Here is a 55,177-nt window from a genome sequence, read left to right as displayed (position 1 = left end):
CTGAATGGCCTGATCGCCTTGCAGCGTTCCGGGGGTGACGGTGCAGCCGGTGGCGCGGGTCATCGCCTCGTAGGCGTTGCGCAGGGTCAGCACCCGGCTGGGCGGGGCAGACGTATTGATCCGGTGCGCTTCGACCCGGCCTTCGGGCGATGGGCCCCAGACACGGAATACCTGCCCGCCGACCGCCACGTCGCGCACCCGGCTGTCCAGCAACGCAGGCGAGGCACTGGTGCAGGCCGCAAGCGCGAATGGCAAAAGATACCGCATACCCCTGCTTGGCGCAGTTCTGGTTAACCGGCGGTTAAGACAGGCGCGATCAGGGCAGGTTTGACGGGCCGGATTCCAGCACCTCGACCCGGTCGCCAACGGCGATCTGCCCCGGCCTGTCGGGGATCAGGTTCTGGCCGAACATGGGCCGCCCTTCGCCATCGCCGTGGATGCGCCCCAACGTGTCCAGCGGTTCGCCGCGCACCGGGACCTTGCCGGTGTCGGGATCGCGGGTGGTCATCACGCAGCGCTGGCACGGGGTGACGACGCGAAATGCCACCTTGCCGATGCGGATGCGCCGCCAGCCGTCTTCGGCCCAGGGCGCGGCGCCTTCGATGACAAGGTTCGGGCGGAACACGCGCATTTCGACCGGGCGCGCCAGCGCATCGTTCAGCGCATCCAGCGACGCCCGGCCGGTCAACAGCATCGGGTAGCCGTCGGCGAAACTGACCACATCGGTCGGCTCGCAGAGGGCGGGATTGGGGCGGCGCAACGTCTCGTCATACATATGCACCAGGCGCAGGTCCTGGCCGGTGGCGTCGCGCAGGAACTTCGCCGCGCGATCGCCGGCATCGCGCGCGGCCAGCGTCGAACGCCACACGGTCACATCGCGCAATTCCGCCTTTTCGTCGGGAAACGGCACATCCAGATAAAACCCCGTATCGCGCCGCGTCAGGCGCAGACCGCTGGCGGTGACGGCGGCGAAAATCCGGGTAAAGGCGGGGGTTTCACGCAAGGTGCGAAACTTGCCGTCAGGCTGCACCACCATCCAGCGCCGATCCCCGATCAAACCGGGCGCGGCGACATGCGATTTATCCACGCAAGCCCCATAAAGGCTTTTGACCGGATAGATGCGAATTTCCGCAAGCGTTTGTTCGACCAACGATTTTTCCACTCTTGATGCCATCGCAGGTAATCACGTGCCCGCGCAGGTTTCAAGACTGGGCTGGGATAGATCACCGCTGCGATGCAGACCCTGCGCAACTTTCCGGCGCGCGCCGGAAAAGCAACGACGCCACCACGCGCAGCCCTGCGCGCGCCGGGGAAAAGGGGCAGGCAGGGGGGCAGGCCCCCCCTGCGGCAAAATACCCTGCCCGGTTTGTCGCGCGGGTTCGCCCCCGGCGCCCCTAGGCGGGGCCAGTCGGCACGTCCCCCAGATGGGCGCTGGACGTGGCCCGCGCGCACAGCTTGCCGTTTTCATCGAACAATTCGGCCTCAAGAAAGCCGACCCGATTGCCCATCTTGACCATGCGGGCGCGCACGACGATGGGGCCGGGGCGCACGGCGGACAGGAAATGGGTGTGCAGGTCGATGGACTGGCACAATTTGGTGCCGTTCGATGCGGCCAGAACCGTCGGGCCCATCACATCGTCCATCATCGTGGTCAGTATGCCCCCCTGCACCACCCCCATCGGGTTGCAAAAGCCCGGCTTGCCGTCAAACCCCACCTCCATCGTCCGGGTCTCGGCGTCCCAGCTGCGAAAGGTCCATCCGATCAACTCGGACACAGCCGGCAACGGCTTCGATTTCAACATTTCTTCGATCATGGTTTCTTTCTCCCAATACCTGCCGCGCGCGCCGCGCTCAGCGTCATCCCCGGGGCCAGCGCCTCGGGGTCCAGCGTCAATTCGATCACCGCCATGGTCGCGGCGGCGCGCGCACGTGCAAAGGCGGCGGGGAAATCTTCGGTCCGGGTGACGGTTTCGCCGTGCCCGCCATAGGCCCGCGCAAGAGCGGCAAAGTCCGGGTTGAACATCTGAGTGCCCGACACGCGGCCCGGATATTCGCGCTCTTGGTGGGCGCGGATCGTGCCATAGCGCCCGTTGTTGACCACGATCGCCACCACTTTGGCGCCGTATTGCATGCCGGTCGACAGTTCGTTCAGCGTCATTTGGAAATCCCCGTCACCGGCCACGCAAACCACTGGTCTGTCGGGATATTCCAAAGATGCCGCCACCGCCGCGGGCAGCCCATAGCCCATCGATCCGCTGGTCGGCGCGATCTGCGTTCCGTGTTGCTTGAACCGGAAATACCGCCCCACCCAGGCGGCGAAATTGCCCGCGCCGTTGGTGATGATCGCATCGTCCGGCAAGGTGTCGGACAGGTGGCGGATCACCTGCTCGAGCTTGACGTCGCCGGGGGTTTCCAGCGGCTCGTGCCAGACCTCGTATTCGGCGCGCATGTCGGCCACCAGATCGTGCCATCCCGGCCCGCCATTGGTGCGGGCCAGCGCGGCCAACACGTCGCCCGTGCGCGCCGTCACCGTCAGATCGCTGCGCAACACGGTGCCCGGTTCGTCCGGGCTGGGGTGCACGTGGATGATGGTCTTGCCGGGGTCGGCGGGGGCGACGATCTGGTAGCCGTCGGTGGCAATGTCGCCGAACCGGGTGCCCAGCAACAGCAGCGTATCGGCATCGCCCAGCCGCTTGCGCAACGCGGGGTTCATGCCCACCGGCAGATCGCCCACGAAATTGGGGTGGCGGTTGTCCATGAAATCCTGCCGCCGAAAGCTGCAGACCACGGGCAGGCCATGCGTTTGCGCAAAGCGCGCCAGATCGGCCCCCGCCTGCGGCGTCCAGCCCGGCCCGCCGATCACCACCAGCGGGCGTTTTGCCGGTGCCAGCCGGTCGAGTATGGCGGTGATATCCGCTTGTGCCACGCCGGGCCGCGCGGGGGCGGACGGGGGCAGCGTCGCCACGTCGCAGAGCGCGCTCAGCATGTCTTCGGGCAGCGCCAGAACCACCGGCCCGGGGCGGCCCGACTGGGCCAGGTGGAAGGCGCGGTTGATGTATTCGGGCAAGCGTTCGGTCTGGTTCACCTGCGCGGCCCATTTGGCCAGCCCGCCGAACATCTGGCGATAATCGACCTCTTGGAACGCGCCGCGATCGGTGTGATCGCGCGCAATCTGGCCCACAAAGAGCACCATCGGCGTGCTGTCCTGGCTGGCCACGTGAATGCCGGATGACGCGTTGGTCGCCCCCGGCCCGCGCGTCACGAACGCCACGCCGGGCGTGCCGGTCATCTTGCCATACGCTTCGGCCATCATCGCCGCGCCACCTTCGTGCCGGCAGACGACGTTGTCGATTCCGCTGTCATAAAGACCATCCAGCGCCGCCAGGAAACTTTCGCCGGGCACCGAAAAGACCCGCCGCACCCCGTGCGCCTTGAGTTGATCGACCAGGATCTGACCGCCGTGCCGCATCGAAAATGCCCCCTTGCCTGGCGGGGAAGAAATCAGAGCCACCGGTCAAAGAAAAGGCAAAAAAGCGCGTCCACCAGAAGCGCCGTTGCCGCCGCGCCCGCCAGCCCCAGCGCCAACAGCGTGGCGGGCAGGAAATCGGGCGCGTGGATCAGGCCAAAGCCATGCGCGGTCAGGCGCTGTACCATCACGCTGACAAAGGCCAAAGCAAGACCAGCGCAAAGGCCAGCCGCAAATGCGTGCCCGCCCAGCGCCAGCCCCTCGCTCACATGAGGGCAGCGGGGGTGAACGCGGGCGGGATCGTGTCATGCCCGTCCAGCACCAGATCGGCCATGGCGCGCGCCACGCCCGGTGCGATGCCAAAGCCGATCTTGAAGCCACCATTGGCGATGAAATGCGATTCCCGGCCCGGCCAGGCCCCCAGCAGCGGCGCGCGGCTGCTGGCGCGCGGGCGCACCCCGGCCCAGCGCCGGATCACCGCGGCGCCCGCCAGCCTTGGCATCACCGCCTGCGCGCGGGCGATCAGATCATCCAGTTTCGCGTCGGTTTCAGTGGGGTGGGCAAAATCCCGCTCCGAGGTTGATCCAATCGCCAATGTCCCGTCGGCATGGGGAATGAAGTGGATGTTTTCGGCATAGATCTGCGGCACCGCGCCCGCGTCATGGGCCAGCAGGGCCGCCTGCCCCTTGACCCCGTTGCCGACCGGTTTCGCCAACACCTCGGTCAGCTCTTGCAGCCCTTCGTAGCCGGTGGCGTGGATCACCGGGCCCGCGTCCTTGCCTTCGATCTCGATCCGCACGCCCTTGGCGCGCAGGGCCGCCATCAGGGCCGCGCAGGCCTGTGCGGGATGCAGCCGGGCCGACAGCGTGTCATGCACCACCAGCCCCGTCGCGCTGGGCGGGGCCCAGCCGCCAAAATCCCGCGCCGGGCAGACGCGCCACTGCGCCTTGCCCTGCCAGTTTTCGCCCGCCGCGTCTTGGCGTTGGCGGGCCAGCGCTTCGGCGCGGTCGTCGGCGATGGGCTGCAACCGCCCGATGCGCGCATAGCCGGGCGATACGCCGCCCGCCGCCTCAACCGCGCGCCAGAACGCGTTGGCCGCGATCAAACTGTCGAACTGGAACTGTTTCTTGGCATTCCACGCATCTGGCGTATGGGGCGCCAACGCGCCAACCACCCCGCCCGAGGCCCCGCCGCCCCCGCCGCGCGGGTCGATCACCCGCACGTCTGCGCCCCGCTGCACCAGCTCCCATGCGATCGACAGACCGATTGCCCCTGCTCCACGAACTGTTACCTGCACGATTGTCATTTCCTTTCGGCTTGGTCATTGTCTGGGCCATTCTCAGGGCCAGTGCCATGGTCGTTTACAGGTCCGTTCTCAGGGCCAAAGTCGGGTCAAATACAACTCTAGGTCATTCCATGCCCACCCACCAGCCAAGCGCGGCGCTGTCATGGCGCGACGGCGGCGTTCCCGTGTCAGAGCGCTTTGACGATCCCTATTTTTCAATCACCGACGGGCTGGCGGAAACCCGCCACGTGTTCGTCCAGGGCAACGACCTGCCCAACCGGTTTCACGATGGCTTTCACGTCGCCGAGCTGGGCTTTGGCACCGGGCTGAACCTGCTGACCACGGTTCTGGCCTGGCAGGACGCGGGCGCGCCGGGGCGGCTGCACTTTACCAGCTTTGAGGCCTATCCCATGCGCGCGCCGGACATGGACCGCGCCCTGGCCGCCTTTCCCCAGGCCCACGCCATCGCCGCGCCTCTGCTGGACATGCGCGCGCGGGGCGACACGCAGCTGCACACAGACACCCTGTCGCTGCGCCTGGTGCTTGGCGATGCGCGCGCCACCCTGCCCGCCTGGGACGGACAGGCGGATGCGTGGTTTCTCGATGGGTTCTCGCCCGCCAAGAACCCGCAACTGTGGGGCCAGGCGCTGATGGGCGACGTTGCCCGCCACACCGCGCCGGGCGGCACATTTGCCACCTATACCGCCGCGGGCCACGTGCGCCGCGCGCTGGATGGCGCCGGGTTCGATGTCACCCGCGCGCCCGGTTTCGGGCGCAAACGACACATGAGCATCGGCCGGCTGCGATGACCGAACAAGACAGCCGCCTGGGCATCGTGCTGATGATTTCGGCCACCTTGGTGTTTTCGGTGCAGGACGGGATCTCGCGCCATCTGGCCAGCACCTACAACGTGCTGATGATCGTGATGATCCGCTACTGGTTCTTTGCCGCCTTCGTGATCGTCGTGGCCGCGCGGCGCGGCGGCGGGCTGCGGCGCGTCATGGCCAGCCAGTTCGCGTGGCTGCAGATCGGGCGCGCCGTGCTGCTGGCCGGCGAAATCGTGGTGACCGTCATCGCCTTTGTCAAACTGGGGCTGGTCCAGGCCCACGCGGTCTTTGCCTCGTACCCGCTGATGATCGCCGCCCTTGCCGGCCCGGTGCTGGGCGAAATGATGGGCTGGCGCCGCTGGGTCGCGGTGGGCATCGGCTTTGTCGGCGTGCTGATCATCCTTGAACCGGGGTATGGGGTTTTCGCGCCCCAAGCGCTGATCGCGGTGGCGGCGGCGCTGATGTTCGCGCTCTACGGGCTGATGACGCGCTATGTGGCGCGCGGTGACAGCGCCGAAACGTCGTTCTTTTATACCGGCGTGGTGGGCTGCGTGGTGATGACCGCCATGGGCCTGCCATTCTGGGGCCCGCTCAGCGCGCCGGACTGGGCCTGGATGGCGCTGCTATGCGTGACCGGCGCAACCGGGCACTACCTGCTGATCCGCGCCTATGAACTGGCCGAAGCGGGCGCCATCCAGCCCTTTGCCTACCTGCAACTGGTCTTTGCCTCGTCGCTGGGGGGTGCTGGTGTTTGGCGATACGCTTGAACTGAACGTGGTGATCGGCGGCGCGATTGTCGTGGCGGCGGGCCTGTTTACCCTGCTGCGCGCACAGCGGGCCTGACCGCGCCGGCTGACCCCCGGCCAAGCGACCCCGTGACCCCGCGCGCCCCTGACCACTGGCAAATGCCAACTTTATTTCGGGCGGGTGCGCCTGATTTCGGGCGGGTGCCCCTGCCCCTAGCTGCGCGCCGCCGCCGGGCCGCGCCCGCGCCCGGGCCGCGCCCGCGACCGGGTCGCGATCAGCGCCCGCGCAATTCCTGGCTCAGACGGATCGGGCCGCTCTGGCCGGTCAGGCGGGCGCGATAGACCGGCAGGCTTTCGGCCACGCGCATCACGTAATTGCGCGTCTCGTCAAAGGGGATATGCTCAATCCAGTCCACCGGGTCGATCCCGGCGGATCGCGGATCGCCAAAGCTTTCGATCCAGCTGTGCGGGCGGCTTGGCCCCGCGTTATAGCCCGCCGCCACCAGAACCGGGTTGTTGCCAAATTCGCCGATCAGCCGCGCCAAATAGGCGCTGCCCAGCGTGGTGTTATAATCCGGGTCCAGCGTCAGGTCGGACAGCACGTAGTCGATGTTCAGTTCCTGCGCCATCGCCTTGGCGGTGGCGGGCATCAGCTGCATCAGCCCGCGCGCGCCCACGCCCGATTTCGCACCGGCGTAAAATTCGCTTTCGCGCCGGGCGATGGACAGTGCCAGTTCCGGCGCGACGGGCAGGTCACGCTTGGCCAGGGGGTGCAGCGGAAAGTAGCTGCGCGCCAGCACGATGCCCCGGCGCGCGACGTATTTACCAAGGCGAACAGACAGATAGGGTTCGTTCAGACGTTCGACCGCGGCCTCAAGCTGGGCCAGTTCGGGGGCGGTCAGACTTTCGCTCAGGTGCCGGAAAAAGCGCCCCGCCAGCGGCAGATCCCCCGCCGCATAGAGCAGCTCTGCCGCCTTGAACACGCTCGAATCGCGAAACCGCGCATCGTGCCAGTCGGCCGGGGGCGCGGGCGATGTCAGCGCCGGGTCCAGCGCGCGGCCCAGCCGTTCGCCGGCCAGTTGGCCGTAAAAGCCGGTCTGGTACTGCGCTGCGAATTCATAGGCGGCCTGCGCATCGGCATCCGCGCCCATCAGTTCCAGCGCGCGCCCTTCCCAATAGCCCGCCCGGCCCAGCGAAATCGGGCTTTGCACGGCGGTGCGCAGGCGGTTGAAATGGTCCAGCGCCAGAACCGGGTCGTGCAGATAGCTCAGCGCCAGATAGCCCGACAGCCATTCCAGATCGGCAAAGGCTGCGCCTTCGCTCAGCTGGTGGTTGGCGGCGATGTCATAGGCTCGGGCGGGGTTGCCCGCCCGCATGTCGCGCCGCGCCAGATCGGCCCGCGCACTGGCCCACTTGGCCGGCTGGCCCAGCGCCGCGGCGCTGTCCGAGCGCGCCAGCAAGAGTTCCAGCGCATCGGCGTGCCGTCCCTTGCGCATCCGCCAGGCAAAACGCTCATAGGCCAGGCCCGCATCGTCTTGCAGCTTCGCTGGCACCGCCTCGATCCGGACATCCACGCCCGGCTCGCTGCGCGCCAGCGCGGCGCGGGCCAGGGCCAGCGACTGGTGGCCGTCGTCCAGCCTGCGCGCGGCCCGCTCGGCGGCGCGCCAGTTCTGCGCCCACAGCATTGCGTCCAGCCGGGCGGGGGTGTGCGGGCGCAGCAGCGCACCGTACCGCGCGCTCAGCACGGATTCGACGTTGTCCCCCAGCGCCAGCGTGCGCCAGGCCAGAACGGCCTGCGCCTCGGCGTCGGCCTTGCGACCCAGCGCCTCGTAGGCTTCGATCAGGCGCAGCGTGCCGGTGCCGGTCGCGGGCTGTTGATCGGCGAAATAGTGCAGCACCTGCGCGGGGTCGGCGGTTTCAGGGATCGTGCCTTCGCCGCGCCGGCGCAGATAGGGCAGACCGGGCCAATCGGCGTGATCGCGCAGAAACGCGCGGTATTGGTCGAATGTGCCGTGGCCTGCGCGCAGCTTCTGCCAATCGACCAGCGTGCGCCCTTCCCCCGCCACCAGCGCCTGCGCCGCGTCCCAATCGCCGGTGCGGATCTGCGTGACCGCTTGCTCATAGGCGCGCGCGGCCATGGGGGACGCCGACACCGACAGCCCCACGTTCGACGCCGCCAGCCCCGGCACCGCCGCAACGCAGGCCATCACGGCCGCTATGCATATCCGTCCAAGTCGTCTCATGGCCAATCGACCTATCGCACCCCGTCCAGTGTCTTCGTCCAGTATCTTCGTTCCGTGCCTTGGTTCCGTGCCTTCGTCGCATGACACAGTCATAATCTTGGCAATCACCGCGAAGGCGGCTAGGTTCCGCCGCGGCGCAAGCCGGGGGCGATTCCAAGCCCCATTATGCACAGAAAAGTTAAGGAGCGCATCATGATCAAAGGATCCATCCCTGCCCTGGTGACGCCGTTCAAAAACGGCGAACTGGATATCGATGCGCTCAAACGTCTTGTGGACTGGCACGTCGACCAGGGCAGCCACGGGTTGGTGCCCACCGGCACAACCGGCGAAAGCCCCACCCTCAGCCACCGCGAACACGAGCAGGTCATCGAAGAGGTGGTCAAGGCCGCCGCCGGCCGCATCCCCGTCATCGCGGGCGCCGGATCGAACAACACCGCCGAAGGTCTGCGCCTGATCCAGCACGCCGAAAAGGTCGGCGCCGATGCCGCGCTGGTCGTGACGCCCTATTACAACAAGCCCACCCAGGATGGGCTGATCGCGCATTTCACCGCCATGCACGACTGCTGCGATTTGCCGATCATCATCTACAACATCCCCGGCCGCTCGGTCGTCGATATGACCCCCGCGACCATGGGGCAGCTGGCCAAACTTCCGCGCATCATCGGCGTCAAGGACGCGACCGGCGATCTCAGCCGCGTGCCCAAGCAGCGCATCACCTGCGGCACCGATTTCATCCAGCTGTCGGGCGAAGACGCAACCGCGCTGGGCTATAACGCCCATGGCGGCACCGGCTGCATTTCGGTCACCGCGAATGTCGCCCCCAAGCTGTGCGCGCAAATGCAAGAGGCCACTTTGGCGGGCGATTACGCCACCGCGCTGGACCTGACCGATCGCCTGATGCCCCTGCACGAGGCGATCTTCGCCGAACCCGGCGTCACGGGCGCGAAATACGCCATGTCCCTGCTGGGCCTGATCTCGGACGAGGTCCGCCTGCCGCTGACCCCCGCCACCGAGGGCACGCGCCTGCTGATCAAGGACGCCATGAAGCACGCCGGGGTGTTGGGCTGAGGCGTCAGGCGCCCCCCGGCCCCTGAACCGGCGTGGGGCGGGCCAGCGATTGCCCGCCCTAGACCGCTGACAAACCGCCACGAATCGCCACAAAACCGGCCAGTCTGGCGGCGTCTTTCGGGGTGCGGGCGCCCCATCGTCGCGCGTGATCCGCCCGCTGCAAACGGAATGCAAACGCAATACTGGGGCCGGGTCTGGACCTGTTCGGCGTGGTGCGAAAAACGCAGCGCCTTTCGCGAGTTCCGGATCGACCGGATACAAAGCTGCGACACCACCGGCGACACCTTCCGATCCGAGGTCGGAAAAACATTGCAGGATTACCTGCGCTACGTCGCCGGGACATAGATGCGCCATAGATCCGCGGGCCGTCTGGATTCAGCCTATTTACCGTCAAGTTTTACCTACAAAACCTGCCGCCAGACTCTGCCACCAAGACCCGCCGCGCGGTGACACGGGCGTGGCGCATTGCGCTATGCCCCAGGCCATTTTCCCGCACTTGGCCCGGCACCTAGTCTAGCACTTGGCCCGGCACCTGACCTGTCACCTGGGCCGGGGCAAAGCGCGCCCGGCGACGGCTCAGCTTTCGTTCCAGTGGGGCAGCGGCGGCAGGCCCTGGCGTTCGCGCATTTCCTTCATCCGCGCGCGCTGCGTTTCGCGCACCGCCACGCGGTCTTCGCGCATGTAGGCTTCGGCCTCGCGCAGGTTGGCGATTTGCATTTGCGCATAGGTGGCAAGGATGCGGTTGATCCGGGTCTGATAGCCCGGCCCCATCGCGCGGTAGAATTTCACCACGCTATTGTCCAGCCGCAGGGTGATCTTGGTCTTGGTTTCAAAGACCTCGATATCTTCTTCCAGCGTGTGCCAGGCTTCGGGCACTTTCGCCTGCACCTGTTCCAGCGCAAGGTTTTCGTCATCCAGGTAATTCAGGTTGCGCGACAGGCGCTCCATGTTCAGGCGGTCGGTACGGGTCAGGGGCATGGCGTTCTCGGGCTTTGTGGGCGGCAAGGCAGGCCCGGTGATGATGGCAGGCATTGGTTAACGCGGCCTCAGACCACCGTGCGCCCCGCACGACAATCCGCCCGACAATCTGCCCGACATTTTGCCATACAGTCTGCCATACAGGTGCCCGACAACTATCCGACAGGGTGCAGACGGGATGCAGACGGTTTGCCGACCATGTGCCGACCCGTGTGCCGACCCCTATGCCGATCCATGTGCCGACCTGACCGCAGCCCCTTTCCAAGTGCCCCCGAAGCCCCATATAAGACCCCACCATGGCCAAGAAAAAACAGACGCCCGAAGACAAGAACTACAAGGTGATCGCCGAAAACCGGCGTGCCCGCTACGACTATGCGATCGAGGATGATATCGAAGTCGGAATCGTGCTCAGCGGGTCCGAAGTCAAGTCGCTGCGCACAGGCACATCGAACATCGCCGAAAGCTATTGCGCGGTCGAAGACGGCGAATTGTGGTTGGTCAATTCCTACATCGCCCCCTACGAACAAGCGATGTTCCCGCACGAAGAACGCGCACGGCGCAAGCTGTTGGCATCCAAGCGGGAAATCGCGAAACTGTGGCAGGCCACCGGGCGCGAAGGGATGACACTGGTGCCGCTGGTGATGTACTTCAACCACCGCGGGCGGGTGAAACTGAAGGTCGGGATCGCCAAGGGTAAAAAGGTGCACGACAAACGCGCAACCGAGGCCAAGCGTGACTGGAACCGGCAAAAGCAGCGCCTGCTGCGGCACGATGGCTGACACACCCCTGCGCCCTTGCAACAAAGGCTTGCGGGCGCTAAGCAAACCCTGATCTTTCCAAAGCGCATCCGTGGTCCCATGCCCCAGACCGACCCAAAAACACTTGTTTCGACGCAATGGTTGCAAGATCACCTGCGCGACCCCGACCTGCGCATCATCGATGCCTCGTGGTACCTGCCCGGCACGCCCCGCGACCCGTTGGCCGAATACAAGGCCGCGCATATTCCAGGGGCGCGCTACGTGGACATTGACGACCTGTCCGACCACCGCTCCGATCTGCCGCACATGGCCCCCCCGGTTGAAAAATTCATGAGCCGTATGAGGACCTTGGGCATCGGCGACGGGCATCAGGTGGTGGTCTATGACGGGGCCGGTATCTATTCCGCGCCGCGCGTGTGGTGGCTGTTCCGCCTGATGGGCAAGGCGGATGTGGCGGTGCTCGATGGCGGCTTTCCCAAGTGGCAGGCCGAAGCGCGCCCGGTCACCGACGATGCCCCGGTCATTCGCGATCGGCACATGACCGTCACCCGGCAAAACCAGATGGTCAAGGACGTCACGCAGGTGGCCGCCGCCACCAAGCTGGGGGATCACGAAATTATCGACGCCCGTTCGCGCGCGCGCTTTTGCGGCGACGAACCCGAACCCCGTCCCGGCCTGCGCCCCGGCCACATTCCGGGATCAAGGAACCTGCCGTACACGGCGCTGCTGAACGACAACGGCACACTGAAACCCGACGGCGAACTGCGCATGATTTTCGAACGCGCAGGCATCGATCTGAAGAAGCCCGCGATCACCACTTGTGGCTCGGGCGTCACGGCGGCAATCGTGAACCTTGCGCTGGAACGGATCGGCTCAACCAACCATTCGCTCTATGACGGCTCGTGGGCCGAATGGGGCATGTACGGCGACCTGCGGGTCGCGACAGGAGACAACTGATGCTTGGCAATCTCAAATCGCAACCGGCCGACAAAATCCTGGAGCTCATGCAGCTCTACAAGGACGATCCGCGCGAACAGAAAATCGATCTGGGCGTGGGCGTTTACAAGAACGCCAAGGGCGAAACGCCGATCATGCGGGCGATCAAAACGGCCGAAAAGCAGGTCTGGGAAAGCCAGACATCGAAAAGCTACGTCGGGCTGGCCGGGGATCCGGCCTTTGCTGCGGCACTGCGTGATCTTGTGCTGGGCGACAGCGTGGATGCGGGCCGTGTGGCCGCCGCCGCGACACCGGGCGGCACCGGCGCCGTGCGCCAGGGGTTTGAACTGCTGCGCCAGGCGAACCGCGACGTGCATGTCTGGGTGTCCAGCCCAACCTGGCCCAACCACCTGTCGATCCTGAAATTCATGGGCCAGCCTTTCACCGAATACCGCTATTTCGACGAAGCCACCTGCACGGTGGATTTCGACGGGATGATGGACAGTCTGAAGGGCGTGAAGGCGGGCGATGCGGTTCTGCTGCACGGCTGCTGCCACAACCCGACCGGCGCCAACCTGACACTGGACCAGTGGAAGACGGTCACCGAATTCCTGGCCAAAACCGGCGCGGTGCCCTTTGTTGACATCGCTTATCAGGGCTTTGGCGACGGGCTGGACGAAGACGCGGCTGGGCTGCGCCATCTGGCCAGCGCCCTGCCCGAAACGATCATCGCGGCAAGCTGTTCCAAGAACTTCGGCGTCTATCGCGAACGGACCGGCCTGCTGATGGCCATATCCGAAAGCGACGCCGACAAGCCTGTCACCCAAGGCACGCTTAACTATCTGAATCGGCAGAACTATTCCTTCCCGCCCGACCATGGCGCGCGCATCGTCACACAGGTTCTGACCGACGACGCCCTGCGCGCCGATTGGAAGGATGAGCTGGAAAACGTGCGCCTGTCGATGCTGGGTCTGCGCGAACAACTGGCCAAGGAACTGCGCGAGCGGACCAATTCCGACCGCTTCGATTTCATCGCCCGTCACCGCGGCATGTTCAGCCGGATCGGTGCCAGCCCGGAAGAGGTTCTGAAAATGCGCGAGCAGTTCGGGATTTACATGGTGGGCGACAGCCGCATGAACATCGCCGGTCTGAACAGCGAAACCGTGCCCTTGTTGGCCGAGGCGATCGCCAGGACCTGCAAGTAATCCATTGCACCTGCACACAGGGGCCGCCACACAGGGGCCGCTACACAGGGGCCGCTACACAGGGGCCGCGCCACCGTTGCGCGGCCCTTTTCTTTGCGCCAGTGTCGCCGTGAACCGAGGATGAAATGGTTGAATTGTACACCGGACCCGACGGGCAGGATCGCTGCAAATGGTGCGCGGCCACGCCCGCCTACGTCACCTATCACGACACGGAATGGGGCTATCCGGTCGCGAACGACCGACGGCTGTTCGAAAAGCTGTGCCTTGAAAGTTTTCAGTCGGGGCTGAGCTGGCTGACCATACTGAACAAGCGCGACAATTTCCGCGCGGCGTTCGACAATTTCGATATTCACAAGATGGCCGCCTACGGGCCGTCCGACGTTAACCGGCTGCTGGGTGACGAAGGGATCGTGCGCCATCGCGGCAAGATCGAGGCGGTCATCAACAACGCCGCGCGCTGCATCGATCTGACGGGTGAATTCGGCTCGCTTGCTGCCTATGTCTGGTCCTACGAACCCAAAGTGGCGCCCGCCCATGGGCTGGCCACGCATCCCGCATCCCTGGCCATGTCGAAGAACCTGAAAAAGCGCGGCTGGAAATTCGTCGGCCCCACAACCGTCTACGCCTTTATGCAGGCAATGGGGCTGGTGAACGATCATGCGCCGGGTTGCGCGTTCCGTGCCAAGGCCGCCGCCGCGCGCGCCGGCTTCACGCCGCCAAACTGAAATCTTGCAATAGGGAACTTGCGCGCGTCACATTCGTTACACCGAATATAACGAAAGGAGACAGCCATGTTCCGCCGAGAAAGCCCCTCTCAGGGGCGTACAAGCCCCCGCGTCGTCGGGTTCTACGAAGAGGACACGGGCAGTTGCCAATACGTCGCCATTGACGAAGCCACGGGGTCCTGCGCCCTGATCGACATTGTTCAGGGCTTTGACCCACGCAGCGCCGCAACCGATTTTGACGCCGCAGGCGAGGTGCTGGAATTCGTCCGCGCAGAAGGGTTGCACGTGGCGTGGATCCTGGACACCCATCCGCACGCCGATCACCTGATGGCGGCGGCATGGCTGCACGACCAGACAGGTGCGCCGATGGCGATCGGGGAAAAGGTGCGCGACATCGCCGCGCTCTGGCGTGACATTTACCACAGCCCTGACGCCTTTGATGTGGATCGTGACTTTGACCGGCTGTTGGCCGATGGTGACACGTTCAAACTGGGCAATCTGGACGTGTCCGTCATGCTTTCGCCCGGGCACACGCTTGGGTCGATCACCTATGTCATCGGGGATGCGGCGTTCGTGCATGACACGTTCATGCATGTCGATGTGGGCACCTCGCGGGCGGATTTTCCGGGCGGATCGGCGCGCGAGTTGTGGGGGTCGCTTCAGCGCATCCTGTCGCTTCCCGACAGCACCCGTCTGTTCATCGGCCACGATTACGGCACCGATACGCGCGATGAACCGGCCTGGGAAAGCACCGTGGCCACGCAGCGCGCCAACAACCCCCACCTGCAAGGCGGCGAAGACCATTTCATCAAGATCCGTGAAGAACGCGACGCAACCCTGCCCCTGCCCGATCGGATGCTGGCTGCGCTGCAGGTCAACCTGCGCGGTGGGCGGCTACCCGAACCGGAGGCGGACGGGCACAGCTATTTCAAAATTCCCGCCAACAAGTTCTGAAACGAAAAAACCCGGGCGCGAACGCCCGGGCCAGTTTTTGGCTGATATAAAAGGGAGGAGATCAGCCTTTGGAGAACTCTGGGTATGCCTCCATGCCCAGCTCGGCCATGTCGAGACCGTTGATCTCGGTTTCCTCGCTCACACGGATACCCATGGTGGCTTTGAGGATGAACCAGACAATCAGCGACACGATGAAGACAAAGGCCCCGATGGAAACCACACCGATGATCTGGGTGCCAAACGAAGTGCCGTCATTGGTCAGCGGCACGGCGATGGTGCCCCAGATGCCAGCGATCAGGTGAACCGGGATGGCGCCGACAACGTCGTCGATCTTCAGCTTGTCCAGCATCGGCACGGCGAAGACCACGATGACACCACCGATACCGCCGATGATCAGCGACATGAACAGCGACGGAGTCAGCGGTTCAGCGGTGATCGACACCAGGCCAGCCAGAGCGCCGTTCAGCACCATGGTCAGATCGACCTTGCCGTAGACCACCTGGGTCAGGATCAGCGCGGCGACAGCACCGGCTGCGGCGGCCATATTGGTGTTGGCAAAGATGCGCGAGACGTCCGTGATGTCCCCCACGGTGCCAGCAGCCAGCTGCGAGCCACCGTTAAAGCCGAACCAGCCCAGCCACAGGATGAACGTTCCCAAGGTTGCCAGGGCCAGGTTCGAACCGGGGATCGGAACTGTCTTGCCTTCTTTGGTGTACTTGCCGATCCGCGGACCCAGCACGATGGCACCGGCCAAAGCTGCGAACCCGCCTGCAGCGTGCACAAGGGTCGACCCAGCAAAGTCGGAAAAGCCCATTTCGCTCAGGAAACCGCCGCCCCACTGCCAGCTGGCTTCGATCGGGTAAATCACACCGGTCAGCACTGCGGTGAAGATCAGGAACGGCCACAGTTTGATCCGTTCAGCCAGAGTACCGGAAACGATCGACGCGGTGGTGGCGCAGAACATCAACTGAAAGAAGAAATCCGAACCGACAGATGCATAATCGAGCGACGCGTCAGCAGCCGCCAGACCAACCGGTTCCAGCGATGTGACGCTGAACCATGGGCCCATGATACCGGCAATCCACCATTCACCCGGATACATCAGGTTAAAGCCGATCAGCCAGTACATGATGGCCGCAATCGCAAACAGCGCGATGTTCTTGGTCAGCTGGGTGGTCACGTTCTTTGACCGCACCAGGCCGGCTTCAAGCATCGCAAAGCCTGCAGCCATCCAGAACACCAGGAAGCCGCCCACAAGGAACAGCAGCGTGGTCATGATGTACGGGCCGACCTCGTCAAAGCCGGACGCCGCAGCTTCGGCGTCTTGCGCAAAGGCCACAAGCGGCAGCAAGCTTGCTACCGCGGTGGCCGGAATTAGTTTCATTAGTTTCATCTGAACGTGTCCTTCCGTCAGGAACCGGCGCGGCTTAAAGCGCGTCTTCGTTGGTTTCACCCGTGCGCACGCGGACCGCGGATTGCACATCGAGTACGAAAATCTTGCCGTCCCCGATTTTCTCGGTCTTGGCAGTGGTAGCGATGGTTTCGACGACCTGATCCGCCATGGCGGCTGATACGACGATTTCCAGTTTCACTTTCGGCACGAAATTCACGGCGTATTCCGCGCCGCGATAGATCTCGGTATGACCCGATTGCGAGCCGAAGCCCTTGATTTCCGTGACCATCATGCCGCGAACCCCGATGGCGGTGAGCGCTTCGCGCACCTCCTCGAGCTTGAACGGCTTGATTGCTGCAATGATGAGTTTCATTTCATCCCCTTCCGTTAGGCGACCGGACCCCCAGTCGGGATCGCTGGCATCAGAAAGGGTCAGTTGATTTGCGATCACAACGATTCCGGTAACGGTTCGCTTACCGTTGAGGGACAGGAATGGGGGAAAGTTGCACAATTTGTGCGCACTGCCGCTTTTTTGGTCAACCTGCGAAGTCGGGGCGGCGCTCAAAACCCTCTACATTCCCGGCAACGCGGTCTATCTTACCTGAAAAGAGAGCAGGAAACTGGCAAACGCAGATGAGCAGGTCGAACAAAAAGCGTGCGCCGCTTGTGGCTGAAAAACGCTACGGGGCGGCCAAAACCGCGCAGAAAAAGAAAAAGCCTTCGAAATCGCCGCGCAAGCCCAAGCCGCCGCGCCGTGGGCCCTTGGGTTGGATCGCGAATCTGATCGCGTGGGTCGTGGGGTTGATCTGGCGTCTGATCTGGCGCGGGGCGCTGGTTGTCGGGCTGATCATCGCGCTGGCGGTTCTGTTCACCTCGCGCAGTTTGCCACCAGCGTCTGATCTGCTCGACGGGCGCGCGCGCGGATCGGTGACCTTTCTGGATCGCACCGGCGAGGTGTTCGCCTGGCGCGGGCAGCAGTTTGGCGGGCAAATCACAGCCGACACCGTGTCGCCTCACCTTAAACATGCGCTGCTGGCCACCGAAGACCGTCGGTTCTACAGCCATTTTGGCATCAGCCCGCGCGGGATGGCCTCGGCCGTCCGCATCAACCTTGCCGAAGGGCGCGGGCCGCTGTCGGGCCACGGCGGGTCAACCCTGACCCAGCAGTCCGCCAAGCTATTATGCCTGGGCGAATCCTACGATCCTGAAAAATGGGAAACCGAAACCCAGTACGAAGCGGATTGCCGCCGGTCCACCATCTGGCGCAAGGTCAAGGAAGCCATCTATGCGATGGCGATGGAAGTGCGCTATTCCAAGGATGAGATCCTGTCGATCTACATGAACCGCGCCTATCTAGGGTCAGGCTCGCATGGATTTGAGGCCGCCGCACAGCGCTATTTCGGCAAGTCGGCGGCCCAGGTGAACATTGCGGAAAGTGCGATGCTGGCGGGGTTGCTGACTGCACCGTCCCGCTATGCGCCCACATCGAACCTCAAGCGCTCGCAGGACCGCGCGGGCATCGTCCTGATGCTCATGCACCAGGAAGGCTACATCACCGACGCCGAACGCGCCGAAGCCAAGGCGAACCCGGCTGTTCTGTCAGAAGCGGCGGAAAAGCGCGCCGGCGGATACTTTGCGGATTGGGTCATGAGTTCCGCGCCGTCCTTTCTGGCGTCGGACACCACCGAAGACGTCATCATCAACACCACGTTCGACGAACGCATCCAACTGGCCGCCGAAGATGCGTTGACCTGGGTGTTCGAAAACAAGGTCCGCGACGGCTCGCAAGCGCAGGCCGCCATTGTCGTCATGAGCGCGGACGGCGCGGTGCGCGCGATGGTCGGCGGGCGCAAGCTGCGCGGCGTTGCCGGCAGCTTCAACCGGGCGGTCATGGCCAACCGCCAGACCGGGTCATCGTTCAAGCCCTTCGTCTATGCGACGGCTCTGGACATTGGGCACCAGTGGAATTCTACGGTGGTCGACGAACCGATAACCGTCGAAATTCCCGGATCCGGCCCTTGGTCGCCCACCAACTATGACCGCAAATTCCATGGCCGCGTGACCTTGGCCGAAGCGCTCCAACATTCCTACAACATCCCGGCCGTCAAGATCGCCATGGATGTAGGTTTGGAGAACGTGCGCACCGTCGCCGAAATGTTTGGCATCCAGTCTGATCTTGCGCAGGGCCCGGCACTGGCACTTGGCGCGTCTGAAAGCACCTTGCTGGAAATGACCGGTGCCTACGCGGGCATTTTGAACGGTGGGACGTCCGTGTCGCCCTATGGGCTGGTCGAATTGCGCCTGAAAGGTGATGAGACCCCGCTAATGGGGCAGGACGGCGGCCTGGGCGAACGGGTCATCACCGCCGATGCAGCCCAGCAGTTGATCTACATGATGCATCGTGCGGTCGAAGCGGGAACCGGCCAGCGTGCCAAAATTCCCGGCGTCGAAGTCGCCGGCAAGACCGGCACCACCCAAGCGGCGCGCGATGCCTGGTTCATGGGATTCACGGCCGATTACGTCGCCGGTGTCTGGATGGGCTATGACGACAACACGCCGCTAACGGGCGTCACCGGTGGCGGCCTGCCCGCAGAAATCTGGCGTGAAACGATGACGCGGGTTCAGGACGGGGCGCCGGGCAATCCGTTGCCGATGATCCGCCCTGTCGAACGGGCGCCCCTGAACGAACCTGCCGTCCAAGGGCATCCATCAGCCAAACGCGGAGATCCGATCGAACGTGTTCTGAACGACGTGATGGATGCGATTTTCGGGCGGCGCGACTGACGCCGCCTGTCGTCACACCTTGGGCAGATCCGCGATCAATTGGTCCAGATTGCCGCGCCGTGCATCCAGCATCGCGCCGACTTCACCGCGCTCTGCCTTGAGCAGGCTGACGCCTTCGATACGGATATCGATGAACCGGCCTGACCGGTCAGCCACCACGAAGGTCACCTCGAACGGCGCTTCGCCGCGCAGGTCGGTGACGGTCGTGACCTCGTAAAAGGATTTCACCTGGCGCGACCCTGTCACCTTGACCGTTGCCCCGATGAATTCGCGAAAACGGCGACCGTACTTGCGCGAAATATAGGTTTGGAACGCGCGCGCAAAGGCGGACAGCTGGCCCGAAGACGCCGCGCGGGCGGGCGGGCCCAGAACCGAACGCGAAATCGTCGGAACGTCGGCATAGCGGGAAAAGATGCCCTCGAAATCTCGAAGCATGGCCGCTTCGGATTTGCCCGAATTGATGATCCGGGTGATATCCGCAACCGCCGATCCGATCAGCTTTTCTGCCTGAGCCGTGGAAAACGCCAGGGCCGTTGACGGCGCAAACATGCCCGCAGCCAGACCGGCAATTACAGTCCGTCGTTTCATCGCATTACTCATAGAGTTCCTCATATATGTCATACACCTCTTCTGTGGTCCCGGCGGATCCGAGACGATAGCGCCGGTTTTCGAGGTACAAGAGCCGGGCCTGTGTGTAACTGTCTGCGCTTTCATATAGCATGCTGTCGATCGTAGCGCCGTACCTGTACCGGTTGCCCAGAACAGATCCCAATTTGGCGACTGGGGGGATGTAGGCCTCGGGGGTGCTGACCATATAGCTGACCGGGTTGGTGAACAGATCGACGACCCGCCCGAACGCGTGCCGTGTCGTCGATGGGCCCACACCTGGCAGTTCCAGATATGGGCCTTCGCGCAGACCCCACACATAGAGCGTTTCGCCAAAATCGCTGTCGCGCAGCTCCAGACCATTTTGCGTGCCAAGATCCAGCAGCCCGCCCAGCCCGATCGTGGTGTTCAGCAGAAACCGCAGTGAATTGTGCGCCGCGTCATCGATCCGGCCCTGAAAAAGGTCATTCATGACGACAGACGGCATGGACAGGTTCGACGCGAAGTTGCCCACCCCCTGGCGCACGGGTTGCGGCAGAATGCCACCGTACGCATTCGATCCGGGGCGCAACACAAAGCGGTCCAGGTCGCGGTTCAGCGCGTGGCGTTGGCGATTTTCAACCTCGTACGGGTCGTTCAGGCCCTGGGCAACTTCGGGCGTCGCGCAGGCCGACAGCGCCACAAGCAGCCCGGCCAATCCGAATAAACGCAGCTTTTGCACAATCCGTCCCATTTCCATCCAAAGTTCACGAACGCGGTTTATAACCACATAGATGATGACACGCCGAAGCCCATCAATTAACGGTTCTCCAGCTTTTATTTGTGACTAATCGGCGACAGGGCAAGCGCGAGCATGCCACCCTGCGGCGATTGTCGCCCCGATTTGTACAGACAAAGGTAGTTGATCACTATGGCATCACGCGCAGAACATGAAAAAGGGCTCGAAGAACTGCGCACCGCGCGGCGGGCCAACCGGACATCGTTCTGGGCGGTTGGGTTGTTTTCTGCCTTTGTGAACCTGCTGATGCTGACCGGACCGCTGTTCATGCTGCAGGTCTACGACCGGGTGCTTGGATCACGTTCAGAGGCCACGCTGGTCGCTCTGGTCGTGCTGGTGGCGTTTTTGTACCTGATGATGGGTATCCTGGACACAGTCCGCGGGCTGGTGTTGGGCCGAATCGGGGCAGACTTTCAATCGCGTCTGGATGGGCGGGTCTTTTCAGCTGCCTTGCGAAAAGCCGCGCTTAGCCCGACACCAATGAGTGCGCCGTCATCCGTGCGCGATCTTGAATCGGTGCAACGGTTCATCACTTCCCCGGTGCTGGGGGCGTTTTACGATTTGCCATTCACGCCGCTCTTTTTGTTCGGGATTGCGCTGTTCCATCCCTATCTGGGCATTCTGGCTATCGCTGGCGGTATCGTCCTTGTCGGGCTGACCATCGCCAACCAATTGTCGACGCGCCAACCACTGGATGAAGCCAACAGGCGCGGTCAACAGGCGGAATACTTATCCGAACAACTGCGCAGCGAAGCGGAAATGGTCCGGTCGCTGGGTCTGACGGGGGCCGCGTTTCGCCGCTGGAATATGCAACGTGAACGGGCACTGAAAGCATCGATCACGGCCCAGGACCGTCAGGGATCATATCGTACGGCCTCCAAGACATTTCGCCTGTTCCTGCAATCGGCCATTCTGGGCCTTGGGGCCTATCTGGTTCTGCAACGCGAAATTACACCGGGCGCCATGATTGCGTCATCGATCCTGTTGGGGCGTGCCCTGCAGCCGATCGAAATGATCATCGGGCAATGGGCGCTGATCACTCGGGCCAGGAAAGGCTGGGCCCAGCTTGCAGATCTGCTGGGCGAAATCGGCCCGGAAGAAAAGCACACGCAACTGCCCAAGCCCAAGGCCCAGTTGGTCGTAGACCAGTTGACCGTCTTGCCGCCGGGCGAAGCACAGGCGTCGCTGCGCATGGTCAGTTTCGCCCTTAAACCGGGCGAAGCGATGGGTGTGATCGGTGCGTCTGGCGCCGGCAAATCCACCCTTGCGCGTGCGCTGACGGGCGTCTGGCGCGCCGCCGGGGGCAAGATCCGGCTGGATGGCGCGGCATTGGATCAGTACGACCCGGACGTGCTGGGCGAACATATCGGGTACTTGCCCCAGAGGGTTCAGTTGTTCGACGGCACAATTGCCGAAAACATTGCGAACCTTTCGATGCAGCCCGACGATGCCAAGGTGGTGGAAGCGGCCAAGAAGGCGGCCGCGCACGAGATGATCCTGAAACTTCCCAAAGGCTATGACACGCGGGTCACTTCTGCGGGCGGGCGGCTTTCGGGCGGTCAGGTCCAGCGTATCGGCCTTGCCCGCGCGCTTTATGGCGACCCGGTGATCGTCGTTCTGGACGAACCGAACTCGAATCTGGATAACGAAGGCAGCCAGGCTTTGAACGCGGCGATCCGACAGTTGAAAACAGAAGGCAAAGCGGTCCTCATCATGGCGCACCGCCCCGCTGCAATCCAGGAATGCGACACGCTGCTGGTTCTGGAAGGCGGCGCGCGGCGGGCCTTTGGGCCGCGCGATGAAGTGCTCAAAGATGTGGTGGCCAATGCCAAGGACATTGCTGGCAAACCCTTGAAAGGGGGTGTCCAATGACCGGTAAAACCAAATCGGAATGGTCAGCCCTGCGCCCGATTGCCGTTGGCCTTTTCATCATTTTGGTGGTGCTGGGGGGCTTTTTTGCCTGGGCTTGGATGGCCACGATCTCTGGGGCCATCGTGGCCTCGGGCCAGATCGAAGTCGAACAGAACCGGCAGGTGGTTCAGCACCCTGACGGCGGTGTCGTCGCCGAAATCCTGGTGCGTGAGGGCCAGATGGTCGACGCAGGGCAAACCCTGATCCGGTTGGACCCAACGTTGTTGTCATCGCAATTGTCGATCACGGAAGGCCAGCTTTTCGAACTGATGGCACGGCGCGCCAGGCTGGAAGCGGAACGCGATCAGCGCGATCAAATTACGTTCGATCCTGATCTGGCCGTGCTGGCCAAAACCAATCAGGACGTCGCGGAATTGATGGACGGCCAAAGGCAATTGTTCGAGGCGCGGCGTGTCACACGCCAAAAAGAGCGCGAAACACTGTCGAACAGAATTTTTCAGATCGAAAGCCAGATCAGGGGGATTGTCGCCCAGCAGGCTGCGTTGGACGAACAGTTGTCTCTGATCCAGGAAGAGCTGGAGGATCAGCAATCGCTTCTGGATCGTGGTCTGGCTCAATCCAGTCGGGTCCTGGCATTGCGCCGCGAAGCCGCCGCTTTGGCCGGACAATTGGCTGAACTGGCCGCGTCCGAAGCCAGCGCCAAAGAACGGATTTCCGAGATCGAGATCGAGTTGCTCAAACTGGACACCGACCGTCAGGAAGAAGCGATCACGCGCCTGAGAGACCTGCAATACAATGAATTTGAACAGGCCGAGAACCGTCTGGCTCTGCGCGAGCAACTGTCGCGCCTGGACCTCAAGGCGCCGGTGTCCGGCGTCATCTATGGCTTGACCGTGTTTACGACCCGCGCCGTGATCCGCCCAGCCGATCCCGTGCTGTATATCGTGCCGCAGGATCGTCCGCTGGTCATCGCCGCCAAGGTAGAGCCCATTCACGTGGATCAGGTCTTTGCCGGGCAGGACGTGATCTTGCGCTTTCCGGCCTTTGATTCGCGGACCACGCCCGAACTGGAAGGCCGCGTGACCAAGGTCTCTGCAGACGCATTCACCGACGAGCGCAGCCAACTGACCTATTACCGCGCCGAGGTCGAAATCAGTGAAAACCAGCTGGACCTGTTGCCCGAAGGGCTGGTGCTGATCCCCGGTATGCCGGTCGAAACATATCTGCGCACATCGGACCGATCGCCGATCGCCTACCTGACCAAGCCATTGACCGATTATTTCAACCGCGCCTTCCGCGAGGGCTGATCAGGGCTTTTCGCACCCGCGTCCTGCCGCTAGCGTGGCAACATGTAGTCACGGGGGACGCGCCATGCGAAACACGATCGAAGACCGCCTAGCCGAACTTGGGCTGAGCTTGCCGGACGCGCCTGCGCCCGCGGCCAACTATGTGCCCTTTGTCCATGTCGGTGACCTGGTGCATATTTCCGGGCAGATCCCGATGAAGAACGGCAGCCTGGTTACCGGCAAACTGGGCGATGATCTGACCGTGGATGACGGCGCCGCCGCCGCACGAATTTGCGCCTTGGCTCTACTGGCGCAGGCAAAGGCGGCCTGCGAAAGCGATCTCGGGCGGGTTGTACGTCTGGTCAAACTGGTTGGTTTCGTCAATTCGACCGACGACTTCACGGACCAGCCCGAAGTTATCAACGGCGCATCTGACCTGATGGTTCAGGTGTTGGGCGACGCCGGACGGCACGCACGCTCGGCTGTTTCTGCGGCCTCGCTTCCACGCGGTGTTGCCGTGGAAATCGAAGGCATCTTCCAGATCAGATGACCCTGCCACGCGACTTTTTGGATACGCCCATTGCGCATCGCGGCCTGCACAACGCCGAACGTGGAATTGTCGAAAATTCACGCGCCGCATTTCAGGCTGCGATCGACGCCGGGCATGGCATCGAATTGGACGTGCAATTCAGTCGTGATGCGATACCGATGGTGTTCCATGATTACGAATTGCACAGGTTGACCGCCTGCTCGGGCCCGGTGCGTGAACGATCCTGGACGGAATTGGCGGACATCGGGCTGCGCAATTCGTACGACCGGATCGAACGGTTGGATACCATTCTGGAATGGATCGGGCCGCGCGCCCCCGTGCTGATCGAAATCAAGGACCAGAGCGGGCTACCCCGCGCGGATCTCGACGCGATTGATCAGGTCACCGGGCAGATCATGAAAAACGCGGCCGAAAAACACGGCACCCGTTGCGCCGTGATGTCGTTCAACCCGCAGTATATCGCCAATCTCAGCTGGTTGCCCGAACATCTGGCCCGCGGGCTGACCACCACCGAAGCGGCAGACTACCCCGATACCCTGCCGCAAGCCGTGCGCGACGGGCTGGCGCGGATGTCGGCCTTTGGCCCGGGCATGTCTTTTGTCAGCCACAACTGCAATCATCTGGACAACCCGCGGCTGGCCGAGCTGAAACAGGCCGGCGCCGCGATTCTGTGCTGGACTGTGCGCAGCGCGGCGCAGGAACGTATCGCACGCAAGGTTGCCGACAATATCACGTTTGAAGGGTATCTGCCGACTTGACCGCCGGGGCGGCAAGTCCACATCCAAGCCAGCCATGACAGAACGCGACATCGAAATAACCGTCCACGCCAGCCTGCACGATATCGATGCGCGCGAATGGGACGTTTGCGCGGATGCGGCAGGCGGCGCTCCGGCGGACCCTTTCACTACCTATCGGTTCCTGCGCGCGCTGGAAGATTCCGGATCGGTGGGTGAGGGAACAGGCTGGTACCCACGCTATTTGGTCGCGCGGCAAGGCGGACAGATTGTTGCTTGCGCCCCGCTCTATGCCAAGACGCACAGCCAGGGCGAATACATTTTCGATCACTCTTGGGCGCATGCCTTCGAACGGGCGGGCGGGCAGTATTACCCAAAACTACAGGTTGCCGTGCCGTTCACGCCAGCCACGGGCCGCCGGTTCCTGACGCGCCCCGGACATGAGGCGGCCGGCATGTCAGCCCTGGTGCAAGGCGCGGTTCAATTGGCCGCGCAGAATGGCTATTCGTCACTGCACGCGACTTTCTGCACCGAGGCCGAGGCACTGGCAGGGGCCCAGATGGGCCTGATGCACCGGGTCACACAACAGTTCCACTGGCAAAATGCCGGATATGGCAATTTTGACGATTTCCTGGGCGCCTTGTCGTCGCGCAAGCGCAAGGCCATTCGGCGAGAACGACGGATCGCCGCCCAAAGCGGTCTGGAGATACGTGAACTGAACGGCGCGCAGATAGACCCACAACATTGGGACCACTTTTGGCGATTTTATCAGGACACGGGCGGAAGAAAATGGGGAACCCCTTACCTGACACGGGCGTTCTTCGATCATGTTGACGAATTCATGCGCGATGATTGTCTGTTGGTGCTGGCCTTCGATGGCGACACGCCTGTTGCAGGTGCGCTCAATTTTATCGGGCGTGACGCGCTTTATGGGCGCTACTGGGGCTGCACCCAACACCATCCCTGCCTGCATTTCGAACTGTGCTACTACCGCGCCATCGAATACGCCATCACACATGGCCTGTCGCGGGTCGAAGCAGGCGCACAGGGCGAACACAAACTGGCGCGCGGCTATCTTCCCAGCGAAACCCATTCCCTTCATTGGGTCGCCGACCCGGAATTTGCACGCGCGATTGGCGCCTACCTGGACGCCGAACGTGCCGCGGTGGGCGAAGAAGTGGAGCTGCTCACCAGCTTCGGTCCGTTCAAATCGACACACGTGGAGGAACAGGAATGAGCATTGATCTGGATGCCCTCACAGCCGCCGGCTGGCAGCTTTCAGCGGATGGCAAGGCCATAGAAAAACGGTACAAATTCAAAAATTTTGCCGAAGCTCTCGGCTTTATGGTCCGCGCCGGCATGGCGGCCGAAAAGATGGATCACCACCCCGAATGGACCAATGTTTACAACCGCGTGGATGTGCGCCTGACCACCCATGACGCGGGTGGATTGACCGAAAACGACACCAAACTGGCCAAAAAAATGGATGAAATCACCTAATGTTTGAAGACCTTCTGAACACGCCGCTCTGGGACGGCAACACCCTGTCTGACCTCTTGACGCTTGAATTCCTGGTGTCCTTGCTTGGGTCCGTCGTGGGCGCAATCGTGATACTACTGCTCGGGTTCATTGTGGCGGGCTGGGTCGCGCGGCGTATCCGAAAGATCAGCCAGAACCACGCCTCGCTCGATCCGACGTTGTTTTCATTTCTGGCCAACATAGCGAAATGGGTCATACTGGGCTTCACCGCCTTGTTCGTCCTGAACACGTTCGGGGTACAGACGACATCCCTGGTCGCGGCCATTGGTGCGGCTGGTCTGGCGATCGGCCTGGCGTTGCAAGGTACACTGTCCAACGTGGCGGCGGGCGTGATGATCATCCTGTTTCGCCCGATCAAAGTGGGCGATTTCGTCGACATTGCCGGGTCGATGGGCACGGTGAAGGAGATTTCGTTGAACTACACCGAGCTTTCGGACCTTTCCAATGCCCAGGTGATCATCCCGAATTCAGAAGTTTGGGGCAACACGATTACCAACTATTCGGTGAACACGACCCGTCGGGCTGAATGGACATTTGGCGTGGGCTACGGCGCAAACCTGCAAGATGCCGAGGACGTCATTCGCGACACGATCCTGTCGGATCCACGCGCTCATACCGACCCCGAACCTTTCATCCAGGTCAACAACCTGGGCGGATCGTCCGTTGATTTCCTTGTTCGGGTCTGGTGCAATGCCGGAGACTATTTCCAGTTCCAGGCCGACATGAAACGTCGGGTCAAGGAAGCCCTGGATGCCAAGGGGGTGGATATCCCGTTCCCGACACGCACCCTGTTCATCGAATCCGAACAGTCTGACCGTGACGTGACCGTTTCAGATATCAAACCAAGCGCTGGTATCGATGAAACCGACGAAGACGCTTAAAACTACAAGAGCCGCCGAATTCGGCGGCTCTTGATTTTGATTGGCGCAAAATCAGATTTCGGCCAGCATGGATTCGCCGCCAGAAACATCGCAAACGCCCGGGTTTTCTTCCAGGTGCAGAACTTTGACGACCCCATCGACCGCATACAGTGCAAACCGTTTTGAACGATTGATGAGCCCGGCAGGAGGGGCCGAGAATTCCATGCCGATGGCCTTGGTGAACTCGGCCTCGGCGTCGCCCAGCATTTCAATCCCGGCCTCGGTCGCGCCGGTTTCCTTGCCCCACGCATCCATGACAAAGGGATCATTCACCGACATGCAAATAACCGCGTCCACCCCCTTGGCCCTGAAATCACCGATGGTTCGAATGAACGAAGGCACATGCGCCGTCGTGCAGGTTCCGGTGTAGGCGCCGGGCAGGCCGAAAAGAACCACCGAGCGGCCTTCGAATACCGATGCTGCTGAAACAGCCTCGGGCCTGTCGTCGTTCAGCTTTACAAAAGTGGCACTGGGCAGCTTGTCCCCAACTTTCAATGTCATGCGTTTATCCGTGTTTTGTTGTGTTTCCCGTGAGCGAGAATATACGTTGCCCGCAATGAATTGAAAGCAGAAGGGGAGCGCCATGAACAGTGTGGTCATCGTTGGGGCTGGACAAGCCGGCGTATCGCTCGCGGCGAAACTGCGCAGCGAAGGGTACGACGGCGCCATTACGATGATCGGTGATGAACCGGTGCCCCCATATCAGCGCCCGCCCCTGTCCAAGGCCTATCTGCTGGGCACAATGGCGCGCGAACGGCTGTTTTTGCGCCCCGAAAGCTGGTACGCTGACAACGACGTCACCTTGGCCGAAGGTATGCGCGCAGAGACGATCAGCCCGGGGGACAAAACCGTCACTTTGTCAGACGGATCGTCACTGCCCTACGATCAACTGGCGCTGACCACGGGATCAGTTCCGCGCCGCCTGCCCGACAACATGGGCGGCAATCTGGCAGGGGTCTTCACGGTACGTTCGCTGGCAGATGTCGACGCGATGGTAGACGAATTTGCGCAAGGTCGCCGCCTGATGGTGATCGGTGGCGGCTATATCGGCCTGGAAGCAGCAGCGGTCGCCGCAGGGCTAGGGCTGGACGTCACGCTGATCGAAGCTGGACCGCGTATCTTGGGACGGGTTGCCTGCGCAGAAACTGCCGACTGGTTCCGCAAGGCCCATACCGATCATGGCGTCAGGATCATGGAAAATACCGCCATCGCCAAGCTGCTCGGTGACACCCGATTTTCAGGGGTCGAACTGGCGGATGGACGCAAGTTGTTGGCCGATTTCTGCATTCTGGGCATTGGCATCACCCCGAACACCCAATTGGCCGAAGTTGCCGGCCTGACGATCGACAATGGTATTGCCGTTGATGTGCATTGCCGCACTTCGGATCCTTCGATCTGGGCTGCGGGCGATTGCGCATCCTTCCCCGGTCCTGCCGGCATGATGCGGCTGGAATCAGTCGGCAATGCCATCGACATGGGCGAAACCGTTGCCTGCAACATGCTTGGCCAAGACAAGGTGTATGCCGCGAAACCCTGGTTCTGGTCTGATCAATATGCCCACAAACTGCAAATTGCGGGGCTGTCGGGCACACAGGACCGAATCGTCACACGTCACGGCGATGGTGGGGTATCGTTCTGGTACTATGCGGGCGAGCGGCTGATCGCTGTCGATGCCATGGACGATCCACGCGCCTATATGGTGGGCAAGCGGTTGATCGAAAGCGGCAAATCGCCGTCAGCTGATGCGGTCGGCGATCCACAAACTGACCTCAAAGCGTTGCTGAGCGCCTGAATGCGGATCATCGCGGGACAGTTTCGGGGCAAGACATTGACCAGCGTCGGCAAAGGGGACGCGGGTGCGCATCTGCGCCCAACGACTGACCGGGTGCGCGAGTCGCTGTTCAATGTGCTGCTCGGAGGGGCCTTGGGTGACGATCCAATCACGGGCGCGCAGGTCTTGGACCTGTTTGCCGGAACCGGCGCCCTGGGGCTAGAGGCGCTGTCACGCGGCGCGGCGTCGGTCACCTTCATTGAAAGCGGGCGCAAAGCCTTGTCATTGCTGGAACAGAATATCCAACTGTGCGGCGCCAAAGGCACCCGGGTGGTGCGGCGCGATGCGATGCGCCCCGGCCCTGCGCCCCACGCGCACGATCTGGTGTTCCTCGACCCGCCCTATGGCAAGGGCATGGGGACAAAGGCGCTTGAAGTTGCGTTGGCGCGGGGATGGTTGGCGCCGGGTGCCCTGATCGTGTGGGAAGAGAACGCGCCGCAAACCGCACCTGACGGATTTTCGATGGAGGATGCGCGCAAATACGGCGACACCCACATCACTTTCCTTCGCGCCACCGGTTAGGCACAAAAATCCCGGCCAAACGTGTGTCTGGCCGGGCATCGATGCCCAAAGGGATCAGTTGGATGTGGTGGCGTGGCTTGCAGCGCCCATGATGTCCACTTCGGGGTGGGCGGATAGGACATTGTCCACCGCGCGTCGCGCGTCTGCCACCAAGGCCGCGCCGTCATACCCCTTGCGGTCCATATCGGCGATCCAGGCTTCGATCACCTCGTCGCCCATGGCTTTGATCCGGTCGGTTTCTTCCTGGCTAAGGACGGCAATCTGGTTGTCGGACGCATCGAGGATCTTGAACCCGTCCTCGTCCCCCATGTCATAAGCGCGACCCGACCAGGCCGCAGCCATCAGGCCCGAATTGTCATCGATCACTTTCTTCAGATCATCGGGCAAGCTTTCGTACTTGGCCTTGTTCATCGCCCAGATGAAATAAAGGTTATAAAAGCTGCGATCGCCTGCCATGTCGGTGTGGCTGTCGGTCAGTTCGTCCAGCTTCAGCGACGGCGCCATTTCAAAGGTGATCACGCCGCCGTCCAGGACCCCCTTGGCCAACGCCTCGGGGAACGCGGGAACCGGCATTCCGATGGGTGTGGCCCCCAGCTTGTCCAGCAGCAGGGTCGAGGTACGGGTCGGCGCACGCAGGCTCAGGCCCTTGAAATCTTCGACTTTGGCGATGGCGTCGCCTTTTTTGTGCACCAGCCCTTCGCCGTGCATATGGGCGGCGATCACATGAACATCCGAAAAGTCGTCCATCAGGTATTTCTGTGTGAATTCCCACGCGGCAATCGACGCCAGTTCACCCGATTTCGGGGTCACGAAAGGCAGTTCCAGCGCTTCGACCTCGGGAAAGCGGCCAGGCTGGTAGCCGGGGATCACCCACCCGCCATCAATCGCCCCATCGCGGATCAAGTCATATTGATCCGGCGCGCGCCCCCCCAGAGCCATCAGCGGGAAGAGTTCGATCTTGATGCGTCCGTTGGATTCTTTTTCGACCTTTCTTGCCCAAGGCCCCATGAAATATTCTGGGCTACCAGAATTAGGCGCTACAAAGTGCTGGAAGCGCAAAGTGACGTCCTGAGCGAATGCGGGAATGGCCGTCAGCGACATCGCGCCCGCAATGGCAGCTGATTTCAGAAAATAGGTCATGGGCAAGCCTCCTTTTCAGGCTGTGGTTCCAAGTGCCGCTTTGCAGCGAGACATAGGTGGACACTGCCTAGTCCAGTTGCAACTCGCTCGCAACACCAAGACGGGTAAAAATACCTGACCTTTCCGCCAAGCGACTGAAGGGCATCGAAAAATTCCGTCCAGCGGGGACTTTCGTCGCCTTATTCCCCGTAGGTCGGGTGGAACCGTCCGGCTGGCGACAGGGTGAAGATTTCCGCGCCATCGGCGGTAATTCCGATTGAGTGTTCGAACTGCGCCGACAAGGATTTATCGCGGGTGACGGCTGTCCAGTCGTCAGCCAGGATCTTGGTTTCGGGGCGTCCCAGGTTCACCATCGGTTCAATGGTAAAGAACATCCCTTCTTCCAGCACCGGCCCCTGCCCCGGTCTGCCGTAGTGCAGCACATTGGGCGGGGCATGGAATACACGGCCCAGCCCGTGCCCACAAAAATCGCGAACCACGCTCATCCGGTGGCCTTCGACAAAGCTCTGAATAGCATAGCCGATATCACCGAAAGTATTGCCGGGCTTGGCCGCTTCGATCCCCAGCATCAACGAATCGTGCGTGACCTGGATCAGTCGCTCGGATTTGCGGCTGAGCTTGCCCGCAACGTACATGCGTGAGCTGTCGCCATACCATCCGTCTACAATCACCGTCACATCGATGTTCAGGATATCACCATTCTTGAGCACCTTTGGCCCCGGAATGCCATGACACACAACATGGTTCACGCTAATGCAACTGGCGTGTTGATAGCCGCGGTACCCGATGGTCGCAGATGTCGCGCCAGCCGCGTCAACACGTTTGGTGATTTGGGAATCGATTTCCTCGGTCGTTACACCGGGTTCGATCAGGTCGATCACCTCGTCCAGAATTTCCGCCGCCAGCTTGCCTGCAATGCGCATCCCTTCGAAATCCGCCGCTTCGTGGATGCGAATTCCGTCCTTGGTGATACGTCCGTTATGGGTGTCGTCCACGGGAAATCTCCTGTTTCGGGCGTTGATATAGTAGCCCAAGGACCAAAGGGAAACCCCTTCGATCAGAACAGGTTCACCGGCAAACGATTGCCCAGCGTGATCTGCTGCGGTGTGATGCAGGTGTCGTAGGCCATGATTTGAACCCCGGACCTGTGGGCATCATGCAATGCCTGCGCATATTCCGGATCAATATCGCCCGCTGGCCGCACGAGCGCGGCATCATTGCGCGCAACCAGAAACAGCAATACGGCCTGATCCCCGTTTCGCACGACATCCGCCAGGTCGTGCAAATGCTTGGTGCCACGCTTTGTCACGCTATCGGGAAATTCTGCGACACCTGACGTGCGCGACAATGTGACCGATTTGACCTCAAGGAAACAGCGCTGCGGCCCCTCCAAAAGGAAATCGACCCGACTGGAGTGACCATATCTTACCTCGGGCCGTACCGTGTCAAAGGCCGGCAATCCATCAATGGTCCGGGCCTCTAGCGCCTCGGCCACGATCCGGTTGGCCAGCATGGTATCGACGATCACCATGGTCCCGCCCGGCAGCTCGACAATGCGCCAGCCATACTTCAATTTCTTTCTGGGATCGTCGTTTGGTTCGATCCAGCATTTCAAACCCGGTTCGGCCAGGCCCATCATGGACCCCGGATTGGGGCAGTGGGCCGTGACCTGTTGGCCATCTGGCAAAATAACGTCGGCGAGGAACCGTTTGTATCGTCGGACCAGCCGCGCCGGCATCAAAGGGGTTTGAAACAGCATATCGGGGGGCCTATACCTTTGGCGAACCCTGCTCAAGGAGACCCAGATGGCCAACCCAACTGCTGCGATGATCGTGATTGGCGATGAAATCCTTTCCGGGCGCACGCGCGACATCAACGCCAACCATCTGGCCAAGGAACTGACCACGCGGGGCATCGACCTGCGCGAAGTGCGGTTCATTCCGGATGACGCCCCGGTCATCGTGAAAACGGTGCGCAACCTCAGCGACGCTTACACGCATGTGTTTACTTCGGGGGGGATAGGTCCGACGCATGACGACATCACGGCTGATTGCATTGCCGAAGCTTTTGGCGTCCACATCGACATCCGCCCCGATGCCGAGAAGCTCTTGACCGAATATTTTGAGCGGCGCGGGGTCGAGAAAACCACAGCACGTATGCGCATGGCGCGCATCCCGGATGGTGCGACATTAATAGAAAACCCCGTTTCCATAGCGCCCGGGTTTTCGATCGAAAATGTGCATGTCATGGCTGGGGTCCCCAATATTTTCGAAGCGATGCTGGCCAGCGTCTTGCCAACCCTTACCGGTGGGCAACCGATATTGTCGCAAAGCCTGCGGATCGAACAACCCGAAGGTGTCATCGCTGGGCCATTGGCGGTGCTGGCCAACGACTTTCCCGACCTTTCGATCGGCTCGTACCCGTTCATTCAGGATGGAGTCTTCGGGACCAATGTTGTGATCCGCGGCCAGGATGGCGGGCAGGTCGACACGGCCATGACCCGGTTGGTGCACATGTTTCCGGACGCCGCGCCATGAGTGATTATTTCGCAACACTGCATTCGACATGGCCTGCAGCCGAACTTTGGCATGTGCAGGGGTTTGATCTGCGCGACGGGGCTGGTGCGGGCAAACGCGCAACGGCGGCGAGCCTGTCCGGACCCTTTTCCGCCGAGGGCGTCACCGCTGCTGAAACCGACATGCGCGCGCGCGGGATGAAAGCGCTCTTCATGGTTCAGGACGGTCAGGACGACTTGGATGGCGAACTTGAACAACGTGGTTACCGCACCCTCGATCCGACATCGATTTTCGCGGCCCCGATTTCCGCACTGACGGACCAGCGCCCCCCGCCAGTATCCAGTTTCGTGATATGGCCCCCGTTGGCCATAGTCGAAGATATTTGGGTAGAATGCGGAACGGACCGGGCGCGGCTGGCCCTGATGCACCGCACACCGGATCCGAAAGCCGCGATCCTGGGGCGTACAGACGACGCGCCAGCAGGGGCCGCTTTCGCCGCAATTCACCAAAATATTTGCATGGTTCACGCCTTGGATGTGATCAAAACGCTGCGCCGCAAAGGGACTGCCACCAACATGATGCGGCGTGCAGCCATTTGGGCACAAGATCTCGGCGCGGATGAAATCGCCGTTGCAGTAACGGATACCAACGCTGGCGCACATGCCTTATACTCAGCCTTGGGGTTGACCGTGGTAGGTCACTATCACTATCGCGTCGCCCCTTCTTGAAAACGAAAAAGCTCGAGGCCCTGATGTCAAACTCTACAAAACCAATTTCGGCCCTAGATTTGCCGATGGTTGATCCCTTGCCCAAAGAAACGCAGAAGTACTTTGACATCTGCATTGAAAAGCTGGGCATGGTTCCGAACGTTTTGCAGGCTTATGCATTTGATATCAACAAGTTGAACGCGTTCACGACCATGTACAATGACCTGATGCTCGGCGATAGCAGCCTGTCCAAACTGGAACGTGAAATGATCGCGGTGGCAGTATCTTCGACAAATCGGTGCTGGTACTGTCAGGTCGCCCATGGCGCTACCGTGCGCGAGCTCTCTGGCAATCCGGTTCTGGGGGAACAGATGGTCATGAACTATCGTGTGGCCGACCTGACCCCCAAACAACGCGCCATGCTGGATTTTGCGATTCTCTTGACCGAAACACCTGATCGCGTGACCGATGCTGATCGCGCCGCCCTGCGCGAGGTCGGTTTCTCTGATCGTGACATTTTCGATATCGCTTCGATAACGGCCTTTTTCAACATGACAAATCGTGTTGCTGCAGCGACCGAAATGGAACCGAACGACGCGTATCACTCCCACGCGCGATGAGCCTTCGAGCCGCGATACTGCTCTGTTGCCTCGAGCCTTCTGGCGCTCTGGGCATCGAACTGGATTTACCAGGGGATGCGGTGCGTACCGCGGTGCGAACATCTGAAGCGGCGAGTGAATTGATCGCGGCGGGTCCATGGCAAGATGGCTCAGTGCCTTCGATCCAGGCCGAAGGCCCGCTGCAACGCCGTGCGTGGCGCATCGAAACGTCGTCGCGCACGACGTTGCAGATACTGGCGCCCCTCCGCGACCAATTGGCCAAAGCCGGATATGATACAGTGTTCACGTGCAAGGATCGAACCTGCGGCGGGTTTGATTTTCGGTATTCGCTTACGGTTTTGCCCGAACCGAATATGCATGTCGATTTGGGCGATTTCCGCTATCTCGCGGCGCGGCGCGATTCGGACCAGGGTCCAGAATTCGTGACGCTGCTTGTCTCGCGCAGTTCCAGCACGGGGTTCGTGCAAATCACGCAAATCGGGGCAACTGTTACGCCGGTTACGCCGGTCAATGCCTCGACCAAGACCGATTCATCCGCCACGAACCAATCCGCGGGCCAGATTGGCAAAGGTCTTTTGTCCGACGGGTTTGTGGTGCTGAGCGATCTGGAATTCGAAACCGGATCAGCGCGTCTTGGCGCAGGGTCGTTTAAAACCTTGTCCGATCTGGCCCAATGGCTACAGGCAAATCCCGACGCGCGCGTGACTCTGGTCGGACATACTGATTCCGAAGGGTCTCTGGCAGGAAATCTGGCCTTGTCCAAAAAACGTGCCGCCTCGGTAAGGACACGTCTGGTCAACGATCTGGGGGTTTCGGCCGCGCAAGTTGCCGCAGAGGGCGTCGGGTTCTTGTCGCCCCGCGCGTCAAACCTTACCGATGAGGGACGTCAGGAAAACAGACGGGTCGAAGCCATCCTGACTTCGACCCGCTAACAGTCCCGACTAGCCCAGCGTCACCAGACGTCAGGGCCTTTTTCAGCAAAGCTGTGGACAAGAAAATCAATGAAAGCACGCACTTTCGGCTGGGTAAAACGCCCGGGCGGATAAACCGCGTAGATCCCTTGAGTTTCGGCGGGCAGATCGGGAATGGCTTCTTCGACCAGCCCTTGCCCAAGCGCATCTGCGTAGAGGAACGATGGCAGGTAAGCGATACCCAACCCAGAGATGGCAGCGTTGAGCAAAGATTGACCGTCGTTCACTGACAACCAGCCGGCTGTGCGTACTTGCCGTTTTTCGCCCGACGGCGCAGTCAGTTTCCAAACCGCTGAATTGGCTTGATTGGAATAGTGCAGAAGCTTGTGTTCGTTCAGATCGTCGATTTTCATCGGACGGCCATACTGCTGGAAATATGCCGGGCTGCCGATCATGCGTTTCGTGGTCTCGGTCAGCTTGCGGGCGCGCAACGTGCTATCTTCCAGTTCGCCAATCCGGATGGCCATGTCAAACCCTTCAGAGATCAGTTCGACATAGCGGTTGTTCAGGACCATGTTGACCGTGATGTCGGGAAATTCCTGCAGGAAATCGCCAAGAATTGGGGAAAGGTGGTTCACACCAAAATCTGTCGCGACCGAGATTCGCAGCAAACCAGACGGCGCGGACTGCATCGACGTGACCAACGCGTCAGCTTCACCCGCATCGTTGAGCACGCGCCGCGCGCGATCGTAATAGGCCAGCCCGATTTCCGTCGGAGAAACACGCCGCGTCGTACGATTCAACAGGCGTGCGCCCAGTCGTGCTTCAAGCGACGATACATGCTTGGAGACAGCGGATTTGGAAATCCCCATCTTCTTTGCAGCGTCGGTAAAGCCGCCCTGATCCACGACAGTGGCGAAGGCTTCCATTTCCGTCAATCGGTCCATAGGTTGTTCCCGTAGTCTTGGCCCCTTGAAGAAACGGTATGAAGCGCAAATCGGGCTAAATTGGGGAATTCGCCCGACAATGTCGTGGATAACCTAAGGATCGTTTGCGTCCGGGAAACGCAAATGTGGCAAACCATGACTTTATGTTAACCTATGGTTTCCAGGCAGTGGCGCCGGAACGCGCGCTTCAACATATCCAATTCCGCCCGCAAAAGGTCCACTTCGGCGCGGATATCATCCTCGAGCGGTTCCCCGGTCACGATGGAAAATGTGGCCAACTTGGCGCCGTCCACTTTGTCCCAGATGACAAAAGTCTGCACGCCATCGGCCAGGACATCGGGCGGGATCGCGATGCGCAGGTGAAACGTACCCGGCGCATCAGGAGTGGGGGTCAACGCGTGCCCCGAAATAGGTTGCTCCATGTGGGTCACTTCGATCTCGGGCACGTGATCGGCGTCGGGTTGGATGGACAATACGCCCTCCCAGAATCCCCCCATGATCCGCGTTTTGGTCAGTGTCATATCGCTCATGGCGTCACCCTACAGTTCGGCCCTTGGGCGACGCGAAAATGTGGCATCGCGCAAGGTGATCTGGTTCATTTCCGGCCCTTCGAAAATCAGGTCTACCCACATCGAATCTACCCGTTTTTCGTTCAACTTTGTATAGGCGAGGTCAAAATCCACCGCCACTTCCCCACTATCGCGGGGCAGTTCACGCACCACTTGTTCCGTGTTCGGACCGTGGCGGATGTTCAGGCGCGCGAAAATTTCCAACGGCTTTTCCATCTGAACCACGGTAGAAAGGCGGACGATATGATTGCGTCCCAGCCCCGATACCGCCTGGTTCGGCAAATTGATCGCAAGGGACAGGAAACTGCCATCAAAGCGAAACACGTCCATACGTAGCCCGAACGGCGCAAGATCCTCTTCCTGGGTGTTGCGAATTTGGCGAAGCGTCAGTTCGGAAATTCGGCAATCGTGGAAAATCGTCACTTCGTCGCCAAGGGTCGCCTTGGATCTGACCGCCGCCATTCCGGTCGGGTTCAGCGGACCGCGCCACAGTTCAGGTCGCCAAGCCCAGTCTGAATGCAAAGGCGGCTGCATGGCATTTGAAGAAATCAGCGGCAAAGTCAGACGCGCGTCCGCGACGTGCAGGACCTTGTCGATCTGACGGCGCAATTCACGGGCCCGCGTTCGGATCGAGCGCAATGTCGAAAGATCGACACTCTGGGCGCGGCGCGCAGTTTTTTTCCACCGGCGCAAGATGCCGCGAAATACCAGCTTTTCGTACAGCCTTCCGGGACCGGACTTCATTTTCGCCTTTTGCCTCGCGCGTCATCGATGTCGCCAGATTATCCCTTGGAATGGTTACTGCTCAACAAACCCCGCTGGAATTTCTGCATTGATGCGAAATTGGCAACAAACTCAGTTCCGAGCCTTGATCCGCTGTGCAAGATCCCTGGCCTTTTCCAGACCAGCGCGATCCCCCATTGGCTGCACATCCAGGCCACGCACCGATACCGTTGCGATCCTGTCGCCAAGATCGAACATCGCGCGCCAATAGTCCTTGGCCAGACCGTTCAACCCGTCAACCTGGTCTTCAACGTGCAAGAACAGCGTCTCGTCCGATGCAAAGGCATCCAGAACGGCAACGTCGTCGGGGTTTCCGTTTCTGCTCAGCGCCGCGCGGCCTTGAGGCGTGTCAAAGTGAGAGGCCAACCCCTGCAGTGCGCCGCTGATTTGGGCCCCGTTCTGCCGCGAAACCGATGCGGTTAGCACCCCAGACGCCGAATTGTCGCCTTTGCAAGACGCCATGACGACGATTGCCGTATCATCGACCTCGCGCGTGGTATCGGGATCGATGCAATAGCCACGCGGCGCTGCGATAATGACGTCATCACCAGTGACGGCAATCTGGCGCGGTGCAAATGATGTCGATGTGACCACGGGCGCGCCGTCGCACCCCGCCAGCACCATCAATGCGAACGGTGCTATCCTCATCGACCATGACATCGGCTACAGGTCTGCGTAGACGTGCTTTTCCGCCTTGGCCCCGGGGTGAGTCACCGCGCCCAGCCGGGTCGAACCGACCAGAGCCGCGTATTTCTGCAGCGCACCAGAGGTATACATCGTCGGGCGCGGACCTTTCCAATCGGCCTTGCGCGCTTCCAGCTCATCATCCGTCAGATCGACGTTGATATCGCCGGTCAGCGCATTGATGGTGATCACATCGCCGTCCTTCAACAGCGCGATGGGGCCGCAATGGGCCGCTTCCGGGCCGACGTGTCCGACACAGAACCCGCGGGTTGCCCCACTGAAACGCCCGTCAGTGATCAGAGCGACCTTTTTGCCCATCCCTTGGCCGGACAGGGCCGCAGTTGTCGCCAACATCTCTCGCATGCCCGGGCCGCCCGATGGGCCTTCGTTGCGGATCACGATGACTTCGCCTTCCTTGTACGCGCGTTGCTTGACCGCTTCGAAAGCGTCTTCTTCGCATTCAAATACGCGCGCCGGGCCGGTGAACACCTGCTCTTTTTCGGACATCCCTGCCACCTTCACGATCGCGCCTTCGGGGGCAATGTTGCCGCGCAGGCCGACAACGCCGCCAGTCTTGGTGATCGGGTTTTCAATCGGGTAGATCACTTTGCCGTCGGCCTCGCGGTCGATCAGGTCCAGCTCTTCGCCGATGCTACGGCCGGTTGCGGTCATGCAATCCTCGTGGATCAGACCTGCTTTGCGCAGCTCTTTCATGACAACCGGGATGCCGCCTGCGTCGTACAAATCCTTGGCCACATAGGTGCCGCCGGGTTTGAGATCGACGAAATAAGGCGTATCGCGGAAAATTTCGCAGACGTCTTCAAGGAAGAAGTCGATGCCCGCTTCGTGCGCGATGGCAGGCAAGTGCAAGCCTGCATTGGTCGAGCCGCCGGTACACGCCACGACACGCGCGGCATTGATCAGCGATTCCTTGGTGACGATGTCACGCGCGCGGATATTCTTTTCGATCAGATCCATGACCGCGACGCCCGACGCCTCACCGTATTGATCGCGACTTTCATAGGGCGCGGGCATGCCCGAGCTGTTCATCAGCGCAAGGCCGATGGCCTCGGACACACATGCCATGGTGTTGGCCGTGAACTGGCCACCGCAGGCCCCAGCCGACGGGCAGGCTACGCGTTCCAGCATATCCAGCGCCGCGTCGGACATATCGCCGTTCTGGTGGCGGCCCACGGCTTCGAACATGTCCTGAACCGTCAGATCACGCGCGCGAAAATCTTCGGGGATTTCGTCAACCTGTGGTGCCTTGCCCGGCAGGATCGACCCGCCGTAGATGAACACCGACGGAACGTTCAGGCGGACCATGGCCATCATCATGCCCGGCAGCGACTTGTCACACCCTGCCAGCCCAACGACTGCGTCATAGCAGTGACCGCGCATGGTCAGTTCGACCGTGTCGGCAATCGCTTCGCGCGAAGCAAGCGAACTGCGCATGCCTTCATGCCCCATCGCAATCCCGTCTGTCACGGTGATGGTGGTGAATTCGCGCGGCGTGCCTTGCGCAGCCTTGACGCCCAGCTTGACGGCCTGGGCCTGACGGCTGAGCGAGATGTTACAAGGCGCGGCCTCGTTCCAACATGTGGCCACGCCGACCAGAGGTTGGTGGATTTCGTGATCGGCAATCCCCATCGCGTACAGATACGAACGGTGCGGGGCGCGCTCAGGGCCCTCGGTCACGTGGCGGCTTGGCAGTTTCGACTTGTCGAACTTGCGGGTGTTCATGGCTCAGCCCTCCCCGGAAAGAAAATCAAGATTGGAATATTGGAAGCGTGCAGATTTCACAAGCGCCATTCCAGCCCCAGCGTTGCTCTGGCGCCGTGCGAAGACTAGGTAGTTGTCAACGGCTGGAGCTTGCACATGAACTATGACGAACATGCGATGATGACCCGTCCGGCCATGGCCCGGCCGGAAGCTTGGCGCACGGCCGCGGGATTCGTGGCCATCGCTGTCGCCACCGGGTTCCTGAATGCCGGGTTTTACGCCGTGGTGGATTCTGTCGCGCCACAGTGGTCGCGCACCTATCTGCAGGGCGCGGGGCTGGGGCAAACCCCGATGAGCCTGCTTGTCGTGCTGCTCAGCTTTGGGTTGGCGATCATCGCGGTCGCCGCCACGTTGCGCATTCTTCATGGCCGAGGGCTGAGCACCGCCATGGGCCCCTTGATGATGGTGATGCGCGATTTTCTGGCCTGTCTGAAAATTCTGGTACCGATCATTTTTCTCTTTGCCTTGATCCCGTCGCCCGAAGGCCAGCATCTGATCCCGCACTTGTCCTTTGGCACCTGGATCATGTTGCTTCCATTTGCCTTGGTTGGGTTGATCATTCAGGTCGGATCAGAGGAAATCCTGTTTCGCGGCTACCTGCAGCAACAATTGGCCGCACGGTTCGCCAACCCCGCGGTTTGGTTGCTTGTGCCATCGACGCTGTTTGCGCTCGGACATTACGATCCAAACGCTGGCGCTGTCGCGGGCTATGTTATCATCTGGGCGCTTCTTTTCGGTGTGGCGGCGGGCGACCTGACGGCCCGTGCGGGCAACCTTGGCCCGGCCATTGCAATGCACTTCGTCAACAACGCGATGGCAATGCTGATTGTGTCCCTGCCAGACAGCCTGTCGGGTCTTGCGTTGTACCACTACCCCTACACCACCGCCCAAATCGCGGAGGCTTCGCCCCTGATGCTGTTCGATCTGGTTCACCTGCTGATTTCGTGGCTGGCTTGCCGCGTTGCGATCCGGCGTTGATTGCAATTCCCGCGTGCTGCGCTTAGATGGTTTTTAGAGAGAACAGCAGGTAATTAAGGCTGACATGAACTGGATCACCAACTACGTCCGCCCGCGGATCAACTCGATCTTCTCGCGCAATGAAACGCCCGAGAACCTGTGGACCAAGTGCCCCGAGTGCGGCACGATGCTGTTCCACCGGGAACTGAGCGCAAATCTGAACGTCTGTACAAGTTGCGATCACCATATGGCGTTGTCTGCACGCGAACGGCTTCGGTCAATCTTTGACGGTGGCGTTTTTTCGGAAATCGCGGTCCCCGATCCGATTGCCGACCCGCTGCAGTTCAAGGATCAGAAAAAATACCCTGACCGTTTGAAAGCCGCGCAAAAGGCGACGGGTGAGCACGAAACCATGCTGGTCGCCGAAGGCGAAATGGGCAAAACCCCAATCGTGGCAGCCGTACAGGACTTTACCTTTATGGGCGGGTCGATGGGCATGTACGTGGGCAACGCGATCATCGCGGCCGCCGAACGGGCCGTCAAACTGAAACGCCCCCTGATCCTGTTCTCGGCCGCAGGTGGCGCACGAATGCAGGAAGGCATTCTCAGCCTCATGCAGATGCCGCGTACGACCGTTGCGGTTCAGATGCTCAAGGAAGCTGGCCTGCCTTATATCGTCGTGCTGACCCACCCGACAACGGGCGGCGTTACGGCGTCCTATGCCATGCTTGGCGATGTTCAGATCGCCGAACCCAATGCGCTGATCTGTTTCGCCGGCCCGCGTGTCATCGAGCAGACGATACGTGAAAAATTACCCGAGGGCTTTCAGCGGGCCGAGTACCTGCTGGACCACGGGATGCTGGACCGGGTCACCCATCGCAAGCACCTGCGCGACGAATTGATCACCATCGTGCGGATGCTGTTGGGTCTGCGCCCTGCGGTGGCGGCCGAATTGCCGCCTCCGCCGGTGGCCGAGGCCAAGGAAGACGCCAGCAATACCGGTGAGACCGACACGCCGTGACCCAGGTCCGTTCGGACGCCATTCTCGAACGAATGATGGCGCTGCACCCCAAGGTGATGGACCTTGTGTTGGACCGTGTCTGGCGCTTGCTGGGCGCCCTGGGAAATCCGCAAAACGATCTGCCGCCCGTGGTTCATATCGCCGGAACCAATGGAAAGGGGTCGACCCAAGCCATGATCCGCGCGGGGCTTGAGGCTGACGGCCACCGTGTGCACGCCTATACATCGCCGCATCTCGCGCGCTTTCATGAACGCATCCGGCTGGCGGGTACATTGATCACCGAAGACAAGCTGACCAGCTTGCTCGATGAATGCTACACTGCGAATGACGGCGCACCGATCACCTATTTCGAAATCACAACGGTCGCGGCCATCCTTGCGTTCGCGCGGACCCCGGCGGATTATACCTTGCTCGAAGTTGGGTTGGGCGGGCGTCTGGATGCAACCAACGTGGTCGACGCGCCTGCCTTGAGCGTGATCACCCCGGTGTCCATCGACCATCAGCAATACCTTGGCGACACGCTGGCGGAAATTGCCGGCGAAAAGGCCGGTATCATCAAGCGACGCACCCCCTGTGTGGTGGCCCGACAAGAAGACGATGCGCTGGACGTCATTGAAGCCCAGGCGCGCAGGCTGGGCGCACCCCTGTCTGTCCACGGACAGGACTGGCACGTTGCAAGCGAGCACGGGCGCCTTGTGTATCAAGACGACCGGGGCTTGCTCGATCTGCCGATGCCAAGCTTGCTTGGCCAGCACCAGGTCCAGAACGCCGGCACGGCAATCGCCGCTCTGCGCAGGCTTGGCGCCAGCGACACAGCATGCGAAGCGGCCGTCGTTGTTCCGGTGTGGCCCGCGCGCATGCAACGTCTTCGCAAAGGTCCGTTGGTCGATCTGGCCAACCCAATCGAACTCTGGTTGGACGGCGGGCACAATCGTGCAGCGGGCGAAGCACTGGCCGAAACGCTGGCATCGCTTGCGCCGCGCCCCACCCACCTGATTTGTGGCATGTTGAACACCAAGGATGTGGCCGGCTATCTGCGCCCCTTGTCCAAAGTCGCCGCCAGTCTGGTAGCGGTATCCATTCCGGGCGAAACGAATACGATGGATGCCGCGCAAACCTGTGAAATTGCGAAGTCGGTCGGGATGCCTGCCACGTCGGCGCCATCTGTGCCCCACGCGGTAGCCAAGATCGCAGAGGAAACTGCCAGCGGGCGCATTTTGATATGCGGGTCACTCTATCTTGCCGGTCGAATTCTACGCGATCACGGCTGACAATTTCGCGACGGGCACCGTGCCTGCATTTCTCGGCTTAGTTCCGGGGCGCCATCGCTTTTCAGCAAGACTTTCGCGCCCAAGCGCGACTTCCCCCCAAAACCCGAACACAATTTCGAACGGCCAGCCAATCGTACCTTTGGAAACGTCAGATTGGTATATCTTCAGGGTCCACACCCCAATCTGCGGCTTGCATTTCACGCAGTCGGCTTGCCGTGCGTTCGAATTCAAACCGCCCTTCACCTTCGACATAGAGCTGTTCGGGCGGGGCGGCGGCGGATGCAACAAGGCGCACTTTTGCCTCGTACAGGGCATCGATCAAAGTGACGAACCGTTTGGCTTCATTGAAATTCGAGCGGCCCAGCTGCGGGATATCTTCGAGCAATAGCACTTTCACCGCGTCCGCAACGGCCAGATAGTCACCAGGCCCCAGCATCGTGCCGCACAGGTCCCAAAACCGCGCGCGGGCGATCCCATTCCGATACGCCGGCAACACGACCTCGCGTTTTTTCACGATGAGTTTGAGAGGCGCGGCCTCGCCTCCGGTCAGGTCGTGCCAGATATCATCCATCGCAGTGCGTGCCTGCGCATCGGCCGGGGTGAAATAGACAGGCGTCCCGGTCAGCCGGCCTTGCCGGTAATCGACCGGCGAATGCAGGTGATGCACGACCATCCGCTCTTTGATCAGGTCGATAAACGGCCGGAAAAGCTGGCGGTTGAGACCATCCTTGTAAAGATCGTCCGGCACCCGGTTCGAGGTCGTGACAACCACCACCCGTTCTTCGAACAGCAGGTCGAACAAGCGCCCCACAATCATCGCGTCAGTGATGTCTGTGATCTGCATTTCGTCGAAGCAAAGCAGCCGTACATCCTTTGCAACAGCTTTTGCGATCTTGGACAGCGGCTCATCAACGCCAGCATCGCGTTCGCGCGCAAGGCCGGTGTGGATTTCCTGCATGAAGGCGTGAAAGTGGACGCGGCGCGAGGGGACGGGCGCAGCTTCGTGGAACAGGTCCATAAGCATGGATTTTCCACGCCCGACACCGCCCCACATATAAAGGCCGCGGGGCGGCTCGGGTGGTTTTGCGAACAAGCCGCGCAGGCCCGAAGCAGGCTTGCGTTCGGCCAGTGCGCTGCGAATGCGCTCAAGTTCGGGCAAGGCCCCCTCTTGCGCGGGATCACGTTGCAAATCGCCCGCCTGCACCCGCTGTTCGTAAATCTGTTGAATCGTCTGGCTCATTTTTGCCGGTCTAGCCTGCCGGGCGGGATTAGGAAAGATGATGAATGGCAGAACGATTGTTCATTTGACCTTACGACAGGTCTGGGCAATGCATTGATCGAACAGGAGATCCCGATGAACCACACACGCGCTTCGCTCGTGACCCCAGTGCTGATTGCCGGTTGCGGCATCATCATGATCAATTTTGCCATTCGCGCGTCGTTCGGTGTGTTCCAGATTCCGATCGCGCAAGATTATGGGTGGCTGCGCAGCGAATTTTCCATGGCCATCGCGATCCAGAACCTGGCATGGGGCATCGGCCAGCCGATTTTTGGCGCATTGGCCGAACGGCTTGGCGAACGGTTGGCCATCACCCTTGGCGCGGGAATGTACGCGGCCGGGCTTTTGCTGTCATCCTTCGCAACGACGCCCGAAGCGCATCAAATGTTAGAGGTGCTGGTTGGTTTCGGCATCGCAGGGACGGGCTTTGGCGTGATCTTGGCAGTTGTCGGGCGCGCGGCAAGCGATGCGCACAGGTCCATGTCGCTGGCCATCGCCACGGCTGCAGGATCCGCCGGGCAGGTGTTCGGCGCGCCTTTGGCGCAGTGGCTGCTTGGCATGATGCCGTGGCAATCGGTCTTTGTCATTTTTGCAATCGCGATCCTTTGCACGCTGGCCTTTCTTCCGATGTTGCGCACCGGGCGGCCCGCAACCAAATCCGAGCTTGAGGAAACTCTTGGTCAAATCCTGATTCGGGCGGGCCGGGATCCCAGTTTTACGCTGATTTTCCTTGGCTTTTTCTCATGCGGGTACCAGTTGGCTTTCGTGACCGCGCATTTCCCCGCCTTGGTGACGGAAATGTGCGGGGCGATTGACCCGTCCGGCACCCTTGCCTCATTGGGAATATCGACGACGGCCACCTTGGGGGCGGTCGCAATTTCGCTGATCGGGGTTGCCAACATCGCCGGGACATTGCTGGCCGGATACCTGGGAAATCACTTCCCAAAGAAGTACCTACTTGCCGGTATCTATACCGGTCGCACCATTGCGGCCGCGCTGTTCATTTCGCTTCCGATCACACCGATTTCGGTGCTGGTTTTTTCGGTCGCGATGGGGGCGATGTGGTTGGCGACGGTGCCGCTGACCTCAGGTTTGATCGCCCATATTTACGGGCTGCGGTATATGGGCACGCTCTACGGGATCGTATTTTTCAGCCATCAGTTGGGCAGCTTTCTAGGCGTTTGGCTGGGCGGCCGACTGTATGACATTTACGGGGACTACACGATGGTGTGGTGGATCGGGGTCGGTGTTGGTGCGTTTTCGGCCATCGTGCATCTGCCGGTGCGCGAAAACCGGCCAGCGCCGGTCGCAGTTTAGGTGTCGCGGCGGAATTCCACGATTGCCCGACTGACTTCGCCCGGATGCGTGGCGGGCAGCCAGTGTGAAGCCCCCGCAATCGTGGCGTGCCGGGCATCGCGATTGACCTTCGCCAGGCATCCGACGGCACTGGCCTGGATCTGGGCATCCTTTTCGCCCCAAATGGCCAGAACGGGCACATGGGCGCGTTGGATTTCGGCCATGTCTTTTTCTGCGTCGTCCGCCAGCATATGGCGCATGCTGGACAGTACGCTGGTCAAATACCCTTTTTGGTCCAGTTGCGCATTCTGTCGCCGGGCCAGATCCGGCACCGCCGTTTCCACCCCGGCAAGACGGTTGTTTTGACGCCGCAGTTTCCGTCCGCCCAATCCAAAAAACAGCCAGTCCCCGATCCAGCCCCGATCGCGCACCATACGCGTCACTGCGGTCGCGCGAATTGCGAACCCGGCGGGGGCCAACAGGATCAAACGCTCGACAAATTCAGGTTCTTCGGCGGTCTGGGCGATCGCAATCTGCCCGCCCATGGAATATCCTAAAAGCGAATACTCTTGCACGCCTTCATGCGCCAAAAGCTCGCGCAGCTGGCGTAGGAAAAACTCGCGCGTTTGTGGCCTAGGCGGTGCATCCGAAAGGCCGCGCCCATAGAGATCATACGTGAGCACCCGGTAGCCCATGGTGGTCAGATTGCGCACCAAGCCGTCCCAGATAAAACTGGGGGTAGACAGCCCGTGCACACAAACAAGAACGTCGCCATCCACCGGCCCGTGCCATTCATAGTACGTTTTGCCATCCGTCAACTTGGCCAGCGCGCCGGGCGCCGCATCATAGGCTTTGCCGGAAGGCCTGCTCTTGCGCGCCTCGAACGCGAAGGGCGCCACAGCAATCGCTAGAATGAATGCGCCAATGATAACCCAGATCATGTCATGTACCTTGCACCGTCGCATGGCCAGAATAGGGCGGCATAAATGCGCGGACCCAGAGGATCACTTGGCTTCACCGGGCGATAGAAGCCCGTCAGCCACAAGCCGATTGGCCCAACCTTGCGGGCCATCGAACAGGTGCGCTTGCCATCCGCGTGCGCGCGCGGTGGATATGTTGTCCGCGCGATCGTCAGTGAACAGCAACCGGTCGGGGGCGATCCCGCAGGCCTCTTCCACCATCTGATAGATGCGCGGGTCGGGTTTGATCACGCCCATGTGGCCCGACACAAACGCCTGATCGAACTCACTCAGAAAATCATAGTGGGTCTGGGCATAGGCGAAACTGTCGATTCCGAAATTTGTCAGGGCGAATACAGGCACGCCCTTTGTGCGCAGCGCGCGGAGCAGCCGCACAGAATGGTCAATCGCCGGGCGCGCCATTTCGATCCAGTCGTCGAACCACATGCGAATTTCGTGCTGAAAATCGGGGTGGCGTTCGGCCGTGGCATAGATCGTCTCTTTAAAGGGCCCTCCGCTGTCGATGACATCGTTCATCGCATGCAGATCGATGGTATCGAACAGGGCGCGACGGCGCTCTTCGCCAATTTCCCGGTCGTAGTGGCGTTCAGGTTGCCATTCGATCAGCACGTTGCCGATATCGAAAATCACTGCGTCGATCATTTTGCCTCCGTTGCAGCTTTGCGCACCGCCCGTTCCAGTGCATCGAGAAAACGCGACCGGTCGGATTTGGAAAAGGCTTTGCCGCCACCCTGGCGAAACGGATCGGCGGCGCGAATATCTGCCATCAGGTCGCGCGTTGCCAATACATTGCCGATATTGGCCCGGGTCAGCGCCTCGCCGTTATGTTTGAGGACCTGCGCGCCGCCTTCGACGCATTTTGCGGCTAGGGGAATATCCCCCGTCACGACCACGTCCCCCCGCCCGGCGCGCTCGGATATCCACATGTCTGCGATGTCTGGGCCTTCGGGAACGATCACCGTTTCCACCAACGGGTTTTGCGATGGGCGCAGTCCACCGTTGGACACCACGAACATCCGCAGCTTGTGCCGGGTGGCCACACGCTCGGCTTCGGCCTTAACCGGGCAGGCATCGGCGTCGACGTAAATCACGCCCAAAGCGCCTCGGCGTGGAAATTCACGTGATCTTCCATGAAGGACGCCACGAAGAAATACGAGTGATCGTAGCCCGGTTGCATTCGGAAAACCCCCTGTTGGCGCCGCGCCGCCATTGCTGTTGCCAGTGTTTCAGGGCGCAGCAGGTCAACGAACTGATCCTGGGTCCCGATGTCAATCAGAACCGGCCCGTCAAAACCGTTTTCGGCCATCAAAATGGACGCATCATGTGCGCGCCAAGTTTCCGGATTGCCCCCCAGATACGCGCCAAATTGCTTGGCCCCCCAATCGCTGTCGGTCGGATTGCAGATTGGCGAAAAGGCCGAAACCGACCGGAAGCGACCCGGCATCGACATAGCCAGCGTGAGCGCGCCGTGCCCGCCCATTGAATGTCCGGTTATCGCCTGGCAGTCCCGATCCAAAGCAAAATGTTCAAATACCAGTGCGGGCAGCTCGTCGGCCACGTAATCCCACATCTTGAAGTGTTTTGCCCAAGGGTCTTGGGTCGCATTGACATAAAACCCTGCGCCCTGACCCAGATCATAAGCGTCGTCGTCAGCGACATTTTCGCCGCGCGGAGAGGTGTCTGGATATACGACGGCCAAACCCTGTTCCGCAGCCCATGCTTGCGCCCCGGCCTTGATCATCGCGTTCTCATGGTTGCATGTCAGGCCCGACAGAAACCAAAGAACCGGGACCGCACCATCTTGCGCCTCGGCAGGCTGGAAAAGGCCGAATGTCATTTCCGTGCCGGTCGCAGCACTTTGATGGGAATAAACGCCCTGAATGCCGCCAAAGCACCTATTTTCCGATAAGGTTTTCACGTGTCATCACCTTTGAAAAATGCTGAAGAGTTGTCCAGCAGCGTTTTTACCCTGGCGGCGTCCAGCCCGGGCGCATTTGTTGCCGCGCGGTCAGTTGCCAGGATCATCTTTGGTTTCTCATGTGCCGTGCGTCCACACAAGCCCCGCACACAGTGCTGATCGACCCCTGCCAACCCTTCAGCGGGCGCGTATTGAACACCCGAATAGAGTTTGGCCGTGTTGGCGCGACGACCCCCGCACGCAATTTATTTGTGTATCAGCCACATTGCGCTGGCCTGCCAAAAGGAACGGCATTTGGTCTGCTGGACGTTTGACACTTCTCTGGCAGGCAGTTGGTTGGGTGTCGCGGTGGGTCAACGCAATAGCCAAGAAAAAGCCGTGTTTTTTGATCTTCTATTAGAAAACCGTCAAGTTTATCCTGAGTTGAGGAGTGGCCATGAACAAACCGATTTCGTCGATCAAAAAAGGCAGAAAATTCGATCAGGTACTGGACGGTGCCCGAACGGTGTTCATGCGCAACGGGTTCGAAGCCACCGGTGTTGATGACATCGCCCGCGAGGCCGGGGTATCCAAGGCCACCTTGTATTCCTATTTCCCGGACAAACGGATGCTCTTCATCGAAGCGGCGTCGCGTGAATGCTTGCGGGTCACTCAGGGCCATCTGGAAACCGCAGACTTGACGCGCCCGCCGTCAGAAGTGTTGCCCGAAGCCGGGCGCAAGATCTTGAAGTTCTTGCTGTCAGACGTTGGACAAAACATATTTCGAATCGGCGTGACAGAATCCGGTCGCTTCCCCGAATTGGCCCGAAAATTCTATGAAAGCGGGCCGAAACTGATGCGCGATACCCTGGGCTTGTACCTGCGCGCGGCGACTGAGCGCGGAGAATTGGTCATCAACGATGTCGATCTGGCCGCCGAGCAATTTGCCGAACTTTGCAAGGTGCATTTGCACCCTTGTTGCCTGCTGGGTCTGAAAGAGCAGCCAACCGAAGCCGAGATCGACCGCGTCATCGATGGCGCGGTCGACATGTTTCTGGCGCGGTACGGGGTCTAATCTACCCGCCTGACCTGCAGCTGATTGCCTTGGCTGCGGGTTTCGAACCGCGACAAACCTTCAATCAGGTCCGACAGCTTGCGCTTGCCGTAGGTCCGCGTGTCAAAATCGGGATTGTCCGCCACGATATACTGGCCCAACTGCCCCAACGCGTACCAGTCATCGTCTTGGGCAATTTTGTCCATCGCCCTCAGAATCAGCGGTATCGCGTCTTGAACAGGCAGTTTGCCGGCGGTCTTTTCGCCCTTGGGCGCCGGTTCGTCGACGATGTTTTCAATCAGAATGAACCGGTTGCAGACGTTGCGCAGGCTGTCCGGGGCCTTTGACTCGCCGATGCCGATCACGTCCAGCCCCTGTTCGCGGATGCGGTTGGCCAGTGCGGTGAAATCGCTGTCCGAGCTGACCAGCACAAACCCGTCAAACCGTCCCGTATGAAGGATATCCATCGCATCAATCACCAACCCGATGTCACTGGCATTTTTGCCGACCGTGTTGGCGGTTTCCTGATGAGCGACCAGGCCCAATTCGCGGACCTCTCGCGACCATTTGTTCAGTCGGTCAGATGACCAATCGCCATAGACCCGCCGCAAGGCAGGTTCGCCAAAAGATGTAACTTCCTTGAGGATCGCACCGGCATATTTCGCCGGGATATTGTCAGCGTCGATCAAAACAGCATAGAGCGGGCGGGTTTCAGGCATGAGCCCTCCTAAAGGTCTTTGTGAAGGATCAGGGCATCGACATAGCCCAAACTCGGGTGATGAAAAGCGCGTGGTTGGCGACCAACCTCGCGAAATCCTGCCCTTAGCCATGTATCTACGGCCCGGGCGTTGCTGGCCAGTACGAAATTGAACTGCATGGCTTTGAACCCCAGATCGCGGGCTTGGTCCTGCGCATGTTCCAGCATGGCACGGGCAACGCCGCGGCCTTGGGCCTGCGTGGCGGTGATGAAACCGCAATTGCACACATGGCTGCCCCCGCCCTTCTGGTTACGTTTGAGGTAATACGTGCCCAATCCGTCGCCCGCCAGATATGCGTGTTCAGCCAGCCAATAGGCCAGCGCGTCAACGCGGCTGATGTCGGTATCGATCGCATAGGTGTCGCCCGCGCGGAATACGGGCCTGAGTATCGCCCAAACGGCATCATCCGCATCGCCATGGCTGATCGCTTCAATTTGCATTGGCCGCTCCGTAAATTTCCCTGCCAAAATTCCCTGCCAAAAACACCTGTCCGGCAACGCCGGGCAGGTGTTAATCTGCGATCTGTGCCGCAATTAGTAAAGCACGACCGAGCGAATGCTCTCTCCCTTATGCATCAAATCAAACGCTTTGTTGATGTCATCCAGAGGCATGGTGTGCGTGATCATCGGGTCGATCTCGACCTTGCCGTCCATGTACCAGTCGACGATCTTGGGCACATCGGTCCGGCCTTTGGCGCCGCCGAACGCGGTCCCTTTCCACACACGCCCGGTCACCAACTGAAACGGCCGCGTACTGATTTCCGCGCCAGCCGGGGCCACGCCGATCACAACGGACACGCCCCATCCGCGATGCGAACATTCCAGCGCATCGCGCATCACCTGAACGTTGCCAGTGGCATCAAAGGAATAGTCGACGCCGCCAATCTGATCCAGCTCGGTGCGGGTCAGCTTGGTGATCTCTTCGACCACAGTCCCGTCGACCTTCGAAGGGTTGATGAAATGCGTCATGCCGAATTTCTTGGCCATCTCGGCCTTGCTGTCGTTCAGATCGACGCCAATGATCATGTCGGCGCCCGCCATGCGCAGCCCTTGGATCACGTTCAAACCGATCCCCCCAAGACCGAACACGGCTGCGGTCGATCCGATTTCGACCCCGGCCGTATTGATGACCGCGCCTATCCCGGTCGTCACGCCACAACCGATGTAGCAAATCTTGTCAAACGGGGCGTCCTTGCGCACCTTGGCCAACGCAATTTCGGGCATGACCGTGTGGTTCGCAAAGGTCGAGCAGCCCATGTAATGATAGATCGGTGTACCGTCGAGCATGGAAAAGCGCGTGGTTCCGTCGGGCATCAGGCCCTGTCCCTGAGTGTTGCGGATCGCCGTGCACAGGTTGGTTTTTCCTGACAGGCACGCGTAACATTCGCGACATTCCGGCGTATAAAGGGGAATGACGTGATCGCCGGGCTTTAACGTGGTGACACCTTCGCCGATCTCCATGACAACACCCGCGCCCTCATGGCCCAGAATTGACGGGAACAATCCTTCGGGATCTGCCCCAGACAGGGTGAATTCGTCAGTATGGCAAATGCCCGTGGCTTTGATTTCAACCAAGACCTCGCCCGCTTTCGGGCCGTCCAGGTTGACCTCCATGATCTCCAGCGGCTTGCCTGCTTCCAACGCAACTGCAGCGGTTGTTTTCACGATATTTCCCTCGCGGTAATAATCTGGTTAGTTTTCAGTCATAGGGACATGGGGCAAAAGGACCATCTGATGAAAATTGTTGTTGCGATAGCCCTGTGCGGGCTGGCCGCTTGCGCCCAGCAAGAAGATAGCTTTCCCAAATTGGCCTCGATCGAAAAACAGGCCTGCCCTGCCCCCGCGATCCAGACGCTAGTTGGCGCGGACCGGAGCGCGGCGCTCGGGTATGAATACACCCCAAAGCGCGTGATCGACCCGACAACGGCCGTCACGCGCGATTACGTGCGGAACCGGTTGAATTTCCGCATTGACGATCAGGGGTATATCACCGGCATTTTCTGCGGCTGACCCCTATAATTTATAATCGGAATGGCAGGCTTTACAGGCACCGCCCAAGGCCCCCATAGCCGCACCGATATCAGCTTCGGCACTGATGGTGATTCCGGCGGCGGCTTTTTCCAGGGCTTCGGCCTTGGCGACGAAGTCATCCCAATTCGTCCAGATTTCCGGCTTGGCTTCGGATTTTGGGTCGGTTTCCTGCGGCTCGAACAAGGCAGGCACTTTGGCGGCGGCGACCTCAATACTGTCGACTGCCCCTTGCGCGGCAACGGCATCAAAGGCCATCGCGCCCTTGGCCATATCGCCGAGTGTCTTCATGCCACCGCCGATGGTTTTCATAGCCGCCATCCGCGCTTTCACGGCCTCGTTGGTCACTTCGCTGTGTGCCAGTGTGGGCATGGCGGCGAGGGCAGCGATGGCAAAAAGTTGTTTGATCATCTGGTAGTCTCCTTGTTGGCTACATCCCGACTTTAATGCGCAATGACTGAAAGAATAATCACAAAGACTCGACTCGGCGCAGACGCGCCAATAAGTTTGGAACAAATCATGAACAATTTGACTCCATGCCCAATCGTCGCATCCTGTCCTTATGGTTTCCCCGCCTTGGGGCCGACCGCCTGATCCGTTCGGGCCGCGGCCCTGTCATGTCCGATCAGCCGTTTGCCGTAGTGCGCGATACGGGGCAGGCACAGGTGCTGACATGGCTGTCGCCCGCGGCCAGCGCGCGGGGCCTGACCGCGGGACAGCCGATCCGTGATGCCCGCGCGCTTTGTCCCGGGCTGATAACACATCTGCACAGCGATCAGGCGGATGCGGTTTTTTTGGCCAGTTTGCGTCGATGGGCAGGCAAGTTCACACCCTGGGTGGGGGTCGAACCCCCGGCGTCGTTGGTCTTGGATATTACCGGGTGCGCACATCTGTTCGGCGGGGAAGAGGGGCTGGTGTCTCAAATCAATGCCGAATGCACTGACCTCGGGCTCGCTGTACGGGCTGGCTTGGCCGATACAGTCGGCGCAGCCTGGGCGCTGGCGCGGTATGCCGGCCGCGCGCCGGAAAACGACCTGAACGGGGATGCGATCGACCAAGAAGCCCGCGCCACCCGCTCACGCGCGGCCAAGCGGCGGCATTGGGAACGCGGCGGCGCGGCCCCCAGCCAGAATTTGGCCGCGCCACCCGAACTGACCATTTCTATCCCCGGCAAGGCGCATATGGCCCTGTCCCCCCTGCCCGTGGCCGCACTGCGGCTGGACCAAGACACAACAGCCGCGCTGGCGCGGGTGGGATTGAAACGGGTAAGCGATGTGATCGGGATGCCCCGTGCAGCCCTGGCCCGGCGGTTTGGGCGCGGGCTGGTCAAACGGCTGGACCAGGCCTTGGGCAGGGAACCTGAACCTGTCTCTCCTCTGCGGGCCGATACGCATTTTGCCGTGCGCCTGACCCTGCCCGATCCTATCGGGCTGACCGATGACCTGATCGCCGGGATTGACCGGCTGCTGCCTGCGCTTTGCGCCAAGTTGCAGGACAAGGGGCGCGGCGCGCGACGCATCCGCCTGCAAGCGTTTCGCGCCGACCAAGGGACCGAAACGTTCGAAGTCGGGCTGGCCCGTCCAACCGACAGACCCGACGCCTTGCGCCCGCTTTTGCTGATGAAGCTTGACGATATCGACGCGGGCTTCGGCATCGATACGTTGCGGATCGAAGCCCATGTGACCGAACCTTTGACCCACCATCAACACAAGGGCCAATTGGACGCGGCCCGCACCGCAACCCAAGCACAAGCCCTTGGCACCGGCGGGATTGACGCGTTGGTGGGGCGCTTGGGTACGCGGATCGGGCTGGAAGCCATGACGCGCCTGCACCCCGCTGACAGCCATCTGCCTGAAAAGGGTGCGCAGGTTCTGGCCGCAGCCTGGTCCGAGCCTGCATCCGCTCCGTGGCCGGCATTGGGACGGCCGCGCCCCCTACTGCTCTGGGCACCGGAACCGGTGCATGCCGATGG

At 61.0% G+C, this 55,177-nt stretch carries 59 protein-coding genes and 1 pseudogene (2 of these 60 only partly in view); 30 read left to right on the top strand and 30 right to left on the bottom strand.

What is annotated here, in order from left to right:
• The 6 genes from ACP2AV_RS10180 to ACP2AV_RS10155 form a co-directional block, all read right to left on the bottom strand.
• Positions 1–267 carry the 5' portion of a hypothetical protein gene (locus tag ACP2AV_RS10180; protein WP_426372592.1) on the bottom strand. The gene continues 21 nt to the left of window position 1, outside the view, so the window shows 267 of its 288 coding nt (coding positions 1–267); it begins with the start codon at positions 265–267; its stop codon lies beyond the left edge, outside the window.
• A 49-nt stretch (positions 268–316) separates the two neighbouring features.
• A complete protein-coding gene (locus tag ACP2AV_RS10175) occupies positions 317–1,174 on the bottom strand; it encodes an MOSC domain-containing protein (RefSeq protein ID WP_426372591.1) in 858 nt (285 codons plus the stop codon).
• A gap of 220 nt (positions 1,175–1,394) precedes the next feature.
• Complete coding sequence (locus ACP2AV_RS10170; RefSeq protein WP_426372590.1) at positions 1,395–1,814, bottom strand: PaaI family thioesterase; 420 nt, start codon at positions 1,812–1,814, stop codon at positions 1,395–1,397.
• Positions 1,811–3,469, bottom strand: a complete 1,659-nt coding sequence (locus ACP2AV_RS10165; RefSeq protein WP_426372589.1) for a thiamine pyrophosphate-binding protein — start codon at positions 3,467–3,469, stop codon at positions 1,811–1,813. Before ACP2AV_RS10165 ends, ACP2AV_RS10170 begins: the two co-directional genes overlap by 4 nt.
• A 32-nt stretch (positions 3,470–3,501) precedes the next feature.
• Complete coding sequence (locus ACP2AV_RS10160) at positions 3,502–3,735, bottom strand: hypothetical protein (RefSeq protein WP_426372588.1); 234 nt, start codon at positions 3,733–3,735, stop codon at positions 3,502–3,504.
• Complete coding sequence (locus tag ACP2AV_RS10155) at positions 3,732–4,772, bottom strand: NAD(P)/FAD-dependent oxidoreductase (protein ID WP_426372587.1); 1,041 nt, start codon at positions 4,770–4,772, stop codon at positions 3,732–3,734. The genes ACP2AV_RS10160 and ACP2AV_RS10155 overlap by 4 nt, the downstream gene beginning before the upstream one ends.
• A 110-nt stretch (positions 4,773–4,882) precedes the next feature.
• On the opposite strand from ACP2AV_RS10155, the gene mnmD reads away from it, so the two are divergent.
• Positions 4,883–5,560, top strand: a complete 678-nt coding sequence (gene mnmD, locus ACP2AV_RS10150; protein ID WP_426372586.1) for a tRNA (5-methylaminomethyl-2-thiouridine)(34)-methyltransferase MnmD — start codon at positions 4,883–4,885, stop codon at positions 5,558–5,560.
• Positions 5,557–6,421 (top strand): annotated as a pseudogene (locus ACP2AV_RS10145) (DMT family transporter). The gene mnmD and the pseudogene ACP2AV_RS10145 overlap by 4 nt, the downstream one beginning before the upstream one ends.
• Positions 6,422–6,599: 178 nt before the next feature.
• Here ACP2AV_RS10145 and ACP2AV_RS10140 read toward each other — a convergent pair.
• Positions 6,600–8,567 (bottom strand): lytic transglycosylase domain-containing protein, encoded by a 1,968-nt coding sequence (locus tag ACP2AV_RS10140; protein WP_426372585.1) that lies wholly within the window; start codon positions 8,565–8,567, stop codon positions 6,600–6,602.
• Between the two features lie 192 nt (positions 8,568–8,759).
• Between ACP2AV_RS10140 and dapA the strand changes: the two genes are divergently transcribed.
• Both dapA and ACP2AV_RS10130 read left to right on the top strand, forming a co-directional pair.
• Entirely contained in the window at positions 8,760–9,635 is an 876-nt protein-coding gene (dapA, locus tag ACP2AV_RS10135) for a 4-hydroxy-tetrahydrodipicolinate synthase (RefSeq protein ID WP_426372584.1), read from the top strand.
• A gap of 168 nt (positions 9,636–9,803) precedes the next feature.
• Positions 9,804–9,980, top strand: coding sequence for a WYL domain-containing protein (locus ACP2AV_RS10130; protein ID WP_426372583.1), 177 nt, complete (start codon positions 9,804–9,806; stop codon positions 9,978–9,980).
• Positions 9,981–10,211: 231 nt separating this feature from the next.
• On the opposite strand, the gene ACP2AV_RS10125 is transcribed toward ACP2AV_RS10130, so the two are convergent.
• Positions 10,212–10,613 carry a BrnA antitoxin family protein gene (locus tag ACP2AV_RS10125; RefSeq protein ID WP_426372582.1) on the bottom strand — a complete coding sequence of 134 codons (402 nt, stop codon included), beginning with the start codon at positions 10,611–10,613 and terminating at the stop codon, positions 10,212–10,214.
• Between the two features lie 296 nt (positions 10,614–10,909).
• On the opposite strand from ACP2AV_RS10125, the gene smpB reads away from it, so the two are divergent.
• The 5 genes from smpB (at position 10,910) to ACP2AV_RS10100 (ending at position 15,191) form a co-directional block, all read left to right on the top strand.
• Complete coding sequence (gene smpB / locus ACP2AV_RS10120) at positions 10,910–11,392, top strand: SsrA-binding protein SmpB (RefSeq protein ID WP_426372581.1); 483 nt, start codon at positions 10,910–10,912, stop codon at positions 11,390–11,392.
• A 78-nt stretch (positions 11,393–11,470) separates the two neighbouring features.
• Positions 11,471–12,328, top strand: coding sequence for a 3-mercaptopyruvate sulfurtransferase (sseA, locus tag ACP2AV_RS10115; RefSeq protein ID WP_426372580.1), 858 nt, complete (start codon positions 11,471–11,473; stop codon positions 12,326–12,328).
• Positions 12,328–13,512, top strand: coding sequence for an aromatic amino acid transaminase (locus ACP2AV_RS10110; protein WP_426372579.1), 1,185 nt, complete (start codon positions 12,328–12,330; stop codon positions 13,510–13,512). Before sseA ends, ACP2AV_RS10110 begins: the two co-directional genes overlap by 1 nt.
• 125 nt (positions 13,513–13,637) lie before the next feature.
• Positions 13,638–14,237 (top strand): DNA-3-methyladenine glycosylase I, encoded by a 600-nt coding sequence (locus ACP2AV_RS10105; protein WP_426372578.1) that lies wholly within the window; start codon positions 13,638–13,640, stop codon positions 14,235–14,237.
• A 66-nt stretch (positions 14,238–14,303) separates the two neighbouring features.
• Positions 14,304–15,191: an MBL fold metallo-hydrolase gene (locus tag ACP2AV_RS10100; RefSeq protein WP_426372577.1), complete on the top strand. Its 888-nt coding sequence runs from the start codon at positions 14,304–14,306 to the stop codon at positions 15,189–15,191.
• 61 nt (positions 15,192–15,252) lie between these two features.
• Here the strand turns inward: ACP2AV_RS10100 and ACP2AV_RS10095 are convergent, their stop codons facing one another.
• Positions 15,253–16,584: an ammonium transporter gene (locus tag ACP2AV_RS10095; RefSeq protein ID WP_426372576.1), complete on the bottom strand. Its 1,332-nt coding sequence runs from the start codon at positions 16,582–16,584 to the stop codon at positions 15,253–15,255.
• Between the two features lie 34 nt (positions 16,585–16,618).
• A complete protein-coding gene (locus ACP2AV_RS10090) occupies positions 16,619–16,957 on the bottom strand; it encodes a P-II family nitrogen regulator (RefSeq protein ID WP_426372575.1) in 339 nt (112 codons plus the stop codon).
• Positions 16,958–17,217: 260 nt separating this feature from the next.
• Between ACP2AV_RS10090 and ACP2AV_RS10085 the strand changes: the two genes are divergently transcribed.
• Positions 17,218–19,368, top strand: a complete 2,151-nt coding sequence (locus tag ACP2AV_RS10085; RefSeq protein ID WP_426372574.1) for a transglycosylase domain-containing protein — start codon at positions 17,218–17,220, stop codon at positions 19,366–19,368.
• A gap of 12 nt (positions 19,369–19,380) precedes the next feature.
• On the opposite strand, the gene ACP2AV_RS10080 is transcribed toward ACP2AV_RS10085, so the two are convergent.
• Together ACP2AV_RS10080 and ACP2AV_RS10075 are read right to left on the bottom strand one after the other, a co-directional pair.
• Positions 19,381–19,956, bottom strand: coding sequence for an MlaC/ttg2D family ABC transporter substrate-binding protein (locus ACP2AV_RS10080; RefSeq protein WP_426372573.1), 576 nt, complete (start codon positions 19,954–19,956; stop codon positions 19,381–19,383).
• 4 nt (positions 19,957–19,960) lie between these two features.
• Entirely contained in the window at positions 19,961–20,707 is a 747-nt protein-coding gene (locus ACP2AV_RS10075) for an MlaA family lipoprotein (RefSeq protein WP_426372572.1), read from the bottom strand.
• 177 nt (positions 20,708–20,884) lie between these two features.
• On the opposite strand from ACP2AV_RS10075, the gene ACP2AV_RS10070 reads away from it, so the two are divergent.
• The 7 genes from ACP2AV_RS10070 to ACP2AV_RS10040 all read left to right on the top strand — a co-directional run bounded on the left by ACP2AV_RS10070 (position 20,885) and on the right by ACP2AV_RS10040 (position 27,614).
• Positions 20,885–22,624 (top strand): type I secretion system permease/ATPase, encoded by a 1,740-nt coding sequence (locus ACP2AV_RS10070; RefSeq protein ID WP_426372571.1) that lies wholly within the window; start codon positions 20,885–20,887, stop codon positions 22,622–22,624.
• On the top strand, positions 22,621–23,931 hold the full coding sequence (locus tag ACP2AV_RS10065) for an HlyD family type I secretion periplasmic adaptor subunit (RefSeq protein ID WP_426372570.1): 1,311 nt from the start codon (positions 22,621–22,623) through the stop codon (positions 23,929–23,931). Before ACP2AV_RS10070 ends, ACP2AV_RS10065 begins: the two co-directional genes overlap by 4 nt.
• A 64-nt stretch (positions 23,932–23,995) precedes the next feature.
• Complete coding sequence (locus ACP2AV_RS10060; protein WP_426372569.1) at positions 23,996–24,460, top strand: RidA family protein; 465 nt, start codon at positions 23,996–23,998, stop codon at positions 24,458–24,460.
• Positions 24,457–25,218 carry a glycerophosphodiester phosphodiesterase family protein gene (locus ACP2AV_RS10055; RefSeq protein WP_426372568.1) on the top strand — a complete coding sequence of 254 codons (762 nt, stop codon included), beginning with the start codon at positions 24,457–24,459 and terminating at the stop codon, positions 25,216–25,218. The genes ACP2AV_RS10060 and ACP2AV_RS10055 overlap by 4 nt, the downstream gene beginning before the upstream one ends.
• Before the next feature lie 34 nt (positions 25,219–25,252).
• The gene (locus ACP2AV_RS10050; protein WP_426372567.1) at positions 25,253–26,431 is read left to right on the top strand and encodes a GNAT family N-acetyltransferase; all 1,179 of its coding nucleotides are present in this window, start codon (positions 25,253–25,255) and stop codon (positions 26,429–26,431) included.
• Positions 26,428–26,694: a 4a-hydroxytetrahydrobiopterin dehydratase gene (locus ACP2AV_RS10045; RefSeq protein ID WP_426372566.1), complete on the top strand. Its 267-nt coding sequence runs from the start codon at positions 26,428–26,430 to the stop codon at positions 26,692–26,694. Before ACP2AV_RS10050 ends, ACP2AV_RS10045 begins: the two co-directional genes overlap by 4 nt.
• Complete coding sequence (locus ACP2AV_RS10040) at positions 26,694–27,614, top strand: mechanosensitive ion channel family protein (RefSeq protein WP_426372565.1); 921 nt, start codon at positions 26,694–26,696, stop codon at positions 27,612–27,614. Before ACP2AV_RS10045 ends, ACP2AV_RS10040 begins: the two co-directional genes overlap by 1 nt.
• A gap of 51 nt (positions 27,615–27,665) precedes the next feature.
• Here ACP2AV_RS10040 and ACP2AV_RS10035 read toward each other — a convergent pair whose 3' ends face one another.
• The gene (locus tag ACP2AV_RS10035; protein WP_426372564.1) at positions 27,666–28,154 is read right to left on the bottom strand and encodes a peroxiredoxin; all 489 of its coding nucleotides are present in this window, start codon (positions 28,152–28,154) and stop codon (positions 27,666–27,668) included.
• Positions 28,155–28,236: 82 nt separating this feature from the next.
• Between ACP2AV_RS10035 and ACP2AV_RS10030 the strand changes: the two genes are divergently transcribed.
• Positions 28,237–29,445: an NAD(P)/FAD-dependent oxidoreductase gene (locus tag ACP2AV_RS10030; protein ID WP_426372563.1), complete on the top strand. Its 1,209-nt coding sequence runs from the start codon at positions 28,237–28,239 to the stop codon at positions 29,443–29,445.
• Positions 29,446–30,006, top strand: coding sequence for a 16S rRNA (guanine(966)-N(2))-methyltransferase RsmD (rsmD, locus tag ACP2AV_RS10025; protein WP_426372562.1), 561 nt, complete (start codon positions 29,446–29,448; stop codon positions 30,004–30,006).
• A 54-nt stretch (positions 30,007–30,060) separates the two neighbouring features.
• Here the strand turns inward: rsmD and ACP2AV_RS10020 are convergent, their stop codons facing one another.
• From ACP2AV_RS10020 to sfsA, 3 genes are all read right to left on the bottom strand, one after another.
• A complete protein-coding gene (locus ACP2AV_RS10020) occupies positions 30,061–31,146 on the bottom strand; it encodes a TRAP transporter substrate-binding protein (protein ID WP_426372561.1) in 1,086 nt (361 codons plus the stop codon).
• Between the two features lie 179 nt (positions 31,147–31,325).
• On the bottom strand, positions 31,326–32,141 hold the full coding sequence (gene map / locus ACP2AV_RS10015; RefSeq protein WP_426372560.1) for a type I methionyl aminopeptidase: 816 nt from the start codon (positions 32,139–32,141) through the stop codon (positions 31,326–31,328).
• Positions 32,142–32,203: 62 nt separating this feature from the next.
• Entirely contained in the window at positions 32,204–32,905 is a 702-nt protein-coding gene (gene sfsA, locus ACP2AV_RS10010; RefSeq protein ID WP_426372559.1) for a DNA/RNA nuclease SfsA, read from the bottom strand.
• Between the two features lie 46 nt (positions 32,906–32,951).
• On the opposite strand from sfsA, the gene ACP2AV_RS10005 reads away from it, so the two are divergent.
• Genes ACP2AV_RS10005 through ACP2AV_RS09990 form a run of 4 tightly spaced genes read left to right on the top strand, consistent with a single transcriptional unit; the run spans position 32,952 to position 35,921 of the window.
• Positions 32,952–33,683 carry a competence/damage-inducible protein A gene (locus ACP2AV_RS10005; protein WP_426372558.1) on the top strand — a complete coding sequence of 244 codons (732 nt, stop codon included), beginning with the start codon at positions 32,952–32,954 and terminating at the stop codon, positions 33,681–33,683.
• Positions 33,680–34,390: a GNAT family N-acetyltransferase gene (locus tag ACP2AV_RS10000; protein WP_426372557.1), complete on the top strand. Its 711-nt coding sequence runs from the start codon at positions 33,680–33,682 to the stop codon at positions 34,388–34,390. The genes ACP2AV_RS10005 and ACP2AV_RS10000 overlap by 4 nt, the downstream gene beginning before the upstream one ends.
• A 23-nt stretch (positions 34,391–34,413) precedes the next feature.
• Positions 34,414–34,989: a peroxidase-related enzyme gene (locus ACP2AV_RS09995; RefSeq protein ID WP_426372556.1), complete on the top strand. Its 576-nt coding sequence runs from the start codon at positions 34,414–34,416 to the stop codon at positions 34,987–34,989.
• Complete coding sequence (locus ACP2AV_RS09990) at positions 34,986–35,921, top strand: OmpA family protein (RefSeq protein ID WP_426372555.1); 936 nt, start codon at positions 34,986–34,988, stop codon at positions 35,919–35,921. The genes ACP2AV_RS09995 and ACP2AV_RS09990 overlap by 4 nt, the downstream gene beginning before the upstream one ends.
• 20 nt (positions 35,922–35,941) lie before the next feature.
• Here ACP2AV_RS09990 and ACP2AV_RS09985 read toward each other — a convergent pair whose 3' ends face one another.
• From ACP2AV_RS09985 to ilvD, 5 genes are all read right to left on the bottom strand, one after another.
• The gene (locus ACP2AV_RS09985) at positions 35,942–36,847 is read right to left on the bottom strand and encodes a LysR family transcriptional regulator (protein WP_426372554.1); all 906 of its coding nucleotides are present in this window, start codon (positions 36,845–36,847) and stop codon (positions 35,942–35,944) included.
• 146 nt (positions 36,848–36,993) lie between these two features.
• Positions 36,994–37,377 (bottom strand): hypothetical protein, encoded by a 384-nt coding sequence (locus tag ACP2AV_RS09980; RefSeq protein WP_426372553.1) that lies wholly within the window; start codon positions 37,375–37,377, stop codon positions 36,994–36,996.
• Between the two features lie 9 nt (positions 37,378–37,386).
• A complete protein-coding gene (locus tag ACP2AV_RS09975; RefSeq protein WP_426372552.1) occupies positions 37,387–38,160 on the bottom strand; it encodes a DUF6478 family protein in 774 nt (257 codons plus the stop codon).
• A gap of 111 nt (positions 38,161–38,271) precedes the next feature.
• Positions 38,272–38,859: a hypothetical protein gene (locus tag ACP2AV_RS09970; RefSeq protein ID WP_426372551.1), complete on the bottom strand. Its 588-nt coding sequence runs from the start codon at positions 38,857–38,859 to the stop codon at positions 38,272–38,274.
• 3 nt (positions 38,860–38,862) lie between these two features.
• Positions 38,863–40,626 carry a dihydroxy-acid dehydratase gene (gene ilvD, locus ACP2AV_RS09965; protein WP_426372550.1) on the bottom strand — a complete coding sequence of 588 codons (1,764 nt, stop codon included), beginning with the start codon at positions 40,624–40,626 and terminating at the stop codon, positions 38,863–38,865.
• A gap of 135 nt (positions 40,627–40,761) precedes the next feature.
• Here ilvD and ACP2AV_RS09960 point away from each other — a divergent pair, with 135 nt between their 5' ends.
• The 3 genes from ACP2AV_RS09960 (at position 40,762) to ACP2AV_RS09950 (ending at position 43,914) form a co-directional block, all read left to right on the top strand.
• On the top strand, positions 40,762–41,643 hold the full coding sequence (locus tag ACP2AV_RS09960; protein WP_426372549.1) for a CPBP family intramembrane glutamic endopeptidase: 882 nt from the start codon (positions 40,762–40,764) through the stop codon (positions 41,641–41,643).
• Positions 41,644–41,707: 64 nt separating this feature from the next.
• Complete coding sequence (gene accD / locus ACP2AV_RS09955) at positions 41,708–42,643, top strand: acetyl-CoA carboxylase, carboxyltransferase subunit beta (RefSeq protein ID WP_426372548.1); 936 nt, start codon at positions 41,708–41,710, stop codon at positions 42,641–42,643.
• Entirely contained in the window at positions 42,640–43,914 is a 1,275-nt protein-coding gene (locus tag ACP2AV_RS09950) for a bifunctional folylpolyglutamate synthase/dihydrofolate synthase (RefSeq protein ID WP_426372547.1), read from the top strand. The genes accD and ACP2AV_RS09950 overlap by 4 nt, the downstream gene beginning before the upstream one ends.
• A 148-nt stretch (positions 43,915–44,062) precedes the next feature.
• On the opposite strand, the gene zapE is transcribed toward ACP2AV_RS09950, so the two are convergent.
• Positions 44,063–45,154, bottom strand: coding sequence for a cell division protein ZapE (gene zapE / locus ACP2AV_RS09945; RefSeq protein ID WP_426372546.1), 1,092 nt, complete (start codon positions 45,152–45,154; stop codon positions 44,063–44,065).
• Positions 45,155–45,268: 114 nt separating this feature from the next.
• Between zapE and ACP2AV_RS09940 the strand changes: the two genes are divergently transcribed.
• The gene (locus ACP2AV_RS09940; protein ID WP_426372545.1) at positions 45,269–46,510 is read left to right on the top strand and encodes an MFS transporter; all 1,242 of its coding nucleotides are present in this window, start codon (positions 45,269–45,271) and stop codon (positions 46,508–46,510) included.
• On the opposite strand, the gene ACP2AV_RS09935 is transcribed toward ACP2AV_RS09940, so the two are convergent.
• The 4 genes from ACP2AV_RS09935 to fghA all read right to left on the bottom strand — a co-directional run bounded on the left by ACP2AV_RS09935 (position 46,507) and on the right by fghA (position 49,387).
• On the bottom strand, positions 46,507–47,430 hold the full coding sequence (locus ACP2AV_RS09935; RefSeq protein ID WP_426372544.1) for an alpha/beta fold hydrolase: 924 nt from the start codon (positions 47,428–47,430) through the stop codon (positions 46,507–46,509). The two genes, ACP2AV_RS09940 and ACP2AV_RS09935, sit on opposite strands and share 4 nt — an antisense overlap.
• 63 nt (positions 47,431–47,493) lie before the next feature.
• Positions 47,494–48,111 (bottom strand): HAD family hydrolase, encoded by a 618-nt coding sequence (locus ACP2AV_RS09930; protein ID WP_426372543.1) that lies wholly within the window; start codon positions 48,109–48,111, stop codon positions 47,494–47,496.
• A complete protein-coding gene (locus ACP2AV_RS09925) occupies positions 48,108–48,566 on the bottom strand; it encodes a YaiI/YqxD family protein (protein WP_426372542.1) in 459 nt (152 codons plus the stop codon). Before ACP2AV_RS09925 ends, ACP2AV_RS09930 begins: the two co-directional genes overlap by 4 nt.
• Positions 48,557–49,387 carry an S-formylglutathione hydrolase gene (gene fghA / locus ACP2AV_RS09920; RefSeq protein ID WP_426372541.1) on the bottom strand — a complete coding sequence of 277 codons (831 nt, stop codon included), beginning with the start codon at positions 49,385–49,387 and terminating at the stop codon, positions 48,557–48,559. The genes ACP2AV_RS09925 and fghA overlap by 10 nt, the downstream gene beginning before the upstream one ends.
• Positions 49,388–49,823: 436 nt before the next feature.
• On the opposite strand from fghA, the gene ACP2AV_RS09915 reads away from it, so the two are divergent.
• Positions 49,824–50,441 carry a TetR/AcrR family transcriptional regulator gene (locus ACP2AV_RS09915; RefSeq protein WP_426372540.1) on the top strand — a complete coding sequence of 206 codons (618 nt, stop codon included), beginning with the start codon at positions 49,824–49,826 and terminating at the stop codon, positions 50,439–50,441.
• On the opposite strand, the gene ACP2AV_RS09910 is transcribed toward ACP2AV_RS09915, so the two are convergent.
• From ACP2AV_RS09910 to ACP2AV_RS09900, 3 genes are all read right to left on the bottom strand, one after another.
• A complete protein-coding gene (locus ACP2AV_RS09910; RefSeq protein WP_426372539.1) occupies positions 50,438–51,139 on the bottom strand; it encodes an NYN domain-containing protein in 702 nt (233 codons plus the stop codon). The two genes, ACP2AV_RS09915 and ACP2AV_RS09910, sit on opposite strands and share 4 nt — an antisense overlap.
• An 8-nt stretch (positions 51,140–51,147) precedes the next feature.
• Positions 51,148–51,618, bottom strand: coding sequence for an N-acetyltransferase family protein (locus ACP2AV_RS09905; protein ID WP_426372538.1), 471 nt, complete (start codon positions 51,616–51,618; stop codon positions 51,148–51,150).
• A 93-nt stretch (positions 51,619–51,711) separates the two neighbouring features.
• The gene (locus ACP2AV_RS09900) at positions 51,712–52,842 is read right to left on the bottom strand and encodes an S-(hydroxymethyl)glutathione dehydrogenase/class III alcohol dehydrogenase (protein ID WP_426372537.1); all 1,131 of its coding nucleotides are present in this window, start codon (positions 52,840–52,842) and stop codon (positions 51,712–51,714) included.
• A gap of 69 nt (positions 52,843–52,911) precedes the next feature.
• Between ACP2AV_RS09900 and ACP2AV_RS09895 the strand changes: the two genes are divergently transcribed.
• A complete protein-coding gene (locus tag ACP2AV_RS09895; RefSeq protein WP_426372536.1) occupies positions 52,912–53,187 on the top strand; it encodes an I78 family peptidase inhibitor in 276 nt (91 codons plus the stop codon).
• Positions 53,188–53,190: 3 nt separating this feature from the next.
• On the opposite strand, the gene ACP2AV_RS09890 is transcribed toward ACP2AV_RS09895, so the two are convergent.
• Complete coding sequence (locus ACP2AV_RS09890; protein WP_426372535.1) at positions 53,191–53,616, bottom strand: c-type cytochrome; 426 nt, start codon at positions 53,614–53,616, stop codon at positions 53,191–53,193.
• A gap of 125 nt (positions 53,617–53,741) precedes the next feature.
• On the opposite strand from ACP2AV_RS09890, the gene ACP2AV_RS09885 reads away from it, so the two are divergent.
• Positions 53,742–55,177, top strand: partial view of a Y-family DNA polymerase gene (locus ACP2AV_RS09885; protein ID WP_426372534.1) — the 5' portion only. Its footprint extends 235 nt past the window's final position; 1,436 of the gene's 1,671 nt are visible here — the first part of the coding sequence; it begins with the start codon at positions 53,742–53,744; its stop codon lies beyond the right edge, outside the window.

Origin of the sequence: Aliiroseovarius sp. PTFE2010, from assembly GCF_049943335.1 — a bacterium.
Taxonomy (GTDB): domain Bacteria; phylum Pseudomonadota; class Alphaproteobacteria; order Rhodobacterales; family Rhodobacteraceae; genus JBNFVY01.
The sequence above is the reverse complement of the archived record's forward strand: the minus strand, read 5'-3'. Positions and strand labels throughout refer to the sequence as shown.

Coding starts and splice junctions, on each gene's coding strand:
- ACP2AV_RS10175 (WP_426372591.1), bottom strand. CDS start 1,174: ATGGCATCAAGAGTGGAAAAATCGTTGGTCGAACAAACGCTTGCGGAA.
- ACP2AV_RS10170 (WP_426372590.1), bottom strand. CDS start 1,814: ATGATCGAAGAAATGTTGAAATCGAAGCCGTTGCCGGCTGTGTCCGAG.
- ACP2AV_RS10165 (WP_426372589.1), bottom strand. CDS start 3,469: ATGCGGCACGGCGGTCAGATCCTGGTCGATCAACTCAAGGCGCACGGG.
- ACP2AV_RS10155 (WP_426372587.1), bottom strand. CDS start 4,772: ATGACAATCGTGCAGGTAACAGTTCGTGGAGCAGGGGCAATCGGTCTG.
- mnmD (WP_426372586.1), top strand. CDS start 4,883: ATGCCCACCCACCAGCCAAGCGCGGCGCTGTCATGGCGCGACGGCGGC.
- ACP2AV_RS10140 (WP_426372585.1), bottom strand. CDS start 8,567: ATGAGACGACTTGGACGGATATGCATAGCGGCCGTGATGGCCTGCGTT.
- dapA (WP_426372584.1), top strand. CDS start 8,760: ATGATCAAAGGATCCATCCCTGCCCTGGTGACGCCGTTCAAAAACGGC.
- ACP2AV_RS10130 (WP_426372583.1), top strand. CDS start 9,804: ATGCAAACGCAATACTGGGGCCGGGTCTGGACCTGTTCGGCGTGGTGC.
- ACP2AV_RS10125 (WP_426372582.1), bottom strand. CDS start 10,613: ATGCCCCTGACCCGTACCGACCGCCTGAACATGGAGCGCCTGTCGCGC.
- smpB (WP_426372581.1), top strand. CDS start 10,910: ATGGCCAAGAAAAAACAGACGCCCGAAGACAAGAACTACAAGGTGATC.
- sseA (WP_426372580.1), top strand. CDS start 11,471: ATGCCCCAGACCGACCCAAAAACACTTGTTTCGACGCAATGGTTGCAA.
- ACP2AV_RS10110 (WP_426372579.1), top strand. CDS start 12,328: ATGCTTGGCAATCTCAAATCGCAACCGGCCGACAAAATCCTGGAGCTC.
- ACP2AV_RS10105 (WP_426372578.1), top strand. CDS start 13,638: ATGGTTGAATTGTACACCGGACCCGACGGGCAGGATCGCTGCAAATGG.
- ACP2AV_RS10100 (WP_426372577.1), top strand. CDS start 14,304: ATGTTCCGCCGAGAAAGCCCCTCTCAGGGGCGTACAAGCCCCCGCGTC.
- ACP2AV_RS10095 (WP_426372576.1), bottom strand. CDS start 16,584: ATGAAACTAATGAAACTAATTCCGGCCACCGCGGTAGCAAGCTTGCTG.
- ACP2AV_RS10090 (WP_426372575.1), bottom strand. CDS start 16,957: ATGAAACTCATCATTGCAGCAATCAAGCCGTTCAAGCTCGAGGAGGTG.
- ACP2AV_RS10085 (WP_426372574.1), top strand. CDS start 17,218: ATGAGCAGGTCGAACAAAAAGCGTGCGCCGCTTGTGGCTGAAAAACGC.
- ACP2AV_RS10080 (WP_426372573.1), bottom strand. CDS start 19,956: ATGAAACGACGGACTGTAATTGCCGGTCTGGCTGCGGGCATGTTTGCG.
- ACP2AV_RS10075 (WP_426372572.1), bottom strand. CDS start 20,707: ATGGGACGGATTGTGCAAAAGCTGCGTTTATTCGGATTGGCCGGGCTG.
- ACP2AV_RS10070 (WP_426372571.1), top strand. CDS start 20,885: ATGGCATCACGCGCAGAACATGAAAAAGGGCTCGAAGAACTGCGCACC.
- ACP2AV_RS10065 (WP_426372570.1), top strand. CDS start 22,621: ATGACCGGTAAAACCAAATCGGAATGGTCAGCCCTGCGCCCGATTGCC.
- ACP2AV_RS10060 (WP_426372569.1), top strand. CDS start 23,996: ATGCGAAACACGATCGAAGACCGCCTAGCCGAACTTGGGCTGAGCTTG.
- ACP2AV_RS10055 (WP_426372568.1), top strand. CDS start 24,457: ATGACCCTGCCACGCGACTTTTTGGATACGCCCATTGCGCATCGCGGC.
- ACP2AV_RS10050 (WP_426372567.1), top strand. CDS start 25,253: ATGACAGAACGCGACATCGAAATAACCGTCCACGCCAGCCTGCACGAT.
- ACP2AV_RS10045 (WP_426372566.1), top strand. CDS start 26,428: ATGAGCATTGATCTGGATGCCCTCACAGCCGCCGGCTGGCAGCTTTCA.
- ACP2AV_RS10040 (WP_426372565.1), top strand. CDS start 26,694: ATGTTTGAAGACCTTCTGAACACGCCGCTCTGGGACGGCAACACCCTG.
- ACP2AV_RS10035 (WP_426372564.1), bottom strand. CDS start 28,154: ATGACATTGAAAGTTGGGGACAAGCTGCCCAGTGCCACTTTTGTAAAG.
- ACP2AV_RS10030 (WP_426372563.1), top strand. CDS start 28,237: ATGAACAGTGTGGTCATCGTTGGGGCTGGACAAGCCGGCGTATCGCTC.
- rsmD (WP_426372562.1), top strand. CDS start 29,446: ATGCGGATCATCGCGGGACAGTTTCGGGGCAAGACATTGACCAGCGTC.
- ACP2AV_RS10020 (WP_426372561.1), bottom strand. CDS start 31,146: ATGACCTATTTTCTGAAATCAGCTGCCATTGCGGGCGCGATGTCGCTG.
- sfsA (WP_426372559.1), bottom strand. CDS start 32,905: ATGCTGTTTCAAACCCCTTTGATGCCGGCGCGGCTGGTCCGACGATAC.
- ACP2AV_RS10005 (WP_426372558.1), top strand. CDS start 32,952: ATGGCCAACCCAACTGCTGCGATGATCGTGATTGGCGATGAAATCCTT.
- ACP2AV_RS10000 (WP_426372557.1), top strand. CDS start 33,680: ATGAGTGATTATTTCGCAACACTGCATTCGACATGGCCTGCAGCCGAA.
- ACP2AV_RS09995 (WP_426372556.1), top strand. CDS start 34,414: ATGTCAAACTCTACAAAACCAATTTCGGCCCTAGATTTGCCGATGGTT.
- ACP2AV_RS09990 (WP_426372555.1), top strand. CDS start 34,986: ATGAGCCTTCGAGCCGCGATACTGCTCTGTTGCCTCGAGCCTTCTGGC.
- ACP2AV_RS09985 (WP_426372554.1), bottom strand. CDS start 36,847: ATGGACCGATTGACGGAAATGGAAGCCTTCGCCACTGTCGTGGATCAG.
- ACP2AV_RS09980 (WP_426372553.1), bottom strand. CDS start 37,377: ATGAGCGATATGACACTGACCAAAACGCGGATCATGGGGGGATTCTGG.
- ACP2AV_RS09975 (WP_426372552.1), bottom strand. CDS start 38,160: ATGAAGTCCGGTCCCGGAAGGCTGTACGAAAAGCTGGTATTTCGCGGC.
- ACP2AV_RS09970 (WP_426372551.1), bottom strand. CDS start 38,859: ATGTCATGGTCGATGAGGATAGCACCGTTCGCATTGATGGTGCTGGCG.
- ilvD (WP_426372550.1), bottom strand. CDS start 40,626: ATGAACACCCGCAAGTTCGACAAGTCGAAACTGCCAAGCCGCCACGTG.
- ACP2AV_RS09960 (WP_426372549.1), top strand. CDS start 40,762: ATGAACTATGACGAACATGCGATGATGACCCGTCCGGCCATGGCCCGG.
- accD (WP_426372548.1), top strand. CDS start 41,708: ATGAACTGGATCACCAACTACGTCCGCCCGCGGATCAACTCGATCTTC.
- zapE (WP_426372546.1), bottom strand. CDS start 45,154: ATGAGCCAGACGATTCAACAGATTTACGAACAGCGGGTGCAGGCGGGC.
- ACP2AV_RS09940 (WP_426372545.1), top strand. CDS start 45,269: ATGAACCACACACGCGCTTCGCTCGTGACCCCAGTGCTGATTGCCGGT.
- ACP2AV_RS09935 (WP_426372544.1), bottom strand. CDS start 47,430: ATGATCTGGGTTATCATTGGCGCATTCATTCTAGCGATTGCTGTGGCG.
- ACP2AV_RS09930 (WP_426372543.1), bottom strand. CDS start 48,111: ATGATCGACGCAGTGATTTTCGATATCGGCAACGTGCTGATCGAATGG.
- ACP2AV_RS09915 (WP_426372540.1), top strand. CDS start 49,824: ATGAACAAACCGATTTCGTCGATCAAAAAAGGCAGAAAATTCGATCAG.
- ACP2AV_RS09910 (WP_426372539.1), bottom strand. CDS start 51,139: ATGCCTGAAACCCGCCCGCTCTATGCTGTTTTGATCGACGCTGACAAT.
- ACP2AV_RS09905 (WP_426372538.1), bottom strand. CDS start 51,618: ATGCAAATTGAAGCGATCAGCCATGGCGATGCGGATGATGCCGTTTGG.
- ACP2AV_RS09895 (WP_426372536.1), top strand. CDS start 52,912: ATGAAAATTGTTGTTGCGATAGCCCTGTGCGGGCTGGCCGCTTGCGCC.
- ACP2AV_RS09890 (WP_426372535.1), bottom strand. CDS start 53,616: ATGATCAAACAACTTTTTGCCATCGCTGCCCTCGCCGCCATGCCCACA.